This is a genomic window from Mesorhizobium alhagi CCNWXJ12-2 (assembly GCF_000236565.1).
Taxonomy (GTDB): domain Bacteria; phylum Pseudomonadota; class Alphaproteobacteria; order Rhizobiales; family Rhizobiaceae; genus Allomesorhizobium; species Allomesorhizobium alhagi.
Window position 1 is genome coordinate 108,536 of record NZ_AHAM01000027.1, and the last position, 50,627, is coordinate 159,162.

The 50,627-nt window shown below is 64.4% G+C and carries 50 protein-coding genes (1 of these 50 cut by a window edge); 16 read left to right on the plus strand and 34 right to left on the minus strand.

Going from position 1 to position 50,627, the window contains the following annotated elements; all coding sequences use genetic code 11:
- From dnaK to MAXJ12_RS03465, 6 genes are all read right to left on the minus strand, one after another.
- Window positions 1-1,559 carry the 5' portion of a molecular chaperone DnaK gene (dnaK, locus tag MAXJ12_RS03440; RefSeq protein WP_008834371.1) on the minus strand. 361 nt of this gene lie to the left of the window's left edge, so 1,559 of the gene's 1,920 nt are visible here — the first part of the coding sequence; it begins with the start codon at window positions 1,557-1,559; its stop codon lies off the left edge, out of view.
- A 230-nt stretch (window positions 1,560-1,789) separates the two neighbouring features.
- The gene (locus MAXJ12_RS03445; RefSeq protein ID WP_008834372.1) at window positions 1,790-2,470 is read right to left on the minus strand and encodes a GNAT family N-acetyltransferase; all 681 of its coding nucleotides are present in this window, start codon (window positions 2,468-2,470) and stop codon (window positions 1,790-1,792) included.
- Window positions 2,467-2,952 (minus strand): MarR family winged helix-turn-helix transcriptional regulator, encoded by a 486-nt coding sequence (locus tag MAXJ12_RS03450; RefSeq protein ID WP_040584717.1) that lies wholly within the window; start codon window positions 2,950-2,952, stop codon window positions 2,467-2,469. Before MAXJ12_RS03450 ends, MAXJ12_RS03445 begins: the two co-directional genes overlap by 4 nt.
- Before the next feature lie 201 nt (window positions 2,953-3,153).
- Window positions 3,154-4,140, minus strand: coding sequence for a Gfo/Idh/MocA family protein (locus MAXJ12_RS03455; protein WP_008834374.1), 987 nt, complete (start codon window positions 4,138-4,140; stop codon window positions 3,154-3,156).
- A gap of 81 nt (window positions 4,141-4,221) precedes the next feature.
- On the minus strand, window positions 4,222-5,067 hold the full coding sequence (locus MAXJ12_RS03460; protein ID WP_008834375.1) for an aldo/keto reductase: 846 nt from the start codon (window positions 5,065-5,067) through the stop codon (window positions 4,222-4,224).
- Window positions 5,068-5,139: 72 nt separating this feature from the next.
- On the minus strand, window positions 5,140-5,742 hold the full coding sequence (locus MAXJ12_RS03465; protein WP_008834376.1) for a nucleotidyltransferase family protein: 603 nt from the start codon (window positions 5,740-5,742) through the stop codon (window positions 5,140-5,142).
- A gap of 198 nt (window positions 5,743-5,940) precedes the next feature.
- Between MAXJ12_RS03465 and MAXJ12_RS03470 the strand changes: the two genes are divergently transcribed.
- Window positions 5,941-6,936 (plus strand): aldo/keto reductase, encoded by a 996-nt coding sequence (locus tag MAXJ12_RS03470; RefSeq protein ID WP_008834377.1) that lies wholly within the window; start codon window positions 5,941-5,943, stop codon window positions 6,934-6,936.
- A gap of 21 nt (window positions 6,937-6,957) precedes the next feature.
- Here the strand turns inward: MAXJ12_RS03470 and pheT are convergent, their stop codons facing one another.
- The 7 genes from pheT to infC all read right to left on the minus strand — a co-directional run bounded on the left by pheT (window position 6,958) and on the right by infC (window position 13,154).
- On the minus strand, window positions 6,958-9,372 hold the full coding sequence (gene pheT / locus MAXJ12_RS03475; RefSeq protein WP_008834378.1) for a phenylalanine--tRNA ligase subunit beta: 2,415 nt from the start codon (window positions 9,370-9,372) through the stop codon (window positions 6,958-6,960).
- A gap of 23 nt (window positions 9,373-9,395) precedes the next feature.
- The gene (locus tag MAXJ12_RS03480; RefSeq protein ID WP_008834379.1) at window positions 9,396-9,803 is read right to left on the minus strand and encodes a GFA family protein; all 408 of its coding nucleotides are present in this window, start codon (window positions 9,801-9,803) and stop codon (window positions 9,396-9,398) included.
- A 37-nt stretch (window positions 9,804-9,840) separates the two neighbouring features.
- Window positions 9,841-10,926 carry a phenylalanine--tRNA ligase subunit alpha gene (pheS, locus tag MAXJ12_RS03485; RefSeq protein ID WP_040584760.1) on the minus strand — a complete coding sequence of 362 codons (1,086 nt, stop codon included), beginning with the start codon at window positions 10,924-10,926 and terminating at the stop codon, window positions 9,841-9,843.
- A gap of 112 nt (window positions 10,927-11,038) precedes the next feature.
- Window positions 11,039-11,440, minus strand: coding sequence for a 50S ribosomal protein L20 (rplT, locus tag MAXJ12_RS03490; RefSeq protein WP_008834381.1), 402 nt, complete (start codon window positions 11,438-11,440; stop codon window positions 11,039-11,041).
- A 32-nt stretch (window positions 11,441-11,472) separates the two neighbouring features.
- The gene (rpmI, locus tag MAXJ12_RS03495; protein WP_008834382.1) at window positions 11,473-11,676 is read right to left on the minus strand and encodes a 50S ribosomal protein L35; all 204 of its coding nucleotides are present in this window, start codon (window positions 11,674-11,676) and stop codon (window positions 11,473-11,475) included.
- Window positions 11,677-11,843: 167 nt separating this feature from the next.
- Window positions 11,844-12,485, minus strand: coding sequence for a methyltransferase family protein (locus MAXJ12_RS03500; RefSeq protein ID WP_008834383.1), 642 nt, complete (start codon window positions 12,483-12,485; stop codon window positions 11,844-11,846).
- Window positions 12,486-12,617: 132 nt separating this feature from the next.
- The gene (gene infC, locus MAXJ12_RS03505; RefSeq protein WP_085983859.1) at window positions 12,618-13,154 is read right to left on the minus strand and encodes a translation initiation factor IF-3; all 537 of its coding nucleotides are present in this window, start codon (window positions 13,152-13,154) and stop codon (window positions 12,618-12,620) included.
- Between the two features lie 205 nt (window positions 13,155-13,359).
- Here infC and MAXJ12_RS03510 point away from each other — a divergent pair, with 205 nt between their 5' ends.
- The 10 genes from MAXJ12_RS03510 to MAXJ12_RS03555 all read left to right on the plus strand — a co-directional run bounded on the left by MAXJ12_RS03510 (window position 13,360) and on the right by MAXJ12_RS03555 (window position 22,387).
- Window positions 13,360-14,136: an alpha/beta hydrolase gene (locus MAXJ12_RS03510; RefSeq protein ID WP_008834385.1), complete on the plus strand. Its 777-nt coding sequence runs from the start codon at window positions 13,360-13,362 to the stop codon at window positions 14,134-14,136.
- 3 nt (window positions 14,137-14,139) lie between these two features.
- On the plus strand, window positions 14,140-15,282 hold the full coding sequence (locus MAXJ12_RS03515) for a benzoate/H(+) symporter BenE family transporter (RefSeq protein ID WP_008834386.1): 1,143 nt from the start codon (window positions 14,140-14,142) through the stop codon (window positions 15,280-15,282).
- Window positions 15,283-15,398: 116 nt separating this feature from the next.
- Entirely contained in the window at window positions 15,399-15,866 is a 468-nt protein-coding gene (locus tag MAXJ12_RS03520) for a DUF2852 domain-containing protein (RefSeq protein ID WP_008834387.1), read from the plus strand.
- A gap of 119 nt (window positions 15,867-15,985) precedes the next feature.
- A complete protein-coding gene (locus MAXJ12_RS03525; RefSeq protein WP_008834388.1) occupies window positions 15,986-16,744 on the plus strand; it encodes a M48 family metallopeptidase in 759 nt (252 codons plus the stop codon).
- Window positions 16,745-16,929: 185 nt separating this feature from the next.
- The gene (locus tag MAXJ12_RS37490) at window positions 16,930-17,103 is read left to right on the plus strand and encodes a hypothetical protein (protein ID WP_008834389.1); all 174 of its coding nucleotides are present in this window, start codon (window positions 16,930-16,932) and stop codon (window positions 17,101-17,103) included.
- Between the two features lie 48 nt (window positions 17,104-17,151).
- A complete protein-coding gene (locus MAXJ12_RS03535) occupies window positions 17,152-17,811 on the plus strand; it encodes a phosphoribosylanthranilate isomerase (protein ID WP_008834390.1) in 660 nt (219 codons plus the stop codon).
- 130 nt (window positions 17,812-17,941) lie between these two features.
- A complete protein-coding gene (trpB, locus tag MAXJ12_RS03540) occupies window positions 17,942-19,192 on the plus strand; it encodes a tryptophan synthase subunit beta (RefSeq protein WP_008834391.1) in 1,251 nt (416 codons plus the stop codon).
- Window positions 19,193-19,194: 2 nt separating this feature from the next.
- Complete coding sequence (gene trpA / locus MAXJ12_RS03545; RefSeq protein WP_008834392.1) at window positions 19,195-20,034, plus strand: tryptophan synthase subunit alpha; 840 nt, start codon at window positions 19,195-19,197, stop codon at window positions 20,032-20,034.
- A gap of 35 nt (window positions 20,035-20,069) precedes the next feature.
- Window positions 20,070-20,993 (plus strand): acetyl-CoA carboxylase, carboxyltransferase subunit beta, encoded by a 924-nt coding sequence (gene accD / locus MAXJ12_RS03550; protein WP_008834393.1) that lies wholly within the window; start codon window positions 20,070-20,072, stop codon window positions 20,991-20,993.
- A gap of 62 nt (window positions 20,994-21,055) precedes the next feature.
- A complete protein-coding gene (locus tag MAXJ12_RS03555; RefSeq protein ID WP_008834394.1) occupies window positions 21,056-22,387 on the plus strand; it encodes a bifunctional folylpolyglutamate synthase/dihydrofolate synthase in 1,332 nt (443 codons plus the stop codon).
- Window positions 22,388-22,443: 56 nt separating this feature from the next.
- Here MAXJ12_RS03555 and trxA read toward each other — a convergent pair whose 3' ends face one another.
- The 12 genes from trxA to MAXJ12_RS03615 all read right to left on the minus strand — a co-directional run bounded on the left by trxA (window position 22,444) and on the right by MAXJ12_RS03615 (window position 39,871).
- Entirely contained in the window at window positions 22,444-22,767 is a 324-nt protein-coding gene (trxA, locus tag MAXJ12_RS03560; RefSeq protein WP_008834395.1) for a thioredoxin, read from the minus strand.
- 73 nt (window positions 22,768-22,840) lie between these two features.
- Window positions 22,841-26,359: a double-strand break repair helicase AddA gene (gene addA, locus MAXJ12_RS03565; RefSeq protein WP_008834396.1), complete on the minus strand. Its 3,519-nt coding sequence runs from the start codon at window positions 26,357-26,359 to the stop codon at window positions 22,841-22,843.
- Window positions 26,356-29,490, minus strand: coding sequence for a double-strand break repair protein AddB (gene addB, locus MAXJ12_RS03570; protein WP_008834397.1), 3,135 nt, complete (start codon window positions 29,488-29,490; stop codon window positions 26,356-26,358). Before addB ends, addA begins: the two co-directional genes overlap by 4 nt.
- Window positions 29,487-30,215, minus strand: a complete 729-nt coding sequence (locus MAXJ12_RS03575; protein ID WP_008834398.1) for a nucleotidyltransferase family protein — start codon at window positions 30,213-30,215, stop codon at window positions 29,487-29,489. Before MAXJ12_RS03575 ends, addB begins: the two co-directional genes overlap by 4 nt.
- Entirely contained in the window at window positions 30,212-31,720 is a 1,509-nt protein-coding gene (locus tag MAXJ12_RS03580) for a bifunctional tRNA (adenosine(37)-N6)-threonylcarbamoyltransferase complex ATPase subunit type 1 TsaE/phosphotransferase (protein WP_008834399.1), read from the minus strand. Before MAXJ12_RS03580 ends, MAXJ12_RS03575 begins: the two co-directional genes overlap by 4 nt.
- A 9-nt stretch (window positions 31,721-31,729) precedes the next feature.
- Window positions 31,730-34,297 carry a sensor histidine kinase gene (locus MAXJ12_RS03585; RefSeq protein WP_008834400.1) on the minus strand — a complete coding sequence of 856 codons (2,568 nt, stop codon included), beginning with the start codon at window positions 34,295-34,297 and terminating at the stop codon, window positions 31,730-31,732.
- A 197-nt stretch (window positions 34,298-34,494) separates the two neighbouring features.
- Window positions 34,495-35,892, minus strand: a complete 1,398-nt coding sequence (gene ahcY / locus MAXJ12_RS03590; RefSeq protein ID WP_008834401.1) for an adenosylhomocysteinase — start codon at window positions 35,890-35,892, stop codon at window positions 34,495-34,497.
- Window positions 35,893-36,046: 154 nt separating this feature from the next.
- A complete protein-coding gene (locus MAXJ12_RS03595; protein ID WP_008834402.1) occupies window positions 36,047-36,349 on the minus strand; it encodes an HPr family phosphocarrier protein in 303 nt (100 codons plus the stop codon).
- The gene (locus MAXJ12_RS03600; protein WP_008834403.1) at window positions 36,346-36,747 is read right to left on the minus strand and encodes a PTS sugar transporter subunit IIA; all 402 of its coding nucleotides are present in this window, start codon (window positions 36,745-36,747) and stop codon (window positions 36,346-36,348) included. The genes MAXJ12_RS03595 and MAXJ12_RS03600 overlap by 4 nt, the downstream gene beginning before the upstream one ends.
- A gap of 176 nt (window positions 36,748-36,923) precedes the next feature.
- Window positions 36,924-37,370: an HPr kinase/phosphorylase gene (locus MAXJ12_RS03605; protein ID WP_008834404.1), complete on the minus strand. Its 447-nt coding sequence runs from the start codon at window positions 37,368-37,370 to the stop codon at window positions 36,924-36,926.
- A 2-nt stretch (window positions 37,371-37,372) separates the two neighbouring features.
- Entirely contained in the window at window positions 37,373-39,157 is a 1,785-nt protein-coding gene (locus MAXJ12_RS03610; RefSeq protein ID WP_008834405.1) for a sensor histidine kinase, read from the minus strand.
- Window positions 39,158-39,169: 12 nt separating this feature from the next.
- Window positions 39,170-39,871 (minus strand): response regulator transcription factor, encoded by a 702-nt coding sequence (locus MAXJ12_RS03615; RefSeq protein ID WP_008834406.1) that lies wholly within the window; start codon window positions 39,869-39,871, stop codon window positions 39,170-39,172.
- Window positions 39,872-40,222: 351 nt separating this feature from the next.
- Here MAXJ12_RS03615 and MAXJ12_RS03620 point away from each other — a divergent pair, with 351 nt between their 5' ends.
- From MAXJ12_RS03620 to MAXJ12_RS03640, 5 genes are all read left to right on the plus strand, one after another.
- Entirely contained in the window at window positions 40,223-41,830 is a 1,608-nt protein-coding gene (locus MAXJ12_RS03620) for a phosphoenolpyruvate carboxykinase (protein ID WP_008834407.1), read from the plus strand.
- A gap of 96 nt (window positions 41,831-41,926) precedes the next feature.
- Window positions 41,927-42,595: a nitroreductase family protein gene (locus tag MAXJ12_RS03625; protein WP_008834408.1), complete on the plus strand. Its 669-nt coding sequence runs from the start codon at window positions 41,927-41,929 to the stop codon at window positions 42,593-42,595.
- Window positions 42,592-43,029 carry an alternative ribosome rescue aminoacyl-tRNA hydrolase ArfB gene (arfB, locus tag MAXJ12_RS03630; protein ID WP_008834409.1) on the plus strand — a complete coding sequence of 146 codons (438 nt, stop codon included), beginning with the start codon at window positions 42,592-42,594 and terminating at the stop codon, window positions 43,027-43,029. Before MAXJ12_RS03625 ends, arfB begins: the two co-directional genes overlap by 4 nt.
- Window positions 43,030-43,131: 102 nt before the next feature.
- On the plus strand, window positions 43,132-43,653 hold the full coding sequence (gene lysM, locus MAXJ12_RS03635) for a peptidoglycan-binding protein LysM (protein ID WP_008834410.1): 522 nt from the start codon (window positions 43,132-43,134) through the stop codon (window positions 43,651-43,653).
- Between the two features lie 287 nt (window positions 43,654-43,940).
- Window positions 43,941-44,558, plus strand: coding sequence for an alpha-ketoglutarate-dependent dioxygenase AlkB family protein (locus tag MAXJ12_RS03640; RefSeq protein WP_040584772.1), 618 nt, complete (start codon window positions 43,941-43,943; stop codon window positions 44,556-44,558).
- 7 nt (window positions 44,559-44,565) lie between these two features.
- Here MAXJ12_RS03640 and coaA read toward each other — a convergent pair whose 3' ends face one another.
- The 9 genes from coaA to hisB are packed head-to-tail and all read right to left on the minus strand — an operon-like array spanning window position 44,566 to window position 50,270.
- Complete coding sequence (coaA, locus tag MAXJ12_RS03645) at window positions 44,566-45,525, minus strand: type I pantothenate kinase (protein ID WP_040584720.1); 960 nt, start codon at window positions 45,523-45,525, stop codon at window positions 44,566-44,568.
- A gap of 27 nt (window positions 45,526-45,552) precedes the next feature.
- A complete protein-coding gene (locus MAXJ12_RS03650) occupies window positions 45,553-45,876 on the minus strand; it encodes a phosphoribosyl-ATP diphosphatase (RefSeq protein WP_008834413.1) in 324 nt (107 codons plus the stop codon).
- 20 nt (window positions 45,877-45,896) lie between these two features.
- Window positions 45,897-46,682 carry an imidazole glycerol phosphate synthase subunit HisF gene (hisF, locus tag MAXJ12_RS03655; RefSeq protein ID WP_040584774.1) on the minus strand — a complete coding sequence of 262 codons (786 nt, stop codon included), beginning with the start codon at window positions 46,680-46,682 and terminating at the stop codon, window positions 45,897-45,899.
- Complete coding sequence (locus MAXJ12_RS03660; RefSeq protein WP_008834415.1) at window positions 46,679-47,515, minus strand: arginase family protein; 837 nt, start codon at window positions 47,513-47,515, stop codon at window positions 46,679-46,681. The genes hisF and MAXJ12_RS03660 overlap by 4 nt, the downstream gene beginning before the upstream one ends.
- 10 nt (window positions 47,516-47,525) lie before the next feature.
- Window positions 47,526-48,260 (minus strand): 1-(5-phosphoribosyl)-5-[(5-phosphoribosylamino)methylideneamino]imidazole-4-carboxamide isomerase, encoded by a 735-nt coding sequence (hisA, locus tag MAXJ12_RS03665; protein WP_008834416.1) that lies wholly within the window; start codon window positions 48,258-48,260, stop codon window positions 47,526-47,528.
- A gap of 4 nt (window positions 48,261-48,264) precedes the next feature.
- Window positions 48,265-48,555 (minus strand): DUF1330 domain-containing protein, encoded by a 291-nt coding sequence (locus tag MAXJ12_RS03670; protein WP_008834417.1) that lies wholly within the window; start codon window positions 48,553-48,555, stop codon window positions 48,265-48,267.
- Window positions 48,552-49,202: an imidazole glycerol phosphate synthase subunit HisH gene (gene hisH / locus MAXJ12_RS03675; RefSeq protein ID WP_008834418.1), complete on the minus strand. Its 651-nt coding sequence runs from the start codon at window positions 49,200-49,202 to the stop codon at window positions 48,552-48,554. The genes MAXJ12_RS03670 and hisH overlap by 4 nt, the downstream gene beginning before the upstream one ends.
- A gap of 1 nt (window position 49,203) precedes the next feature.
- Window positions 49,204-49,668, minus strand: coding sequence for a DUF2628 domain-containing protein (locus MAXJ12_RS03680; RefSeq protein WP_008834419.1), 465 nt, complete (start codon window positions 49,666-49,668; stop codon window positions 49,204-49,206).
- A gap of 2 nt (window positions 49,669-49,670) precedes the next feature.
- Window positions 49,671-50,270, minus strand: a complete 600-nt coding sequence (gene hisB / locus MAXJ12_RS03685) for an imidazoleglycerol-phosphate dehydratase HisB (protein WP_008834420.1) — start codon at window positions 50,268-50,270, stop codon at window positions 49,671-49,673.
- Between the last annotated feature and the right edge of the window lie 357 nt (window positions 50,271-50,627).

Genomic DNA, 50,627 nt, shown 5'->3' on the forward strand with positions numbered 1-50,627 from the left:
CTCTCGGCGTTGGCTTCGGCGTCCTTGACCATCTTTTCGATGTCGTCGTCGGACAGGCCGCCCGAGGCCTGGATGCGGATCTGGTGCTCCTTGCCGGTGCCCTTGTCCTTGGCCGAGACATTGACGATGCCGTTGGCGTCGATATCGAAGGTGACCTCGATCTGCGGCACGCCGCGCGGCGCCGGCGGAATACCAACCAGATCGAACTGGCCGAGCGCCTTGTTGTCGGCTGCCATTTCACGCTCGCCCTGGAAGACCCGGATCGTGACGGCCGACTGGGAATCCTCGGCGGTCGAGAAAACCTGGCTCTTCTTGGTCGGGATGGTGGTGTTGCGTTCGATCAGGCGCGTGAACACGCCGCCGAGCGTCTCGATGCCGAGCGACAGCGGCGTCACGTCGAGCAGCAGCACGTCCTTGACGTCGCCCTGCAGCACGCCGGCCTGGATCGCAGCGCCGAGCGCCACCACCTCATCCGGGTTGACGCCCTTGTGCGGCTCCTTGCCGAAGAACTGCTTCACCACTTCCTGGACTTTCGGCATGCGCGTCATGCCGCCGACCAGAACCACCTCGTCGATCTCGCCTGCCTTCAGGCCAGCATCCTTCAGCGCCGCCTTGCAGGGCTCGACCGTGCGCTGGATGAGATCATCCACCAGCGACTCGAACTTGGCGCGGGTCAGCTTCATCGTCAGGTGCTTCGGGCCCGATTGATCGGCCGTGATGAAAGGCAGGTTGATCTCGGTCTGCGAGGACGAAGACAGCTCGATCTTGGCCTTTTCAGCGGCCTCCTTCAGGCGCTGCAGCGCGAGCTTGTCGTTCTTGAGATCGATGCCCTGTTCCTTCTTGAACTCGGCCGCCAGATACTCGACGAGGCGCATGTCGAAATCCTCGCCGCCGAGGAAGGTGTCGCCATTGGTCGACTTCACCTCGAAGACGCCGTCGCCGATCTCGAGCACGGAAATGTCGAAGGTGCCGCCGCCAAGATCATAGACGGCGATGGTCTTGCCTTCCTTCTTGTCGAGGCCGTAGGCGAGCGCGGCCGCGGTCGGCTCGTTGATGATGCGCAGCACTTCCAGTCCGGCGATCTTGCCGGCATCCTTGGTGGCCTGACGCTGGGCGTCGTTGAAATAGGCGGGAACGGTGATGACGGCCTGCGTGACCTTCTCGCCAAGATAGGCCTCGGCGGTTTCCTTCATCTTCTGGAGGATCATGGCCGAGATCTGCGAAGGCGACTGCTTCTTGGCGCCGGCCTCTACCCAGGCGTCGCCATTGTCACCCTTCACGATCTTGTAGGGGACGAGCTTCTTGTCCTTCTCGGTCACCGGATCGTCGTAGCGGCGGCCGATGAGGCGCTTGACCGCAAAAATGGTGTTTTCGGGATTGGTCACCGCCTGGCGCTTGGCCGGCTGGCCGACGAGGCGCTCGTCGCCGTCGGTGAATGCGACGATGGAGGGCGTGGTGCGCGCGCCTTCAGCGTTCTCGATGACCTTTGCATCCTTGCCGTCCATGACGGCGACGCAGGAATTGGTCGTTCCCAGATCGATACCGATTACTTTAGCCATTTCTTTCTCTCCGCTAAGCAGGCCGTCAGGACCCGTGAAAGGCGTTCCCGCGACAGCCCCTGTTCACACGATTTTCGTCCGGCCGGCCGTGTTTGCGGCGAGCCGAACGAATGTGGCGCGTATATAAGAACAGCCTTGTCTAGGCGCAAGCGTCCTGCCGAAAACTGCGGCTAAGAGGAAGTCTCACTGGAGTCGGCGCTTACAGGCAGTCCGCCGGTCAAGCGATCGCGCTACGCCTGCCGCTCGATCACCGCAACATTCATGTGCGTTCTAAGCTTGAAGCCGATCGACCCGTAGAGACTGATCGCGGTCGTGTTGGCAGCGTAGGCGTGAAGGAAAGGCTGGTCGCCCTTGGCGAAGATTTTTCCCGCCACATAGAGCGACAGCAGCCTGCCCAGCCCTCGGCCGCGGACATCCGGGTGCGTCGCGACGCCGCTTAGCTCGGTGAAACCATCCTGCTTCAGCCTCTCGCCGGCCATCGCTACAAGCCTGCCATTTTCCTTCATGCCCCAGAAGTCACCGAGACTAAGCGCCTTCAGCGTGAAAGGTCCGGGCTTGGTGAGCGTCGCCAGCTCCATCATGGCGGCTGCGTCGGCCTCGCCGAGCGGGACGATCCTGTCGTCCTCCAAGCAAGGGATATGCCGCTCCGCGACCATCTGCACGCCCAGGGCGGTCGTGGTGACGGCAAAGCCCGGAGGCGGCACGAATTCGTCAGCCTGGAGCAGGATCAGCGTTTCGCCGGGGGTGGCGATCCCGGCGAGGCTCCGCAGGCTTTCCGGACTCTCGTCGCGGCTGCTCGCGAAGGGGTGTACCGATGGAGCGTAGCGTTTGGCGAGGCTGTTCCCTCGCGCCAAATGGGCATGCCTGGTGTTGAGCGCATTCCAGACCGGACGGTCGAGTATATGACTCATGACTTCACCTTTGCGGCGCGGCGATTGAGCGGCGCGGCGGCAAGGCCGTCCTCGATCGCTGCCAATTGTTCGAGCAACGGGCCGTCGAGATCGCCGCAAAGATCGGTGACGGCGGCATCGATGCGTGGCCACACGTCACGCTTGGCGGTCGCGACCAGCCGCTTCCCTTCCCTGGAGAGCGAAACGATCCTCCGCCGCTGGTCATCGGCGGACTGTTCGGTATCCAGCATGCCCAGCTCGACAAGCAGCGCGACCGTTCGCGTGGCGCCCGGCTGGGTGACGCCGGTCGCCTCGGCAAGTTCTCCAACCGTCAGCGGACCGAGCCTGTCGATCGCCGCGAGAAAAGGATACTGACCCGCCTGAAGCGGCGCGCCGAGTTCGTCCATGATCCTCTGCGTATCGGCCTGTAGCTTCTCGCCGACGCGCTTCATGCGCGTGCCGAGCGTCAGGAACCCAAACGAACGTACCACATCCTCGACCATGCGCGCCTCCATTTATATTACATGTTATATAATTGTGCATGGAATTTGTCCATAAGAATTGTGGCGCGTCATCGAGAGCCGAGGTCCGTTACCGTGAAGGCTGCCGCCGCTTCAACGGATGCCGTTCCGCTGTCGAGGCCGTCCCGACTTTATCAAGGAGCTTTGTTCCTCCCGCTTGCCTATCCTGCAGAGGCCAGCCCGCTAGACATATTCCCAGCCCTCATGCTCGCCGGCGCGGAAGATGGCGTCGATGGCCTTCTGGTTGAGGACTGAATTCTCCAGCGTGAACACCGGATCCTTCCCCCCTTGCGCGGCGCGCGCGAAAGCTTCGACCTCCAGCCGGTACTGCCGCGTTCCGGGAAAGCGGAAAACGCTCGCCTGAGTGTGGGTCTGGTTATGAAGCTCGACGCGGTGGTGCTCATAGTCGCCGGCGTTGAACGGCCCATGCACCTCGATGAAACCCTTTTCGCCGTGAAACACCATGAACTGTCGCAGCGCCATCTGCGTCGAGCAGTAGAAGGTCAGGTGGAAATCGTCGAAATCGGCCTTGGTGCTGGAATAGATGTCGGTGCCGAATTTCTCGTCGCGCTCGATCGTCGCCTGGATGCGCACCGGCTCCTTGCCGGTGACGAAGCGGGTCGCGACGGTCGGATAGACGCCGATGTCGGGCAGCGCGCCGCCCCCGAGCGCCAACTGGTTACGCATATTGGCGGGGTCGACGTTGAAATAGGCGAACGCTCCCTGCACATGGCGCAGCCTGCCGATCGCACCCTCGGCGATCAGATCGCGCACCTTTGCCCACTGCGGGTGGTAGAACACCATGAAGGCTTCGCAGATCAGTACCTTCTTGCGGTCACGCACCTCGATCAGTTGGTCGATCTCCCTGGCGTTGAGCGCGATCGGCTTTTCGCAAAGCACATGCTTTCCCGCTTCGGCGGCCTTCAGCGTCCATTCGACATGCTGCGAGGTCGGCAGGGGAATATAGACGCCGTCTACCGTGTCGGAGGCGAGCAACTCCTCATAGGAGCCGAAGGCGTGCGGCGCGCCGAACCGGTCGGCAAGCGCGCGGGCCTTGGTCAAATCGCGGCTGGCGATCGCCGAGACCACGCCATTTTCGGCATCGGCCATGGCCGGCAGAAGCTGCTCGCGCGCGATCTTGGCCGTCGACAGGACACCCCAGCGAAACATGATTTCTCTCCTCGTTCGAACGCCGGGGACCGTAGCGAGGCGCAGCCGAAAAGAAAAGGCGGGAGCCCCGTCCGGCGAGCCTCAGATCATGTCGAGCGGCCGCTTCCGGCTGGGCGGGGGAAACAGCCTGTCCAGTTCCGCAAGATCGGCGGCGGAAAGAACGATGTCGGCGGCGGAGCGGTTGTCGTGCACATGGTCTAGCGAACTCGCTTTCGGGATCGCGATGACGTGCGGGTGGCGCAGCGTCCAAGCCAGCGCGATCTGCGCCGCGGTGGCCCCATGCCTCTCGCCGATCGCCGCGGGCCGCCTGTCGCGGGTCAGGTCGCCCTGCCCGACAGGCGAATAGGCCATGACCGGGATGCCGCCTCTCTCCGACTGCGGCAGCAGGTCGTAGTCGATGCCGCGGCTGGACAGGTTGTAGAGCACCTGATTCGTCTGCACGAATTCGCCGCCGGGCACGGAGGCCAGCTCCACCATGTCGTCCATGTCGAAATTGCTGACGCCCCAGCCGAGGATCTTGCCCTGGGTCTTCAGCGTTTCGAAGGCGGCAATGGTTTCCGCAAGGGGCACGCTGCCGCGCCAGTGCAGCAGATAAAGCTCGATACGATCGGCGCCGAGCCGCTTCAGGCTTTGCTCGCAGGCCCGAACGACGCCGGCTCGCGAGGCGTTGGAGGGCAGGACCTTGCTGACCAGAAACACCTCGTCGCGGCGACCTTCTATCGCCTCGCGCACGACCTCCTCCGCCCCGCCGTCCGCATACATCTCGGCCGTATCGATCAGCGTCATGCCGAGATCGATGCCAAGCCTGAGCGCCGCGACCTCATCGGCGCGGCGCCTGCGATCCTCGCCCATCTTCCAGGTGCCCTGGCCGAGCACCGGCACTTTTGAGCCATTGGGCAATGTGGTCGTACGGACGGAAGAAGGCATGGATGTTCCTTTCACCGAGTTGGACGGTGCGCCCAGCCAGCATGAACGGTGTGCTGGCCGGGACGCAATGGCCTACCAAGGCACTACGCTGATTTCCGGCGATCGATGTTTCGCCCGCGCGGCCTTTTCCTCATGCGTCGCCTGGTTGTCGATCACCCGGTTCGGCACGATCCGAAAGGAAAAAATGTCGTCGAGGCCAAATGGCGCCGTCACCTCGAACGCGCCGATGCCTGCCAGGCGAACACCCACTGCGTGGGTTCTGGATGCAAAATAGCCCAGTGAATGAGCCGAGGATCGATAGGCCGGGCATTGCCTGCCGAAACGCTCAGGATACCAGAGATGCACGCGCGCCTGGTTGCGGATTTCAACCGCCACCGGCAGTTTGGCGAAATGCTTCTCGCCGGCCTTTATGATGACGTCCTCCGCCTCCCAGGAAAGGTCGGAAGCATCGAAATAGAACAGGTCGATGTCCTTGATGCCGTAGCCGGATGGCTTTCCGGTAAGGCTGTTCCATACGGTGTTGTAGATAGCGCCCGATACGATCATCCAGTCGGCCAAGCCGAAATCGCGGGCACGCTGGAGCGCCGACCCGGTCAATGTATCGGCTTTCAGAATGTCGATCAGGATTGCGCGCTGCTTCTCGAAATCCAGCCCGGAAAACCGAAGATGATCCATCGCTCTGTTGAAAGCGATTCGCCCGGCGACCGCAACGGTCGGTGAAGCCGGCTCTGCTTGCTGCACGTGTTTGTGCCTTCGCAGGCTCGAAGCTTTGCCAAAAAAATGCCGCTGCCAAAGTTATGCGGCTGGGCAAAGCACCGTTGCCCCCGTACGCTTCTTCGGGGCTTGGCTTACCAGGGTAAAAGGAGACAGCCTTTGAAATCACGCAAACTTGGTTCCCAACTCTCCGTCTTTCCGGTCGGCCTGGGCTGCATGGGCATGAGCCATGCCTATGGCGGGCAGGACGAGAAGGACGCAATCAGGACACTGCATCGAGCCGTCGAGCTCGGCGTGACCCTTTTCGACACGGCGGAAGTCTATGGCCCCTTCACCAATGAGGTGCTGGTAGGCAAGGCCTTGCGGCCACTGCGCGACAAGGTGACGATCGCCACCAAGTTCGGTTTCAACATCGTCGAGACGAATGAGGGGCCGAAGCAGGTGCCGGGCCTAAGCAGCCGGCCGGAACATGTCCGTGCCGCTGCCGAAGGCTCGTTGAAGCGGCTGGGCATCGAGGTGATCGATCTCTACTACCAGCACCGGGTCGATCCGGAGGTGCCCATCGAGGACACGGTCGGCGCAATGGCCGAGTTGGTGCGCGAAGGCAAGGTGCGCGCACTGGGCCTGTCGGAGGCAGGGGTCGCCACCATCCGCAGGGCGCATGCGGTCCATCCGATCGCCGCCGTGCAAAGTGAATATTCGTTGTGGACGCGCGATCCGGAGGCAGGGGTTCTCGACGTATGCCGCGAACTCGGCATCGGCTTCGTGCCGTTCAGCCCACTGGGCCGAGGCTTCCTTACAGGCGCGATCAAATCGACGGACCAACTCGGCGAGAACGATTTCAGACGGGGCCTGCCCCGTTTCGACGCCGACAATCTCGAGCGCAATCTGGCGGCAGTCGCCCGGCTCGAGGCTTTTGCGGCGGACAAGGGCACTACTGCGGCGAAGCTCGCGCTCGCCTGGGTGCTGCACCAGGGCGATTTTATCGTGCCGATTCCCGGCTCGCGCAAGATCGCCAATCTCGAAGCCAATGTTGAGGCGGCAGGCATAGTGCTGAGCGCCGCCGAGAGTGCCGAGATCGGAGCGCTGATCTCGCCGGACCAGATTGCCGGCATGCGCTACAAGGATGAGGGCATGGCGCAGACCAACCGGTAAAGAGAGCGATGGGCTGCGGGCCTAACCCCGCAGCACGCCGCCGGTCTGCTTCTTCACATTATCGACGATGCGGCCGGCCAGCGCCTCGAAATCCTCGTCGGTCAGCGTCTTTTCGACCGGCTGGATCGAGACCTCGATGGCAACGGATTTCTTGTCCGCGCCGAGCGACGCGCCTTCGAAGATGTCGAAGACGGAAACGCCGGCGATCAGTTTTTTGTCCGCGGCTGCCGCCGCGCGGGTCAGCGCACCGGCCTCGACGGCCTTGTCCACCACGAAGGCGAAATCGCGCTTCACCGCCTGGAAGGGCGACAGGTCGAGCCGCGGCTTGGTCCGCGTCGGCTTCGCCTTGGGCTCGGGCACTGCGTCGACGAACACCTCGAAGCCGCAGAGCGGGCCCGAAACGTCTAGCACCTCCAGCGTCTTCGGATGGAACTCGCCGAAGTGGCCGAGCACCGTCTTCGGGCCGAGCTTTATCACGCCGGAGCGGCCGGGATGGTACCAGGCCGGTCCACCTGCCTCGATCTGCAGCTTGTCCACCGGCGCGCCGCAGGCTTCGAGCGCCGCGAGCGCATCCGCCTTGGCGTCGAATACGCCTACCGCGCCGGCATTGCCCGCCCAGTGGCGGCCGGAACCTTCGAGCTTGGCCGTACCGCGGCGAATGCCGGTCGCAACGCGGCGCTGGTCTTCCGGAGCGGCCCCTTCATAGGTTCCCGATACTTCGAACAGAGCGACGTCACTCAAGCCCCGGTCGGCATTGCGCTGCGCCGCCGCAATCAACCCCGGCAGCAGCGAGGGCCGCATATCCGACATATCGGCCGCGATCGGATTGGATAACTTCAACTCCGGCCGGCCACCGCCGAACGCCTCGGCGTGCCTGGCCGGGATGAACGACCAGGTGACGGCCTCCATCATGCCGCGCACGGCGAGCGCCCGCCGCGCCGCCCGAGTGCGGATCTGCAGCGTGGTGAGTATTTTGGCGTTGACCGCCTCGTGACTAATGAGCGGCTGCGGCGCGATTTTGTCGACGCCGTGGATGCGCATGATCTCTTCGACGAGGTCGGCCTTGCCGTCGATATCCGGCCGCCATGAGGGAACGGTCACGTCAACAATGTCGGCGTCGCCCTGCGGCGTGAAGCCGAGCCGCGACAAAATCTCGAGGCTTTCCGCCTTCGGCACGTCGAGGCCGGTCAGCCGCTTCACCTCCGAAACCGGGAACGAAACGATCTTCGGCGTATGGCCGGCATAGCCAACCACTTCCTCTTCGGTCGGCTCGCCGCCGCAGAATTCCAGCACCATCCTGGTCGCGAGTTCCAGTCCCGGCACCATGAATTCCGGATCGACGCCGCGCTCAAAGCGGTAGCGCGCGTCGGTGATGATGCCGAGCTCGCGGCCGGTGCGGGCAATGTTGAGCGGCTCCCACAGTGCCGATTCGATCAGCACGTCGGTGGTATTCTCGTCGCAGCCGGAATGTTCGCCGCCCATGATGCCGGCGATCGATTCGATGCCTTTCTCGTCGGCGATCACGCACATTTCGGGCGTCAGCTCATACTCCCAGCTGTCGAGCGCGAGCACCTTCTCGCCTTCCCTCGCCCTGCGCACGGTCAAGTTGCCCTTGACCTTGGCGGCGTCGAAGACATGCAGCGGCCGGCCGCGGTCGAAAGTGATGTAGTTGGTGATGTCGACCAGTGCGTTGATGGGGCGCAGCCCGATGGCAATCAGGCGCTGCTGCATCCATTTCGGCGACGGTCCGTTCTTCACGCCGCGGACGAGGCGCAGCGCGAAGCCGTGGCAGAGCGGCGGCGTATCGCCGAAATCGAGCTTCACCTTGATCGGGCACATGCCGTTGCCGGCATGCGGCATGATCGCGCCGCCGGTCAGCCGGCCGAGCCCGGACGCCGCGAGGTCGCGCGCAATGCCATGGATGCTGGTTGCGTCGGGCCGGTTCGGCGTCAGGCCGATCTCGATAATCGGATCGTCGAGCCCGGCATAGGCGGCGAAGGACGTGCCGACCGGCGCGTCGGCGGGCAGGTCGATGATGCCCGTATGCTCGTCGGAAAGCTGTAGCTCGCGCTCGGAGCACATCATGCCGTGGCTCTCGACGCCGCGGATCTTTCCGACCGCCAGCGTCGTATCGATGCCTGGGATATAAGCGCCTGGCGCCGCGAAGGCGCCGACCAGCCCCGCCCGCGCATTGGGCGCGCCGCACACCACCTGCACGGGCTTGCCGTCGCCGGTGTCGACGGACAGCACCTGCAGCTTGTCGGCGTCGGGGTGTTTTTGCGCCGTCAGCACCTTGGCGATGACGAAGGGCTTCAGCGCCGCCTTGTCGTTGACGGATTCGACTTCCAGCCCGATCGAGGTCAGCCGCTCGACGATTTCGCCGAGCGTCGCGTCGGTTTCGAGATGATCTTTCAGCCAGGAGAGGGTGAATTTCATTAGCTCATTTCCAGATGGAGGTTTCAGCGCCCTATGCTGAAGCCGGCATAGCGAGGCAGATCGTCGTCGAGGTGCAGGAAGGGCAAGCGCCTGGATTCGAAGGCATGCAGCGTCGGTGGATAGTTTTCCGGCGCGTCCATGAAGCCAAGCGACAGATAGACTTCGCCGGGCAACTGGTCGTCGCGATAGCCAATCTGGCTGCCGCAATTTCCGCAAAAGCTGCGTTCTACTCCGCCGGAGCGCCAGGTTTGAGGCTGGCCCAGCCACGCCAGATCGCCCTCGCGAAAACCCACGAACGCCATGACCGGGGCTCCCGTCTGCTTCCGGCAGTCCCGGCAATGGCAGTAGGAACACAGGATCGGATCGGCGCGGGCTTCCGCGCCGATCAAGCCGCAGCGGCAGGAGCCGGTATGAAGCTTTTCTCCGTTCATGCGATCAAGCAGCCTTTCGAGGCTCGATGGCCTTCATCTACGAACTCAACCCCCCGAACAGCGTCGGCAGGTCAAGCGGCCTGAAGCCGTAATGCGACAGCCAGCGCACGTCCGCGTCGAAGAAGGCGCGCAGGTCCGGCATGCCGTATTTCAGCATGGCGATGCGATCGATGCCCATGCCCCAGGCAAAGCCCTGGTATTCGTCGGGATCAAGCCCGCCAAAGCGCAGCACGTTGGGATGCACCATGCCGCAGCCAAGGATCTCCAGCCAGTCATTGCCTTCGCCGAAGCGCACTTCGCCCGGGCGCGAGCGGTCGCATTGGATGTCGACCTCGAGGCTTGGCTCGGTGAACGGGAAATAGGACGGCCGGAAGCGCATCTTCAGGCTCGGCACTTCGAAGAAGGCCTTGCAGAATTCCTCCAGCACCCAGCGCATGTTTGCGACATTGGCCGTCTTGTCGATGACCAGTCCTTCGACCTGATGGAACATCGGCGTGTGGGTGGCGTCCGAATCCATCCGATAGGTTTTTCCCGGAATGACGATGCGGATCGGCGGCTTCTGCGCCTCCATGGTGCGGATCTGCACAGGCGAGGTATGCGTGCGCAAAAGCTTCCGCTCGCCGTCCGGCCCCGGATTGAGGAAAAACGTATCGTGCATTTCTCGGGCCGGATGGCTTTCCGGAAAATTCAGCGAGGTGAAGTTGTAATAGTCGGTCTCGATGTCCGGCCCTTCGGCGATCGAAAAACCCATATCGGCGAAGATCGCGGTTATCTCATCCGTCACCTGACTGATCGGATGGATACGGCCGCGCTCGGCCGGCGACTGGCGCACCGGCAGCGTCACGTCCACCTTTTCGGCGATCAGCCGCGCCGAAATCGCGGCATCCTTGAGTTCGGCCTTGCGGGCGGCGAGCGCTTCGGTGACGCGGTTCTTGAGGCCGTTGATCGCCGGGCCTTTCAACTGCCGCTCCTCCGGGCTCATCGAGCCCAGCGTCTTCAGCATGTCGGAGACGGAGCCCTTCTTGCCGAGGGCGGAAACGCGCACCGCCTCGATGGTCTGCTCGTCGGCCGCCGACGCTATCTCCGCCATCAGAGAGGCTTCGAGCGTATCGAGATTGCTTATGGTCTCGTTCACGATTTTGATCCGCTTGTTTCAGACATAAGAAAAACCCGCGCCAGCCCTGCCAGCGCGGGTTTCCCAAATCAAGTGTCGAAAAGCTTGGGAAGCGCTGGTCTTAGGCGACAGCGCTTTCAAAAGCGTTCGGCGTGGTGTTCTTCAGATATTCCAGCGCGACCTTGGCCTGGGCCACGAGCGCGGCGAAGGCCTGCGGCTCATGGATGGCCATGTCGGACAGGACCTTGCGGTCGATCTCGATGCCGGCCTTGTTCAGCCCGTCGATGAAGCGGCCATAGGTCAGGCCGTGCTCGCGGGTCGCGGCATTGATGCGCTGGACCCAGAGAGCGCGGAAGTTGCGCTTGCGGTTCTTGCGGTCGCGGTATGCATACTGCAGCGACTTCTCGACCGCCTGCTTGGCGATGCGGATGGTGTTCTTGCGGCGGCCGTAGAATCCCTTGGCGGCCTTCAGAACCTTCTTGTGCTTGGCGTGGGCGGTAACGCCCCGTTTTACGCGTGCCATGTCATGATCTCCTTAAACGTTGTGGCCGGGGCTCAGAGGCCGTTCGGCAGAAAATTCTTGATCACCTTGCGGGCATCCGGTTCGGCTAGAACCATGGTGCCGCGGGCATCGCGAATGAACTTGTTTGAACGTTTGATCATGCCGTGGCGCTTGCCGGCGGCAGCCGACAGCACTTTTCCGGTCGCGGTTATCTTGAACCGCTTCTTTGCAGCGGATTTGGTCTTCATCTTGGGCATTTTGCTCTCCGTATGGGTGCGCTTGATTGCGCTTTTTGTGCTTCGGGCAGACCAAGCCCGAAAAGCATTGCGAACCGCCACGGCATGCCCTGCCGGACGGTTCTGAACGCGGCGCTATTACCAGCAAGCTTCCCTTTGTGCAATAGCCTGCACAAGCACGGAATTGGTCAGTACAGCCAGAACAACACCGGTATGACCCCAGCCTCCTGTCCACTCTCCACCAGTTCGAAGAACGGTATGGAGATCAGAAATGCCAGGCCGTCGATCAGCGTGTGATTGAAAATGCGCGGTGTGAACGTGACCTCGGCCTGATCGCGGAAAAGCCGAGGGTTGGGAAAGAACCGCGGCACCCGGGCTATGTAGTCCTTGTACGGCGCACCGAGTACGGTAATCAAATGCCGTTCCTCGCGCAGTGTGACGACGTAGAACGCGGCTGCACACAAAGCCGCCGACGCCATCGCCACGATCACACTGCCGGTCTGGGTGCCGATCCCGGCGGCCGCTATGGTGGAGAAAAAATACAGCGGGTTGCGCATCACCGAATAGGGACCTGTAGCGACCACTTCCGCCGATTTGCGTCCGCCAATATAGAGGATAGACCACAGCCGGCCGCCGATCCCGACCAGTATCAGGACGATCCCGTGAGCCTCTATGCGTTCGTGCGCCAGTTCATCGTGCAGGGAGCCGCCGAAGACCAGCAAAGTGCAAAATGCGCCGATCAGCAGTGCCAGCAGGATGCGTCGGTGCCGCTGATAGCGGCCCATTTCGTCGAACGACTTTTCACTCGGAGAACGTGCCGCTGCGGCCATGGTCGACTTCCCTCTGGCCGCACGGGATGCAGCGGCAATCAGCCCTTGTCGATGCAAGTTGCGGAGAAATCGTGGCGAAACAACAAGGCCGCCGAAGCGGCCTCAAGCTATCGTTTGATGCCAGCGTCAGGGCTATCGCGGCGCCAGCACCATCATCATCTGGCGGCCTTCGAGCTTCGGCTCCGCCTCGACCTTGGCGATAGTGGCAACCTCTTCCTTGACCTTGTTCAGAAGCTGCATGCCAAGCTCCATGTGGGCCATTTCGCGGCCGCGGAAGCGAAGCGTCAGCTTGACCTTGTCGCCTTCCTCGAAGAAGCGCCGCACCGCTCGCATCTTCACCTCGTAATCGTGGATGTCGATGTTCGGCCGCATCTTGATCTCCTTGATCTCGATGACCTTCTGGTGCTTGCGCGCCTCGGCGGCCTTCTTCTGATTGGCGTATTTCAGCTTGCCGAGGTCGAGGATCTTGGTGACCGGCGGCTGTGCGTTGGGGGAGATTTCGACAAGATCGAGACCCGCCTCTTCGGCGGCCAGCAGGGCATCGTCGATCGACACCTCGCCGCGGTTGCTTCCGTCCACATCGATCAGTTGAACCCGGGGAACCCGGATGTCTCGGTTGGAGCGTGGGCCTTCCTTGGTGGGCGCCGTTGCTTTAAAAGGTCTGCGAATGGTCGTGGTCTCCTCGAGCCGTTTACGTTCTTGATTTAAGTCGATTGCGCCTATGTCGGCGCGATGCGGGCCGAGTCAATAGCACAGCGATTCTAAAAAATCATCAGAAACCAAAAGGCCGCGTCGACTGTCGGGGCGGCGGCATGGTCCGCTCTTTTCGCTGGAATCGAGCTGTGCCACAAGGCTTGCATCGAAGGAGCATCATATGGCGACAGGCAGTCCGGATTTCCAGGAGGTGAGCGGCGAGCGGATCGCGGTCAGGCATCTCGCCGGCCGCGAACCCGGCATCGTCTGGCTCGGCGGCTATGTTTCCGACATGAAGGGAACAAAGGCCGAGACCCTGCACGAATGGGCCGCCGCCAACGGCCGCGCCTTCTTGCGTCACGATTATTCAGGCCACGGCGAATCCGGCGGCGACTTCGCCGACGGCACGATCTCGAAATGGCTGGCCGAAAGCCTCGCCGTGTTCCGCCGGTTCAGCGCCGGCCGGCAAGTCCTCGTCGGCTCGTCGATGGGTGCGTGGATCGCGCTGCGGATGATCGAGGAGTTGCACAAGAGCGGCGAGGGCGACCGTGTCGCCGGCCTCGTTCTCCTGGCCCCGGCGCCCGATTTCACGGTCGAGTTGATGGAGCCGAAGCTGAAGAAAACCCAGCGGCGCGATCTGGAGAAAAAAGGCTTCTTCGAGGTGCGATCGGACTACTCCGACCAGCCTTACGTCTACACCCGCGCGCTGTTCGAGGACGGCCGCGCAAACCGCGTCATGACAGGCCCGATCAACACCCATTGCCCGGTGCACGTGCTGCAGGGGATGAAGGACAAGGACGTGCCGCACACCCATGCACTGAAGCTCGTGAGCTGCATGCCGTCAGACGACGTGACCCTGTCGCTGGTGCCCGACGGCGACCACCGCCTGTCGCGGCCGCAGGATCTGGCCCTGCTGATCCGCGCGATCGAGGCGATCCTCGCCCAGGCCGGCGCGTAGCGGATGCGTGCGTCGATCCCGGTTTCCGCCTTCGTAGCGGCGATCGTCGGGTTCGGCGGCACCCTGGCGCTGATCATCGCCGCGGCAGACGCGGTCGGCGCGAGCCGCGAGCAGACGGCGAGTTGGGTCACGGCCATCTGCCTGGCGATAGCCTTCGAGACGGCATGGCTCTCTTGGCGCACCAGAATGCCGGTGATCACCGCATGGTCGACGCCGGGCGCGGCGCTCGTCGCCGCGAGCAGCGGCTTTTCGATGAATGACGCGGTCGGCGCCTTCATCGTCACCGCCGTGCTGTTGATCGCCACCGGCCTGTTCAAGCCGCTGACGAGGCTCATCGCCAAAATCCCGGCCTCGGTCGCCTCGGGCATGCTCGCCGGCATCGTCGTCAGCTTCGCCATCGGCGCGGTGAAGACCATCCCCGCGGACCCGGTGCTGATCCTGCCGCTGATCGCGGCCTTCTTCGCCATCAGGCTCTACAATCCGGCGCTGTCGGTGCTGGCCGTACTGATCGGCGGCGGTTTCGCCGCCTTCCTGACCGGCCGCGTCGGCGGCATGCCGCCGCCGGAGCTTTCTTCGCTTACGCTGATCGCGCCGGAATTCTCGGCGACAGCGATCATCGGCCTGGCCCTGCCGCTCTACCTCGTCACCATGGCCTCGCAGAATTTGTCGGGCCTCGCCGTACTGCGCGCCGCCGGCTACCATCCCGAGCCGGGACCGCTGATTTCGGTGACCGGGCTGTTCTCGCTTCTTTCCGCCCCGTTCGGCGCGCTCACCACCAATCTGGCTGCGATCTCGGCGGCGATCTGCACCGGCCCGGACGTGCATCCGGACCCGGCGGAACGCTGGAAAACCGGGCCGTTCTACGCGCTGGCCTATCTCGTCTTCGCGGTGTTCGGCGCGTCGCTGGTGGCGATCTTCGCGGTGCTGCCGGAGAGCCTGATCGTGCTGGTCGCCGGCCTGGCGCTGATGGGGCCGCTCGCCAATGCGCTGTCGATCGCGCTAATGGACGAAAGCGAGCGCATGGCCGCAACCACGGCATTTGCCGTCACCGCCTCCGGTCTTCAACTGTTCGGCATCGGTTCGGCCTTCTGGGGACTGGTGGGCGGATTGATCGTTCTTGCCCTGGAACGAACGAAAAAGACGTAATCATTTCCGTTGCTTGTCCGGTTTTAGATCCTGTTGTCTTGAACAATTTGTTCACAATGGCCATCTCGAATCGAAGCAGCCGGGGTTGGCTGCCTCCAACCGAAGGAACGGGAGAAATGAACACGACCGCATTGATCCGCCCGGCCTGGACGCCGGCGACCATCGCGCTGATGGTTATCGGCTTCATGGTGTTCTGGCCGCTGGGGCTCGCCATGCTCGCCTACATCATCTGGGGCGACCGGCTTGAAGGCTTCAAGCGTGACGCGAACCACGCGACGGACGGTATCTTCGCCGGCTGCCGCCGCGCTTCCGACAAGGCGCATCGCTGGGGCCACGGTTCGGCCCGCACCGGCAATGTCGCCTTCGACGACTGGCGCACCAAGGAACTCGAACGCCTCGACGAAGAGCGCCGCAAGCTCGAGGAGATGCGCGACGAATTCGACGAGTACGCCCGCGAACTGCGCCGCGCCAAGGACCAGGAAGAGTTCGACCGCTTCATGGCCAATCGCAACAAGTCGACCGCGCCGACCCCCACCAAGGGCCGCGGCAAGGGTTCGTCCACCGGCCTGCTCGACGAGACATAAGCGCCTCGGCGCGACTGATGGAACGGCGTCGCTGAAAAAGCGGCGCCGTTTTCGTTTGGCTCTTTTCTCCTCAACAGCCGCAATATCGGCGCCCGCTCGAATCACGTATTCTCCCAAAAATGTCACTCGGCTTCTTCCGCAATCTCGCAAAGGCCAAGCCCGCTCCGATCCGGGAGCGCGAGCACGCTGTCGCCGGCCGTACGCTGCCGCTGCGGATCGTCGAGAACGACCGTGCGCGGCGGTTGACGCTGCGGATCGACGCCGGCGGGCGCGGGCTTCGCATCACCGTGCCGCCGGGCATATCGGCCCGCGAGGTCGAGCGTTTTCTCGATCGCCACCAAGGCTGGCTGGAGCAGCGGCTGGCGAAAGTGCCGGACCGGCCGCAGGTCAGGCCGGGCATAAAGATCCCGCTGCGCGGCGTGCCGCACACAATCATCCATGAACCCGGCAGGCGCGGAACCGTATTGGCGGCGGTCGACGAAAGCGGGCCTTCGCTGACGGTGCATGGCGACCGCCTGCATTTGCCGCGCCGCATCGCCGACTTTTTGAAGCGCGAAGCAAAGCGCGAAATCGAGGCGCTGGTGGACAAGCACTGCGCCGCTGTCGGCCGGCGCGCCAAGGCCATTCGCTTCCGCGACACGACCAGCCGCTGGGGCTCCTGCACCACGGACGGCACGCTGTCCTTCTCCTGGCGCATCATGATGGCGCCGCCGCCGGTGATAAATTATCTCGTTGCGCATGAGGTGGCGCATCTCAAGGAGATGAACCACGGCCCGAAGTTCTGGAAGCTGTGCGAAGAGCTCTGCCCCGACACCGACCGCTGCAAGGCCTGGCTGAAGCGGAATGGCGGTGCGCTGCAGGCGATTATGTTTGAGTGAGGGCAGCAGGTTCGATGTCGAGCAACCGCGCCGAGACGCTGAAGAGGATAACGCCCGAGCTTGTCGTGCAGCTTACGCTGTATCCAACCGATCAGGGTGGACGGCGTGAGCCTATTCCGCCCGGATGGAGTTGCCCCTGCTTTCCTACGCGAGAGACTGATGTCGCGGGCTGGGACGGATGTCCGATGCTCGGTGACGATTGGATGCAGCCTGGAGAGACCCGAATTGTCGGCTACGCGTTCCTAAGCGGACGCGAGGCGGCAGAAGCGTTGTCCCTGAATGAACATTTCTACATTTGGGAACGCCGGATCATCGGCGAAGCCAAGATTCTTTCACCGGAAGCCCTAACGGGCCGTTGATTCGCTCTTTTTCTCGACTCTCCCGCCATCACGGGTTAAGTCCGGCACATGCCATTCGACATAAAAATCTGCGGGCTGAAGACCGACGAGGCGCTGGCGGCGGCGCTGGCCGGCGGTGCGAGCCATGTCGGCTTTATTTTCTTTGTGAAAAGTCCGCGCAATATAAAAACCGCGGAAGCCGGGCGGCTACGCAAGGCGGCGATCGGCAAAGCCAAGGCGGTGGCCGTGACAGTCGACGCTGACGACGCAACTCTCGACGCGATCGTCGAGGCGATGTCTCCCGATATGCTGCAGCTTCACGGCAACGAAACGCCGGAGCGCGTTGCCTATGTAAAGACGCGCTACGGCTTGCCGGTGATGAAGGTGTTTTCAGTTCGCGATGCCGACGATCTTGAGCCGATCGCGCTTTATCGCGGGGTCGCCGACCGTTTTCTCCTCGACGCCAAGCCGCCGGCGGGCTCCGAGCTTCCGGGCGGCAATGGCGTGCCGTTCGACTGGCGGCTGCTTGCCGGTCTCGACGCCGGCGTCGACTACATGCTTTCCGGCGGCCTCAACGCCGCCAATATCGGCGAGGCCTTGCTGCTGGCCAACCCGCCTGGCATCGACGTCTCCTCGGGCGTTGAAAGCGCGCCGGGCGTCAAGGATACGGCGCTGATCGAGAGCTTTTTCCGGGCGGTGCGGGCGGCGCAGGCGCGAAGTGCAGCCTGACGAGTTGCCGGCAACGGCCCAAGGGGACAGTTTACTTTTTGCCCCTTACGCGACATAGCGAGCGCTCGGGCTTTCCGGGCAACAAAGTAAACTGTCCCCGGCGCCTACTCGCGACGATTCAGGATTTCCGATGAACAAGCCGGCAGAACCCAATTCCTTCCGCACCGGACCCGACGAACAGGGCATGTTCGGCATTTTCGGCGGGCGCTTCGTCGCCGAGACGCTGATGCCGCTCATCCTCGAACTCGAGCGGCACTGGAACGAGGCCAGGGACGATCCCGAATTCAGGGCGGAGCTGAACGCGCTGTCGACCTTCTATGCAGGCCGGCCCTCAAAGCTCTATTTCGCCGAAGGACTGACCAGGCACCTTCGCGAGGTTTCCTCGGCCAAGGGCCTTGGCGGCGGCGCAAAAATCTATTTCAAGCGGGAGGATCTGAACCACACCGGCTCGCACAAGATCAACAACTGCCTCGGCCAGATTCTGTTGGCCAAGCGCATGGGGAAGAAAAGAATTATCGCCGAGACGGGCGCTGGCCAGCACGGCGTCGCCTCGGCGACGGTCGCGGCGCGCTTCGGCTATCCCTGCGTCGTCTATATGGGCGCGACCGATGTCGAGCGGCAGAAGCCGAACGTTTTCCGCATGAAGCTGCTGGGCGCGGAGGTGCGGCCGGTGAGCGCCGGCCACGGCACGCTGAAGGACGCCATGAACGAGGCGCTGCGCGACTGGGTGACCAATGTCGAGGACACCTATTATCTGATCGGAACGGCAGCCGGCCCGCATCCCTATCCGGAGTTGGTGCGTGACTTCCAGTCGGTGATCGGCATCGAGGCGCGCGCCCAGATCCTGGAACAGGAAGGCCGGCTGCCCGACGCGATCATCGCCGCGGTCGGCGGCGGCTCCAACGCCATCGGCCTCTTCCACCCGTTCCTCGATGATCGCGGCGTAAAGATCATCGGCATCGAGGCGGGCGGACGCGGGCTCGACGGGATCGAGCATTGCGCCTCCATGAACGCCGGCAAGCCGGGCGTGCTGCACGGCAACCGCACCTATCTCTTGCAGAATGCAGACGGGCAGATCCTCGACGGCCACTCGATCTCGGCCGGGCTCGACTATCCCGGCGTCGGGCCGGAGCATTCCTGGCTGCGCGATTCGGGCCGCGTGGACTATGTGCCGATCCTCGACAACGAGGCGCTGGAGGCGTTCCAGCTCACCACCCGCGTCGAAGGCATCATCCCGGCGCTGGAATCGGCGCATGCCATCGCCCATGCGATGAAGCTCGCGCCGACCATGGGCAAGGACCAGATCGTGATCGTCAACCTCTCCGGCCGCGGCGACAAGGACGTCCACACCGTCGCCGGCATGCTCGGCATGGAGATCTGATCATGACCACCCGCATCGACCGCTGCATGGCGAAGCTGAAAGCCGAAGGGCGCCCGGCGCTCGTGACCTATTTCATGAGCGGCGACCCCGATTACGACACGGCGCTTTCGATCATGAAGGCGCTGCCCAAGGCCGGCAGCGACATCATCGAGATGGGCATGCCGTTTTCCGATCCGATGGCCGACGGCCCGGCGATCCAGGCGGCCGGCCTGCGCGCGCTGAAAGGCGGCCAGACGCTGGTGAAGACGCTCGAGATGGCGCGCGACTTCCGCGCCGGCGATGACGAGACGCCGATCGTTTTGATGGGCTACTACAATCCGATCTACAGCCATGGCGTCGACCGCTTCCTGGCAGATGCGAAGGCGTCCGGCATCGACGGGCTGATCGTTGTCGACCTGCCGCCGGAAATGGACGAGGAGCTCTGCATCCCCGCTGTCAAGGCCGGGATCAACTTCATCCGGCTGGCGACGCCGACGACCGACGACAAGCGCCTGCCCAAGGTGCTCCAAAACACCTCCGGCTTCGTCTACTACGTGTCGATGACCGGCATCACCGGCTCCGCGCTGGCCGACACGGCCAAGGTCGCCCCCGCCGTCACCCGCATCAAGAGCCACACCGATCTACCGGTCTGCGTCGGCTTCGGCGTCAAGACGGCGGAACAGGCCCGGGTGATCGGGGCGTCGGCCGACGGCGTCGTGGTCGGCACGGCGATCGTCAATGCGGTGGCCAATGTTCTCGGCCCGAAGGGCGAGAAGACCGCCGATCCGGCCGAAGCCGTGGCGACGCTGGTCAGCGGGCTCGCGCAGGGCGTCCACTCCGCCCGCCTTGCACCCGCCGAATAGTTTCCCATTTTATCCAGACCACGGGAAAAGCGATCATGAACTGGATCACCAATTACGTCCGCCCACGCATCAACTCCATGCTGGGCCGACGCGAAATGCCGGAAAATCTCTGGATCAAGGATCCGGAGAGCGGCGAGATGGTCTTCCACAAGGATCTGGAAACGAACCAGTTCGTCATCCCGTCCTCCGGCCACCACATGAAGATCTCGGCCCGGGAGCGGCTGAAATTCTTCTTCGATGACGGAAGGTTCGAAGTCATCGAAAACCCCAGGGTCGTGACCGATCCGCTGAAGTTCCGCGACGAGAAGCGCTATGTCGACCGGCTCAAGGATGCCCGCGCCAAGACCGGCATGGAGGATGCGATCCTCAATGCGCTGGGCACGATCGAAGGCCTGCCGGTCGTGGCGACGGTTCAGGATTTCGCCTTCATGGGCGGCTCGCTCGGCATGGCCGCAGGCGACGCCATCATCCGCGCCTTCGAGGTTGCGGTGGAAAGGCGGCGGCCGATGATCCTGTTCGCCGCTTCGGGCGGCGCGCGCATGCAGGAGGGCATCCTGTCGCTTATGCAATTGCCGCGGACTACAGTTGCCGTCGACCGGCTGAAGGAAGCCGGGCTGCCCTATATCGTCGTCTTGACCAATCCGACGACGGGCGGCGTCACCGCCTCCTACGCGATGCTGGGCGACGTCCATATCGCCGAGCCGGGGGCGCTGATCGGCTTTGCCGGCCCGCGCGTCATCGAGCAGACGATCCGCGAAAAACTGCCCGACGGCTTCCAGCGCGCCGAATATCTGATGGATCACGGCATGGTCGATATGGTGGTATCGCGACTCGAGCTCAAATCGACGATCGCGCGATTGTTGAAGATACTGATGAAGACGCCGGAAGAGGCGAAAGACCAGGAGCCGGAGATACTGCCGCCCGCCACGGTCCCGTCCGAGGTCCGGCCGCAGGCCTGAAGCGACATTTAACGCCGCGGTCTGACATTGTGCGCAAGCCCGCGCTTGCCTAGGACTTCCTCATGACAACGCTCCTGGCCGACCGCGAAATCGACCGCCTGCTGGCGCTTCACCCGAAGGGTTTCGACCTTTCGCTGGAGCGGATCACGCGGCTCCTCGACCGGCTCGGCAATCCGCAGGACAGGCTGCCACCGGTCATCCACATCGCCGGCACCAACGGCAAGGGCTCGGCCGCCGCCTTTGCGCGGGCGCTGCTCGAAGCCGAGGGCCTGCGCGTCCATGTCCACACCTCGCCGCATCTGGTGAACTGGCACGAGCGCTACCGGATGGGGGCGAAGGGTGGCGGCAGGCTGGTCGACGACGCGGTTCTGGCCGAGGCGATCTCGCGCGCCGCCGAGGTCAATCGCGGCGAGCCTATCACCGTGTTCGAGATCCTGACCGCCGTCACCTTCATGCTGTTTTCCGAACATCCGGCAGATGCGGCCATCATCGAGGTCGGGCTCGGCGGCCGCTTCGACGCGACCAATGTGATTTCACGAGCGGCCGCGAGCCTGATCATGCCGATCTCGCTCGATCACCAGTCGTTCCTCGGCGACCGCGTCGAACTGATCGCCGCCGAAAAGGCCGGCATCATCAAGCCCGGCTGCCCGGTCGTCATCGGCGCGCAGGAAAGCGGGACCGCGCAGGATGTCCTCGTCGAGGTGGCGGACCGGCTCGGCTGTCCGGTCTCGATCTACGGCCAGGACTACCTCGCCTATGAGGAGAACGGCCGCATGATCTACCAGGACCAGTTCGGCCTGATGGATCTGACGCCGCCGCGCCTGCCAGGCCGGCACCAGTTCGCCAATGCCGCCGCCGCGATCGCGACGGTCAAGGCTGCCGGCTTCGAGATCGGCCACCGCGCCGTCGACCGCGCAATGGCAAACGTCGCCTGGCCGGGCCGCATGCAGCGCCTGCCGCAGGGCCGGCTGTCGGACCTAGCGCCCGAGGGCGCGGAAGTCTGGATCGACGGCGGCCATAATCCGGGCGCCGGCCTCGTCATCGCCGAGGCGCTGGTCGAGCAGGAGGAAAAGATCAGCCGGCCGCTGTTTTTGATCTGCGGCATGATCAACACCAAGGACCAGACCGGCTATTTCCGCGCCTTCGAAGGCATGGCGCGCCATGTCTACACGGTTCCGGTCAGCATGAGCGAGGCCGGCGTGCCCAATGCGGAACTCGCCGTGCGCGCCATCGAGGCCGGCCTTTCGGCCGAACCGGTCAGCTCGGTCGCCAATGCGCTGATGCTCTTGCGCGACACATGGGACGAGAGCGAGGCGCCGCCGCGCATCCTTATAGGCGGGTCGCTCTATCTGGTCGGCGCGGTGCTCGCCGAGAACGGCACACCGCCCACTTGAGCAACAAAAAGCCCGGCGCGGGGGCCGGGCTTTCTCGTAAACTGTTTTGGCTGAAATCAGGTGACGTTGCCGCTGATCCAGTGCGACAGCGCGGTCTTGGGCAGCGCGCCGACCTTCATGTCGGCGACTTCGCCGTCCTTGAAGATCATCAGAGTCGGGATCGAGCGAACGCCGAACTGCGCCGCGATCTCCGGATTCTCGTCGATATTAAGCTTTGTGATCTTCACCTTGCCGCCCATTTCGGTCGAGATTTCCTCGAGCGACGGACCGATCATCTTGCAGGGACCGCACCATTCGGCCCAGAAATCAACGACGACCGGACCGGAGGCGTCGAGCACGTCCGCCTTGAAGCTGTTCTTGTCGACCTTCACAGTGGCCATAGGAAATCCTTTCGAGGTTCGAGGTCGCACCACATGTGGTGCCGGAGGCGGATGGCTTCAAGCAGAGTTTGTGTCACGCCTGCGTGAGTCGGACAAGAGCCTCGTCCATCACTTCCGCGGGAAGCTCGATCAGCCGCGGCTCCTCGGTGAAAAGAAGCGCCGCCATAACGGTCTTGCCGGGGTAGAGGGGCGCAAGCAGGGCGCGGTAAAGCGCTAGCTGCACGATATAGGCCGGCGGCACGGCTTCCAGCGTCTGCGGCGCGGGGCGGTTGCTCTTGTAGTCGACGATCTGCACTTCGCCGGCGGTGATCGCGAGCCGGTCGATCGTGCCGGAAATCGCGCGCTCCTTGCCTCTGACTTTCAGCCTGCCCATGACCGAGACTTCGGCGCGAGAACCTTCGGCAAACAGCGGCGAAAAACGCGGCGAGGCGAGAATCGCTTCGACCGAGACCAGCGCAGCTTCGCGCTCTCCGGCCGGCCAGCCCGCGCCGGCGCGTTCAAGATAGCGCCGGCCGGCGGCGGTGCGCTCGGCCGCCGGTAGGGTCGGCAGCATCTGCAAAAGCTTGTGCAGCGCGATGCCGCGGGCGATGGCGAAGCCCGGCTCCACATCCGGATCGAGCACCGGCGAGCGGCCGGAAATCACCGGCTCCCTGGTCTCGTCGATCAGTACCGACGCGCCGGACGGCGAAAGCGGCTTGGGCAGCGATTCCGAGGGCGGCAGATTCTCGAACAGTCTCGGCGGGATTTCCACGACGGCTCGCTGTGCTTCGCCCGCAACCTCAGCCGCGAGACCCGCCGCCGGTCCGGTGCTGATCCGAAAGCGGCGGACGGGGTCACCTCCGGCCGGATGCGCGCGCTCTTCGCTGTGCTCCGAGCCCGCCAGCGCGCGGCTGACGATGGCGTGCCAGGTCGTGTCGTTCTGGCCGCGCTTGCCGTGATAGCCGCAGACGATCAGCCGGTCTTCCGCGCGCGTCATGCCGACATAGAGCAGGCGGCGGTATTCGTCGTCGGCGCGCTCCCTGATGCGCAGCGCCGCCTCCCGCGAGACGCCGTTGGCGATATCGGCGGACGAGCGCCACAGATACGCCTTGACGTCGCGAAGCTCGCCGCGCGGCTCGAAAGGCACCAGGCGCGGCAGATGCTGCTCGCTGAAGGGCGCCGCCCCGCCGTCGACCAGGAACACCACCGGCGCTTCCAGGCCCTTGGCCGCGTGCACCGTCATGATGCGCACCTCATCGCGCGTCTGGTCCATCTCGCGCTTGATGTCGGGGCCGGCGCTTTCCAGCGTCGCCAGGAAGGCCTCCAATCCCGGCAGGCCGGCGCGCTCCTCGGCGAGGCAGAAATTCAGGAACTCGTCGAGAATGTCGCCGGCTTCCTGGCCGAGCCTTGCGATCATGCGGCGGCGCACACCGTCGCGGCCGAGCACGCCCGAATAGAATTCGAAAACCGGCTTGAACGCCGCCTCGCCGGCCCAGGAATCGAGCTTCTCGGCGATCAGGCCCAGCCTTATGTCGGTCTCGCCGTGCTTGCGCAGCGAAGCAGCGAGCGACATGCCCTTGCCGCGGCCGGCTGCGAGCGCGAACAGGTCGTCCTCGCTGAGCGCGAAGACCGGACTCCGGAGCACAGCGGCCAGCGACAGATCGTCCTCAGGCTGGATCAGGAAACGCCCAAGCGCGATCATGTCCTTGACCGCTATATGGCCGGGCAGGCTCAGCCGGTCGGCGCCCGCCACCGGGATCTGCCGGTTTTTCAGGCTGCGCGCCAGCGCGTGGACGAAGCGGTCGCGCTTGCGCACCAGCACCATGACGTCGCCGGCGCTCAGCCTCTTGCCCGTCCCCTCGATGATCTCGCCGGACCGGATCCAGTCCTGAATCGTGGCAGCCACCTGCTCGGCCACCCGCACCGCCGGGGCCTGCGCGTGGTCGATGGCCTCCCGCCAATCCTCCGGCTCCTCGATCGCGGCGGCGCCGATCGACGGCCAGACCTCGACATAGCCGGGCTCGTTGTCGCGGATCGCCTTGTGTCCCGGCGGGTCCGGATCGTGCGACAGGCCGCGGCGGGCCTCTTCGCTGGCAAAGACCAGATCGACCGCAGCGAGCACGTCGCCGGTCGAGCGGAACGACCAGGTCAGCCCGACCCTTTCGAAGCTGCCGTTGGCTCCGCGGATTTTCTGCGAGAATTCGTGGCCGGTTTCTGCGAAGGATTCGGGCGCCGCGCCCTGGAAGGAATAGATCGACTGCTTTTCGTCGCCGACGGCGAACACCGTGCGGTGGACATTGTCGCGAGCGCCCAAGCCGGCAAAGAACTCCTCGGCCAGCCGCTTGACCACATTCCACTGGTCCGGACTGGTGTCCTGCGCCTCGTCCAGCAATATGTGGTCGATGCCCTTGTCGAGCTTGTACTGTACCCACGGCCCGGCATCCTGGCGAGCCAGCAGCCGCACGGTGCGGGTGATCAAATCATTGAAGTCGAGAAAGCCGCGCCCGGCCTTCAGTTGCTCGTAGCGGGCGATCAGCCAGTCGGCGATGGTCAGTGCGGCGCGCGTGCCTTCGAGCATGCGGAACAGCGCCAGCCGGTCGCAGGCGGCCATGATCGCGTCGGTGGCTTGCGCGTAGCGCTGCGGCAGATCGGGCAGGCGGGCGAGCAGCTTCTTGGTGAACAATCTGCCGGTAGCATAGGGCTCGCCATCGCCCTTGAGAAAGCCGCGCGCAAGCAATTGCAGGCGTCTTACCGGATCGGATTCGGCGAAGGCGAGAGCCGCATCGGGGAGGATGTCCTTGAGCACGGAGCGGGCGTCGACCGCGTCAGCGTCGGCCGCGAACCGCTCCAAAAACTCCGGCGGGAATCCGGGAAGCGGCCAGGCTATTGAAGCAATGCCCTCGGCGCTGTCCTCCGGCGTGAAATCGAATTCCGAAAACAGCGCCTCGTAAGGCGCGGGCTCCCCGCCCGCAGCGTCTATCAATATGCGCAGGCTGTCGCGCTTCTGCACGATCTCCTGCAGCAGCATGTCGAGGCCCCATTCGCCGCCGCGTTCCAGCACGGCGGCGAATGCCTCGGCGAGTTCGGGATTGCCGGCCGCAGCGCCCGTAATCATCTCGCGGCGCGCGGTGGCGAACAGCGTCTGCTCCATCGCCGGATCGAGCATCTCGAAATGCGCGGCGATGTTGGCTTCCAGCGGGAACTGGTGCAGTACCGATTCGCAGAACGCGTGGATCGTCTGGATTTTCAGCCCGCCGGGGGTCTCCAGCGCCTGCGCGAACAGGCGGCGAGCGCGCCGCATCTTCTCGGCGTCGGGTTTGCGGCCGTCCAGCTCTTCGATCGCTTTCGCCAGTTCCTCGTCGCCGAGCATCGTCCAGGACGACAGGCTGGAAAAGACTCGGTTCGACATGTTGGCGGCGGCCGCGCGGGTATAGGTCAGGCACAATATCCTCGAGGGATCGGTGCCCTCCAGCAAAAGCCGGATGACGCGCTGCGCCAGCACATGCGTCTTGCCGGAGCCGGCATTGGCCGACACCCAGACGGAGTGCTGCGGATCGGAGGCCTTTGCCTGCCGCTCGGCGGTCTCGAAGGGGACTGTGAACTTCTTCTTCATTCGCCGGTGTCCACATCGTCCGGCCCGTCGCCGCCGGCCGACCACTCCAGGACCCGCGCCAGATGATCGTAGTCGCCGTCGGTCTCGCCTTCCCGGAACGGCAGAGCCCGCGAAAGATAGCCGGCTTCCGGCTCGTTGTAGTGCTCCAGCAGCGCTTCAAGCCGCTCCCAGGCTTCCTGCGACAGCGCCGGGCCTGATTTGGGCGTCCCGTTCACGCGCAGGATCGATTCCTCCAGCACCAGGCCGTTGGCTTTCAGCCGCACGAATGCGAGTTCGGCCGGCGTGCGGGCGCCGAGCTCGCGGAACGCGCCGCGCTGCAGCAGCGCGCCTTCCAGCGCCAGTTGCGGCGCAAGCAGCGTGTGCGCCTGCATTTTCGAAGGCGAGGAGCCGGTCTTGTGGTCGATTATGTCGGCCATGCCGGCCGGCAGCAGGTCGATGCGGTCGGCATAGCCCGACAGCGTCACGCCGGAGCCGCCGACTTCAGTCGCTTCGGCATGCGCCTCCGGATGGCGGCTGACAACATTTGCCGCACGGGCGCGCTCCCAGGCGATGAATTCCGCAGCCATCTTCATGAAGCGCGGCCACCATATCGCCTCGACGTCCTCCGGCAGCGCGCACTCTGCAAAGCCCTCGCGGCCAGCCTCGATGAGCAGCTCGTAGGCTTCCTCATTGCGCGGATCTGCAACCGTCTCGGAGAAGCGGTGGAGTATCCTGTGGAACAGCGTGCCGCGTTCGGCCGCGCCGGGGTCGCGCACCAGCGGATCGATCGGCGCGAGGCTGAGTATCTTGCGCGCATAGACCGCGTAGGGATCGCGCCGCAGCGTCTCGATCTCGGTCACGGAAAAATGGCGAGGACGGACGTCGAGCGGCGGCTTCGGCGCGGGCCGTTTGGCGAACCTGACCGGCGCACCGGCATCGAGCGCACGCGCCCAGTCGAGCAGCGAAGCGCCGCGCGCGCGCATGATCCCGGCCTGGTCGGGTCCGGCGAAGGCCAGCAGGCGCTGCAGCCAGCGTGACGGCACCGCAGGCGCGTCGCCTGAGCGTGCCGAGCGCGCCAGGATTATGTCTTCCGTTCCCACCGCCATCTGGAAATCATGGGCCGACTGGCCGATGCGGCGCTCCGGCGGCTCGAGGTCGATGCCGGTCTTCATGACGCGCGACATGAAGCGGTCGGCCTGCGGCTTGCGCGGCCAGACGCCCTCGTTCAGCCCGCCGACAACCAGCGTGTCGACCGACTGCAGCCGCGCTTCTAGAGCGCCCCAGATCGCGATGCGGCTGTCGGTTCCGTGAGCCGGCTTGACGATTTCGGGCGCAAGCAGCGCCTCCAGCACGTCCGGCCATTCCGCCGCGTCGAAAGTGAGCGACGCCGTCGAAGCGACCAGCCCGCGCAGCAGTTCGGCGAGCTTCTCGCCGACGTCGCCGGCATAAAGCGCGTCATTGCCGCCTTCGGGACCGCGCGCAAAATTTTCGAGCGTCATCACGGTGGCGCGCATGATCGCCGTCAGCTCGACCTCGCCGGCTCGCCGGAACGGAGCCAGCGGCGCGATGGCTTCGGCGAGCCGCCGCAACACGCTGCGCGCCGCGTTGATGCGCCGCTCGCCCAACCTTTCAGACCATGCGGGCTGCCGTTTCTGGCTGGCCAGGGCCGCATACCGCTCCTCGAAAAGAGTCACCAGCTCATGGACGTCCGGCCTGCCCGTGCCGCCGCGCAGCGCGACCAGCTCGATTGTCTCCACCGCCGCCCGGACGGAGCTCCGCTCCAGCCCGAGCGAAATCAGCGGATGCTTGAGCAGCGACAGCAGCGACAGCGGATCGCCCGGGCTGAACGCCGCCTTGACCAGCAGGCGCAGAAGCGCTCCGGGCGCGGTGTTGGCGAGCGGGACGCCGCCTGAATCATCGGCGCGAACACCGAAGCGCAGCAGTTCGGCCGATACCCGGCGCGCCAGGTTTCTGTCGCCGGTGACCAGCGCGGCGGTGCGGCCCGGCGCCTCGACGGCCGCCTTCAGCGCGACCGCGATGGCCGCCGCCTCGTCCCGCTCATTGGCGGCTTCCAGCAGCGTCACACCGGAGAGCGCATCGGCCAGTTCGCCGGAATTCATGGTGCCGCGCCGCCCGGCCCAGTCGTCGGTGGTTTCGGCCGGCCTGAGCGCCTCGCCGACCAATGCCGCGCGCGCCGACATCGCCTTGTTTGGCGACCCGACCTCTTCGACATCGGCGCGCAGAATGCCGATCTTCTGCAGGAGCTTTGCCAGGCCGTATTGCGGGTGGCCCAGCACCGAAGCCTGCGGCGCAAGGTCCGAGATGACCGACCAGGACCGCTCATCGAGCGTCTTGTCCAGTCCGGGCAGCACCACGGCGCCGTTCGGCAGACGTGCGATGGCCGACAGCAGCTCGGCGGTCGCTGGTATGGAGCCGGTAGAGCCGGCCGCGACTACCGAGCCGGCCGGCGGATTGTGCTTCAGCCGCTCGGCCTCCAACCGGATCAACGCGCTTCGGTGCGCGGCCGGGTTCGACTGCCCGCGCTCTGCGAGCAGCGCCGGCCATGCCGAGGTTACGATTTCGAGGAAATCCAGCGTCACCTGCCACCAATTGGCGAGGTCGCCCGAAACCAACTCGCTGAGCTTCTTCCAGTCCGAACCCTCGGTTTCGATCTCGTCCATCAGCGCGGCGAGGTCGCGCGCCAGCCAGATGGCGTCGGCTGTCGAGGCCGGCACGACGATGTCTTCCTCGAACAGGGCCGCGACATGGGCAGGCAGGCGGCGCTTCCAGGCGCGCACCATCGGCGCAAGCAGCAGCAGCCGGTCCGCCGCCGCGATGGGCGGCAAGAGATCGATCGCGTCTGCGCCGCCCGGGGCGAAGATCGCCTCGTCCTCGTCGAATTCGCCAAGCGGCCGGATCACCGGCAGGATCGCCGAACGCCCGCCCGCCATGTCGACGAACACGCCCCGCAGCTCGCGCGCGGCGCGGCGCGTCGGCACGTAGATCGTCACATCGGCCAGGGCCAGCGGATCGCCGTCGAAGCGGAAGCCGGGCACGAGCCGGCCGCCATTCAGCGCCTCGGCCAGGGTCGGCAGGAAGGCGACGCCGGGCGGGATTGAAAACACCCGCGGCGGCTTTCCGCCGCCGGTCATGCGCCGACCGCTTGAGCCCGCGCGACAGCCGCCTCGGCCGGCGCGAGTGCGTCCGGTGTGCCGACCGTGATCCAGCTGCCATTCATGCGCAGGCCGAACAGCCGGCCCGCCGCGATTGCGCGGTCGAAATAGAGATTGAGCGAGTGTTTCGTGATTGCTGCGCCGGCAAAGATTCCGGGTTGGACGATCGCTGCTCCGGCATAGATCAGGCCGGACAGGTCGCCGCCGGCGCGGGACAGGCGGCCGTCGGGCGCGGCCAGGAAATCCGTGCCGCCGCTATGGCCGGTGGCCGACCGCAGGTCGGCCAGCATCAAAAGCATATCCATCTTCGACGCATCCCACGCCGCAGCGAGCCTTGCGAGATTGGATTCGGCCTCGTCGACCCAGAAAGTGTCGGCGTTGATGACGTAGAACGGTTTTGGCCCAAGCTCCGGCAGCGCCTTGACGATGCCGCCGGCCGAATCGAGCAGCGCCTCGCTTTCATCGGAAATTATTATACTCGGCTTCTGCCGCCGGCTCACATGGGCGACGATCTGTTCGGGCAGATAGTGGACGTTGACGACGGCCTTGGCGACGCCGACTTCGGCCAGGCTGTCCATTCCCCAATCGAGCAGCGGCTTGCCGGCGACTTCGATCAGCGGCTTTGGCTTTGTGGCGGTAATTGGCCGCATGCGTATGCCGAGCCCGGCGGCGAGGACCATCGCGGTATCAGGCGCGCCATTCATTCCGCGGTATCTCCAAGCAGGCCGTTGCTACTGTAGAAATCCTTGAGCCCGGCGAGCGCCGGATGCGCCAGGGCCCGGCCGAGATAGGCGCGGATGCGAGGCAAATGGCGAAGATAGTCAGGCTTGCCGTCGCGCTCGTTGAGACGCACGAAAATGCCGAGGATCTTCGAATTGCGCTGCGCCGCCATCGCCGCATAGGCTTCGCTGAAACCGGCTTCGTCGAACGGGCCCGCCGCCCGGCGCGCGGCGACATAGGCGTCGTAGGTCGAACGCTCGATTTCAGGCGAAACAGTCACGCGCGCATCCATGGCCAGCGATGCGAGATCATAGGCCGACGGCCCGATCAGCGCATCCTGGAAATCGAGTACGCCGATGCGGTCGTGGCCCTGGCGTTCGCCGCGCCAGATCAGGTTCGGCGAGTGGAAATCGCGCAGCATCAGCGTCTTTTCCGTACCTTCCAGTCGGTCGAATACCGCATTCCATACGTTCTCGAAGCCGCTTCTCACCTTATCATGAGCCGGCTTACCTGTTGCGAATGGAATATACCAGTCGACCAGCAATTCCGCCTCGATCATCATGGCATCGCGGTCGAAAGGCGGAACGAGATGATGCACGCCCATCGCCGCTTCCATACGGCTTGGCCACTTCCGGCCATGCATCATGGCGAGCAGTTCGGCCGCAGCGGCATAACGCCCGGCCACCGGTTTTCCGTCATCGAGAAAGCTGCCGGAGCCGAGATGCTCGATGAGCAAAAAGCCCTGTTCGAGATCGGCGGTGAAAATCTCCGGAACCGCCACGCCGCCGGCCTTCAGCGCGCGGTCGATGGCGACGAAGGCCGAGACGGACTGCGCCGTATGGGCGATCTCGGCATAGGGTTTCCCGTCGCGGACCGGCGGCCCGAGCACCAGTTTCGGCGAATTCATCAGCACTAGCGGCGGCTGGCCATCATCATCGACGATCTCGTAGGAGCGCGCCGATGCGTCTCCGGCGAAGTATTTCCGCTCCGCGTCGGCATGGCCCGACCGCGCCAGAAAATCGCGCGCGGCTAGCGAGCGGCCGATGCGCTCGATGGCGGCGCCAGTCCCGGTGATCCGGGCAAGCCTGCCCGCATCCTGATGGGTAAGCTCGAGATGGACGGCGCTTTCCGGCAGGCGGCTCGCCGCCCGGTCCGGCCATTCGACGAGAGCCGCGCCCTGCGCGATCGCGTCGTCGAAACCCAGTTCGTCAAGCTCGGCCGCCGATGCCAGCCGGTAAAGATCGAAATGATGAACCGGAACACGCCCCTCATAGGCCTGCACGAGAGTGAAGGTCGGGCTCGGAACCTCCAGCTCCGCGTCGCCGGCCAGCGCCCGGATCAGACCGCGCGCCAGCGTCGTCTTGCCGGCGCCCAGATCGCCTTCGAGCGCCAGAACATCGCCGGCGTGCAACGCCAACGCCAGATCCGCTCCGAGCATGGTCGTCGCACGCTCGTCGGGGAGGAACCGCTCAAGGCTCGAAAAATCCATCAGGCAGCACTACTCCGCCGCGGCGCGGACGCCGCTCGGCGCTGCCGGAAATTCGCAGGTCACCGTGGTGCCGCGATTCTGGCCGGTGTCGATGCGCACCTTGCCGCCATGCAATTCGACGAAGCTCTTGACGATCGACAGGCCGAGCCCGGCGCCGCGCCGCCTGCCGCCATTGACCCGCGGCTCGAAGCGCCGGAACACAGTGTCGAGGATTTCGGGCGGCATGCCGGGACCGTCATCATGTACGGAAAATTCGACCCCGTGCGGCAACTGTTGGCAGGAGAGCGTGATCGTGCTCGCCTCCGGCGCATAGTTCACGGCATTGCTCAACAGATTGTAGAGTATCTGGCGGATGCGGGTTTCGTCTCCGTGGAAAGTCTTCGGCGCGCCGGATGCGTCGACCTCCAGCCTGATCGAATGCTCCTCCAGCCGGTCGGCCACAAGTTCGGCCGCCGCCGCGATCGTCTGGTCGATACGAACCTCGGCGATCTCCAGCTCCATGATGCCGGCGTCGACGGTGGCGAGGTCGAGAATGTCGTTGACGATGGTGAGCAGCACGGAAGACGACGAGCCGATATGCTCGACATATTCGCGCTGGCGCGGCGCCAGCGGTCCGGTGGCGGCCAGCGACAGGAGTTCGGTAAAGCCGATGATGTTGGTCAGCGGCGAGCGCAGCTCGTAGGACACGTGCTGGACAAAATCGTTCTTGAGCTGGTCGGCCTTCTGCAACGCCTCGTTCTTCTCCTTCAGCGCGCGCTCGACAGCGACGCTGTCGGTGACGTCGACGAAGGTCATCATGACCTGGCCGTTGGGCAGGTGGATGATGGCGTAGCGCAGCACCGTGCCGTTCACTAATTCGGTCTGGCCGTGCCGGTCGCGCCGCTCGTCATCGAAGCCGGTCACCGCCGCGACGAAGCCGCCCCAGGGGCTGTCCTTGGCGAGCGCCTCGCACCGCTCGCGGATCGCCGATATGTGCATCTTCTGGCCGACAATATCGGCCGGCAATCCCCACAGACCGGTAAAGGCGGGGTTCGACAACCTGATGCGACCGTCAGGCCCGAACACGGCCACGCCTTCGGCCAGATTGTCGAGCGTCTCGCCCTGCACCCTGACCACCGTATTGTAGCGGCTTTCGAGGTTCATCTTCTCGGTCAGGTTCTCGAACACCCATGTCACGCCGCCCTTGGGCTGCGGGTTGGCGACGACGCGGATCGTGCGGCCGTCGGGCAGATGCCACCAATGCTCCTGGGTCTCGACCGCGCGATAGGCGGCAAGCAGGTTTTCCTTCCAGCGCCGCCATTCCGGCTGCTCGGCGATCTTGCCTTCGCTGCGCAGCCGGTCGAGCAGCAGCGCATTGTCGGGCGCGCTGGCCAGGAAGCCGCCATCGAGATCCCACAGCTTCTGGAAGGCCTGGTTGAAGAAGCGCAGCTTTTGACCGCTGTCGAAAATCGCCACTGCCGTGTTGAGCTGGTCGAGCGTGTCGGCATGGCTGCGGACCGTCCGCTCATACTCTTCGCGGATCGCCTCGATTGCGCTCATGTCGATGGCGATGCCGGCAGAGCCTTCGCCGCCGGCGTAATTGGTGACGGTGAAGACCTTGCGGTCGCCGCCGATAACAGTCGACAGCTTCTGCTCGAAGACCGGCGCGGCGAGATGCTGGCGGGCGATCGCCTCGCGCGCCGGCGTGCCGAGAAATTCCCTGCCTTCGCTGATCGCGGCGTCGGGGCTCGAAGCCTCCACCGCTTCGGCATAGGCACGGTTCACCCATTTCAGCTGTCCGTCGGCCGAGCGGATCCAGAACGGCATCTTCAGGGCGTCGACCAGCCCTAGCATATTCTCGTGCTCGGTAGAGAGCCGCTGGTTTTCCAGCCGCAGCCGCGCCTGGTTGCGCTGCGCCTCCGACAGCGACACGAACTTTATCAGCACATGGGCAGGGGTCTTGCGTCCCTGGACCTCCAGCGGTGCGCCGCTTTGCGTCTCGACCACGAGGTCGAAGGACACGGCCCTTTCGCGCAGTCGGGTCATTGCGTGGTCGAGCGCTGCCGCCGAGCGCGGCATCAGCCAGCGCCCGAAGGCCAGGAAAGCGGCGCGATCTTCAGGCGCGCCGGTCTCCGCCGGCAAGGCTCCGACCAGTTCCGGCTTCTGCTTCTCAGACGCCCACACCACCACGCGCTGGTCGCGCAGGTTGAGGAGGGCGTCGGAACGCTGCAGCGACGCGTTGAGATCGGCGATGCGGTTGCGCAGCTCCACATTCTCGGCCGATGTGCGCGCCCGTTCGCGGATCAGGACGATGGCCGAGATCAGCGCCGCGCCCATGACGCCGGCGAACATGGAAATCTGGATCACCTCGACCGTGTCAACCGAGAGGCCGGACGAGCGCACGACGGCTTCGGTCTGCGCGAACGCCAGATCGGCAGCCAGAAGCGTGGAAAGCGAGGTCGCGCCGAGCAGGCGCCGAACGGGGGAACGCGCGAACAGGCGCTTCGGCCATGCTCCGCCGAACCGCGCGCCGGCATGTGAATCATTGCGGCCGCCGGTAACGGCCAGTCCCGCCCTGTGCGGGTATTCCCCCGGCATGCCTTGTTCCTCTCCGCCGTCCGATTTCAAGACCGCCCGGCAATGCCCCGGCGGTCCGCCCAAAGAGCCGAAGCATCGCGAATCACGTCACCATACAGTCTGGGCGAATCGGCGTGAAGAAGGCTGCGGCGCAAAAAGAAAAACCGGGCGAAAGTCAATCGCCCGGTTTCAATATCTGGTAGTTTGGCAAACGCAGATTAGTATCTGTAGTGTTCCGGCTTGAACGGACCCTGCTGCGTCACGCCGATATAGGCAGCCTGCTCGCCGCTGAGCTCGGTAAGCCTGGCGCCGAGCTTGTCGAGGTGCAGCCGGGCGACCTTTTCGTCGAGGTGCTTGGGCAGGACATAGACCTCGTTCTTATAAGCGCCGGGCTTGGTCCACAGTTCGATCTGCGCCAGCACCTGGTTGGTGAAGGATGCCGACATGACGAAGCTCGGATGGCCCGTCGCATTGCCGAGGTTGAGCAGCCGGCCCTCGGAAAGCAGGATCATCCGTTTGCCGTCCGGGAAGGAGATCATGTCGACCTGCGGCTTGATGTTGGTCCATTTCAGGTTGCGAAGCGCCGCCACCTGAATTTCGTTGTCGAAATGGCCGATATTGCCGACGATCACCATGTCCTTCATCATGCGCATGTGGTCGAGCGTGATGACGTCCTTGTTGCCGGTGGTGGTGATAACGATGTCGGCGGTGGGGGCCGCATCTTCCAGCGTCACGACCTCGAAGCCGTCCATAGCCGCCTGAAGCGCGCAGATCGGGTCGACCTCGGTAACCTTGACGCGGGCGCCGGCGCCCTTGAGCGAGGCGGACGAGCCCTTGCCGACATCGCCATAGCCGCAGACCACGGCAACCTTGCCGGCCATCATCGTGTCGGTGGCGCGGCGGATGCCATCGACCAGCGATTCCTTGCAGCCATACTTGTTGTCGAACTTCGACTTGGTGACCGAATCATTGACGTTGATCGCCGGGAAGGGCAGCAGGCCCTTCTTCTGCAACTGGTAGAGACGGTTGACGCCGGTCGTGGTCTCTTCGGTGACGCCGCGGATCGCGGCCTTCTGTCTGGCGAAGAAGCCTGGCGTCGCCGCCATGCGCTTCTTGATCTGGGCAAACAGGATCTCTTCCTCCTCGCTGCCCGGATTGGACAGCACGTCCTCGCCGGCTTCGGCGCGCGCGCCGATCAGAATGTACATCGTGGCGTCGCCGCCATCGTCGAGGATCATGTTCGACGTGCCGCCATCGGCCCACTGGAAGATGCGGTCGGTGTATACCCAATAATCTTCCAGCGTTTCGCCCTTGACCGCGAACACCGGAACGCCGGAGGCGGCGATAGCCGCGGCGGCATGGTCCTGCGTGGAGAAGATGTTGCAGGAGGCCCAGCGGATCTCGGCGCCGAGCGCCTTCAGCGTCTCGATCAGCACCGCGGTCTGGATGGTCATGTGCAGCGAGCCGGTGATGCGCGCTCCCTTGAGCGGCTTGGCCGAACCGAATTCTTCGCGGCAGGCCATTAGGCCGGGCATTTCGGTTTCGGCGATCTCGATTTCCTTGCGGCCCCAGTCGGCGAGCGAAATGTCGGCGACGATGTAATCCTTATCTGCCATGGCAGCGCTCCGGTGAAATGAGTTTGACGCGCGCCCCGGCGCAAAGCCGTTCAAAAGGCGCAATTTATCGGCGCCTGACTATCAGATAAGCCGGCCCCCGACAATGGGATATAAAGAAATCTTTATTCGTGCATGTCCCGGAGGGACGTCGGCGTCAGGAATCCTCGCCGAAACGGGCCGCTATCAGTTCCTCGAGCGCCGCCATGACCTCATTCGCCTCCGGTCCTTTCGCGGTCACTCGGATGGAACATCCGGGGCTGGCCGCAAGCATCATCAGCCCCATGATCGAGGTGCCCCCGACCTTCACCCCATCGCGTTCGACGTCGACCGAGGCTTCAAACCCGCCGGCGACCTGGACGAATTTGGCCGAGGCGCGCGCGTGAAGGCCGCGCTGGTTGACGATCTGGAACTCCCGGCTGACGACGCCGTCCTCACTCGAAAACGGCATTCCGCTCATTTGGTGCTCAAGAGCTGACTGGCGACGTTGATGTATTTGCGGCCGGCCGTCTGCGCTTCCTCCAGCGCGCCGGCCATATTGTCGGCCTTGCGCACGCTGGTGAGCTTGATGAGCATCGGCAGGTTCATGCCGGCGATCACTTCGATGCGACCCGGTTCCATCACCGAGATCGCCAGATTGGACGGCGTGCCGCCGAACATGTCGGTCAGCACAACGACGCCGGCGCCGGTGTCGGTATGCGCTACGGCGTCGACGATGTCGCGCCGGCGCTGCTCCATATCGTCGTCAGCGCCGATGGCGACGGTTGCGAAATTCTGCTGCGGCCCGACGACATGCTCGACGGCATGGCGGAACTCCTCGGCCAGCTGACCGTGCGTTACTAGCACGAGTCCGATCATTCTGCGGCAGCTCCCGTCACGGCTCTTGTCATGAGCTCATTTTGAATGCCCGGCGCTCCATTCCATTTCCGGGATGGCGGGAGCGCTATCTTGGCGACGCGGCGAGCGTTGACAAGTCCCAAATTGCGGCTGTGCCGGCCATATTGACGCATTTTGGCCATTGGTGTGTCCGGTTTTCACGCGAATGGCGGCAGGGAAAGCCGCGCGGCGATCGCCGCCGCCGCTCCAGCCGCATTGCGTTCCGCAAGGTCAAGACAGGCGACCTCGCAGCCGGCGAGCGTAGCCGTCGCCTCCTCCGGAAACCGCTCCGTGGCGTCTGCCGGCGACAGCCTGACCAGGAGGTCGATGACGGCGGACGGCTCGGCGGCGATCAGACGCGGACCGACGCCGCGCACCTCCACCAGCCCGCCGATCGCCGGCGGCGCGCTGCAGACCAATCGCCCTCCATGACTGGAGAGAAAGACCTGATCGTCCGAAACAAGCCGGGCGAACATCTCCTCGCGCCTTGCCTGTGCGATGAGCGCCAGCGCCAGCATGGTCTTGCCGGAGCCGGAGCCGCCGGTAATCAGCACGCCGCGGTCGCCGAGGATGACCGCCGTCCCATGCATGTTCTGCGGCGTCATGGTCAGCCTTCGGCGGGAAGCGTCATGACGAAGCGTGCGCCCTTCATGTCGCCCGGCTTGACGCCCGGAATGTTTTCGGCCGTCAGCGAGCCGCCATGCGCCTCGGCGATCTGCCGGCTGATCGACAGGCCGAGGCCCGAATTCTGGCCGAAAGCCTCGCCTGACGGGCGGTCGGTATAGAAGCGCTCGAATATGCGGTCGATGCTGTCGGTTCGGATGCCCGGGCCGTTGTCGTCGATGGTGACGATGATGAACTTGCCCTCACGCGCCAGCGAGACATTGATGTGTCCGCCCTCTTCCGGCACGAAGGAACGGGCGTTCTCGATCAGATTGGTGATGACCTGGCCGAGCCGCAGATCGTGGCCGATGACATAGTAGCCCTTGACGCCCTGAGGCAGCTTGGCGACCTTGAAATCGATCGTCATCTTGCGCTTCTGCCGGCCGGCATCCTGCGACACCGAAACGAGGTCGCCGACCAGCTTCTTCATGTCGACCCGCTCGGCATCCTCGCGCGCCAGTTCCGCATCGAGCCTGGAGGCGTCGGAAATGTCGGTGATCAGCCGGTCGAGGCGGCGAACGTCATGCTGGATCACATCCATCAGCCGCTCACGCGATTCAGCGCTCTTTGCCAGCGGCAGGGTCTCCACGGCGCTGCGCAGCGAGGTCAGCGGGTTCTTCAGCTCATGGCTGACATCGGCGGCAAAGCTCTCGATCGCCTCGATGCGGGCATAGAGCGCGTTGGTCATGTCGCGCACCGCGATGGACAGATTGCCGATCTCGTCCTGGCGGTCGGAGAAGTCCGGGATTTCCTCGCGATTCTTGACGCCCCGCCGCACCCTGACGGCGGCCGCCGAAAGCCGGCGCAGCGGGTTGGCGATTGTCGAAGCGAGCAGAAGGGACAGGATCACCGTGACCAGCGCCGCCACGCCGAAGACGCGCAGGATGGCCTTGCGCTCGGCAGCAACGATCTTGTCGATGTCGCCGCCTTCGGTCGACAGCATCAGCACGCCGAGCACGCCGCGAAACCGCTGGATGGGAACCGCGACCGAGACGATCTGCTCGCCCTGCTCGCTGACCCGGACGATGGTCGACGGGCTGCCGGTCAGCGCGTTCATCACCTCCGGGAACGCCGCGCCATTGCCGCCCGGCTGTTCGCGGTAGATCGGCAGGTCGGTGTCGCGGAAGAAGTCGAAAACCGTCTTCTGCAGCCGTTCGAGGATGTCAGGCTCTTCCTCCTGCACCGGCGGCAGGTTGTAGCGCAGGATCTGGCCGCGCGAGTAAAGATGCCGCGAATCGAGGAGCAGATTGGCGTCGCGGTCGTAGATGCGCGCCCGCGTTCGGGTCGGCGAGATCAGCCGCCGGAGCACCGGCGCAACGCGCTCCGGGTTGATCGGGAAGTCGAGATTGTCGAGCTGGTCTGAGCCTGGGCCGATGCTTTCGCCCGCCTGCAATTCGAGCAGCTTTTCCGGGTCGATGCTGATCGAATCGGTCTCGACCGTCGCAGAAGCCGCGATTGCGCCGGCGATGATCTCGCCCTGGGTCATCAGGCTTTCAACGCGCGCGTCGATCAGGCCGTCGCGGAACGTGTTGAGATAGAGGATGCCTACGACGAGGACGCCGAGGCCGGCCAGGTTCAGGAAGAGGATGCGGCGCGTCAGGCTCGAAAAGACATAATGGCCGAGAAAGCGCCGCAGCGGCACGGTCACCCTGGACAGAAGCGAAGGCAGAATCCGGCGCGGCCGCTTCGCGGCGGCCGCCGGCTTCTTCAACTCCACTTCCATGGCCATTTGAAACGCTGCTTAAGCCTCGCGGAACCGATAGCCGACGCCGTAAAGCGTCTCGATCATCTCGAAATCGTCATCGACCGCCTTGAACTTCTTGCGCAGGCGCTTGATGTGGCTGTCGATGGTACGGTCGTCGACATAGACCTGCTCATCATAGGCCGAATCCATCAGCGCGTCGCGGCTCTTCACGACGCCCGGACGCTGCGCCAGCGAATGCAGGATCAGGAATTCGGTGACGGTCAGCGTCACCGGCTCGCCCTTCCAGGTGCAGGTATGGCGCTCCTGATCCATGACCAGTTGGCCGCGTTCGAGCGAGCGGGCCTGCTGGTTCGGCGTCTTGGCAGCGGCCTCGCGGGCCGATGCACGGCGCAGCACCGCCCGGACCCGCTCTACCAGCAGGCGCTGCGAAAACGGTTTGCGGATGAAATCGTCCGCGCCCATCTTCAGCCCGAAAAGCTCGTCGATCTCGTCATCCTTCGAGGTCAGGAAGATGACCGGCAGATCGGTCTTCTGGCGCATGCGGCGCAGAAGCTCCATGCCGTCCATGCGCGGCATCTTGATGTCCAGTATGGCCAGGCTCGGCGGGCGAGCAGCCAGACCTTCCAGCGCCGAGGCGCCGTCGGTGTAGGTTTCGACGCGATAGCCTTCCGATTCCAGGGCGATGGAAACCGAGGTCAGAATGTTGCGGTCGTCGTCGACCAGCGCGATTGTCGCCATTTCAAGCTGCTCCCTCATGAGCGGGTGTCCCTTCCTTGGTCGAGAAGGGGCTATTGGGGGACAAATTGGGTACAAAATGTGGCACATCAACCGGCCGATGTCACAGCCGGGCTGCCACAATCGCTCCGCCCCGAGGTGTTTCTTTACCCGTTTGGCCCAGCGATCACAACGCCTTATGCCACTGATCCGATGCGGCCTATTGGCAGATATAACCGATTTAAACAAATTTCAAAACCCTTAAATCGATTAATGATTTGAAATCGTTCGGCTTTTCTGTTTCTGACAGCCGGGTGCCCCTGGGAAGCCTTCCGAGTTGGCGCGAAGCGGCGGCGGGCGTCTGAAAGGGCTCAAATGACGGAAATCGGAAAACGCAACCTCGCATGGGGGATCGACAAGGCCGGCCTGAAAACCTCGGGCAAAGTCCATTACAATCTTGGGACGGCGGCCCTCTACGAAGAGGCGATCCGGCGCGGGGAAGCCAGTCTGACTGCGCATGGCGCGCTCGTCGCCTATACCGGCCAGCACACCGGGCGCTCGCCCAAGGACAAGTTCGTCGTCCGCAACGCCGCGACCGAAGCCGACGTCTGGTGGGACAACAACAAGCCGATGAGCGAGGCGCAGTTCGATGCGCTGCTCGCCGATTTCACGGCGCATGCGGCCGACAAGGATTTGTTCGTGCAGGATCTGGTCGGCGGCGCCGACGAGAACCAGAAGCTGCCGGCGCGCGTCGTCACCGAATATGCCTGGCATTCGCTGTTCATCCGCAACCTGCTCATTCGCCCGGCGGCGGAGGAACTGGACCGCTTCGTGCCAAGCATGACGATCATCGACCTTCCTTCCTTTCGCGCCGATCCGGCGCGGCATGGCTGCCGCACCGAAACGGTCATCGCCGTCGATCTGACCCGCATGATCGTGCTGATCAGCGGCAGCTCCTATGCGGGCGAAATGAAGAAGTCCGTTTTCACCGCGCTGAATTACCTGCTCCCTTCGCGCGGCGTCATGCCGATGCACTGCTCGGCCAATGAGGGGCCGGACGGCGCCGCCGTGTTCTTCGGCCTGTCGGGCACCGGCAAGACCACATTGTCGGCCGATCCGTCGCGCACGCTGATCGGCGACGACGAGCATGGCTGGGGGCCGGACGGCATCTTCAATTTCGAAGGCGGCTGCTATGCCAAGACGATCCGCCTCTCGGAGGAGGCCGAGCCGGAGATTTTCGCGACCACGCGCCGCTTCGGAACGGTCCTGGAAAACGTCGTGCTCGACTATGACCGCGTTCCGGATTTCGACGACGGCTCGCTTACCGAGAACACGCGCTGCGCCTATCCGCTGGACTTCATCGCCAATGCCAGCAAAAGCGGCCGCGCCGGCCATCCGAAGAACATCATCATGCTGACCGCCGACGCGTTCGGCGTGATGCCGCCGATCGCCAGGCTCACGCCGGCGCAGGCCATGTATCACTTCCTTTCCGGCTACACGGCCAAGGTCGCCGGCACCGAAAAGGGCGTCAACGAGCCGGAGGCTACCTTCTCGACCTGCTTCGGCGCGCCTTTCATGCCGCGCCATCCTTCCGAATACGGAAATCTGCTGCGACGGCTGATCGCCGAGCACGGCGTCGACTGCTGGCTGGTCAACACCGGCTGGACCGGCGGCGCCTATGGAACTGGCAAGCGCATGCCGATCAAGGCGACGCGGGCGCTGCTTGCCGCCGCGCTCGACGGTTCGCTGAAGGACGCCGAATTCCGCACGGACCCGAATTTCGGATTCGCTGTGCCGCTCGCCGTTCCCGGAGTCGATGCGGCGATGCTCGACCCGCGCTCGACCTGGGCCGACCGCCCGGCCTATGACCGCCAGGCGAAGCGACTGGTCGGCATGTTCATCGACAATTTCGGCAAGTTCGAAGCCCATGTCGACGCCGCCGTGCTGAGCGCCGCGCCGCGCATGCAGGAAGCCGCGGAATAGCGGCCCCGACAGGCCCGCTTTATTGAAAAAGGCTCGGTATTTGCCGGGCCTTTTTCTTTTGGCTAAACCCGTTTCATGGTGAGGACGGAGGAACCCATGCCCGAGCTGAAAGAAATTCCGCTGCGCTTCCGCGGATATGCCGAGCCGGACATGTCGCGACGCGCCGCGGAGTTCCGTGAGCTGATGTCAAAGCGGCGGACGGTCCGGCATTTTTCCGGTCGGCCTGTACCGCGCCGTCTGATCGAGGATTGCGTGATGACGGCGGCGACCGCGCCGTCCGGCGCCAACCAGCAGCCCTGGACCTTCGTCTGCATTTCGGACGCCGCGATGAAGACGCGTATCCGCCAGGCCGCCGAGGAAGAAGAGCGCGAATTCTATGGCAGCCGCGCCTCGCAGGAGTGGCTCGACGCGCTCGGCCCGCTCGGCACCGACGCTGAAAAGCCGTTTCTGGAAACCGCACCATGGCTGATCGTCATCTTCGGCCAGCGTTACGGCCGCGGGCCGGATGGCGGAAAGGTCAAGCACTACTACGTGCCCGAATCAGTCGGTATCGCCACCGGCCTTCTGATCGCCGGTCTGCACAATGCCGGGCTCGCCTCGCTCACCCACACGCCGTCGCCCATGGGTTTTCTCAATGCGATCTGCGGCCGACCGGACAATGAGAAGGCGATGATCCTGCTGGTCGCCGGCTACCCGGCGGAGAACGCGAAAGTGCCGGACATACGGCGCAAGGGAGCGGACGAGATCATCGCCTGGCGCGAATGACCGAGCGCGGCGGCATCTCGATAGCGCCCGATGTCTTCATCGGCGAGGACGAACTGGTCGAGAACTTCATCCGCTCGTCGGGACCGGGCGGCCAGAACGTCAACAAGGTAGCGACCGCTGTTCAATTGCGCTTCGACGCAAGGAATGCGCCGGGCCTTCCCGAGCGCGTGCGGGAACGCACGATCAGCCTGGCCGGCCAGCGCGCCACCAAGGACGGCGTCATCGTCATCGAGGCCGGCCGCTTCCGCACCCAGGAGCAGAACCGCGCCGATGCGCGCGCAAGGCTGACAGAGCTCGTCGCCAAGGCCGCCGAGCCGCCGCCCAAGCCGCGCAAGAAGACGCGGCCGACCAAGGGCTCGGTCGAAAGGAGGCTGCAGAGCAAGGCGGGGCGCTCCACCGTCAAGAAACTGCGCGGCAAGATCGACAGCGACTAAGCTTCCTCGATTTTATGCGCGAGTGATCGCGCCGATCCGGCTTCCATTTTCGGATGGCAGATGCCAGATTTGCTGCGGGGGCGGCGCGAGGAGATTTTTGGCATGGGAATATTCGATTTCATGAAGAATGTCGGCGAGAAGCTGGGCTTCGGCGATGACGACGACGAGGCGGCGAAAGCCGCGGCTGTGAAGAAGGAACTCGAATCGCACAAGCTCGGCACCGACAAGGTCGATGTCGCGGTCAAGGGCGACAAGGTCATCCTCAAGGGCGTCGTCAAGGACCAGTCGATCTTCGAGAAGGCCGTCATCGCCGTCGGCAACACGCTCGGCATTTCGAAGGTCGAGGCTGACGAGCTCAAGGTAGTGGCTCCCGATTCGGGCCTGAAGCTCGACGACAAGGTCGACATGACGGAATTGGTCAAGGCCGCCACGCCGGCCAGGCAGCCGGTCTTCTACACGGTCAAGAAGGGCGACAATCTTTCGAAGATCGCCGAACGAAGCTACGGCAAGGGCAAGGCGTCGAAATACACCGTCATCTTCGAGGCCAACAAGCCGATGCTGAAGCATCCGGACAAGATCTATCCGGGCCAGGTGCTGCGTATTCCCGACCTCGAGACGGCCTGACGTATCGCCGGCGGGCGCGCCATTCTGGTGCGTCCTTCGAGGCTCGCCCGCATTGCCGGGCGACCTCGCTTCAACGTCTCGCGGGCTCGCACCTCAGGATGAGGGAGGTTGACGTTGGCTGCAATGTGGTGGCCAAGGTCAAAATCTGGTGTTAGCCGGCCCGCTGCAGGGCCGGTGCGTGCGTTGGTTGCCAATGTCGAAGGCTGAGCGGCTTGTCGTACGGTCCTCATCCTGAGGTGCGAGCGCAGCGAGCCTCGAAGGACGGACGCACCTATATGAAGACCATGATCCAGGTGCTTCCCAACGGCGTTCGCCACATCCCCGGCCATCTCGACCACGCCGCTCAGGAAGCGCTGGTCGAGGATATCCGCGAGATCGTCCAGGCCGCGCCCCTCTATAGTCCGGTCATGCCGCGCACCGGCAAGGAAATGAGCGTGCGCATGACCAATTGCGGGCCGCTCGGCTGGGTGACCGACAAGGAACGCGGCTACCGCTACCAGCCGACGCATCCCGTGACCGGCGAGCCGTGGCCGCCGATTCCGGACGCGCTGCTGCGCCTCTGGCAGGAAGTCGCCGGCTACCCGCCCCCGCCGGAAGCCTGCCTGGTCAACTTCTACACCGATGCGGCAAAGATGGGCCTGCACCAGGACCGCGACGAACTCGACCTCGCCGCGCCAGTCCTGTCGGTTTCGCTCGGCGACGACTGCCTGTTTCGCGTCGGCCAGACCAGCCGTGACGGCCAGACAAAGTCCTTCCGGCTGCGGAGCGGCGATCTGGTCGTACTCGGCGGCGAAGGCCGGCTCGCCTTCCACGGCGTCGACCGCATCTATCCGGCGACCTCGACGCTCCTGAAGAATGGCGGCCGCATCAACCTGACGCTGAGGCGCGTGACGCGTCCCGCCTGACCCATATTCACAGTTTCCTGAGCGCCACTTCCTCGACCAGATGCTCGGCGCCCTTGCGCAGGATCAGATCGGCGCGCGGGCGGGTCGGCAGGATGTTCTCGCGCAGGTTCTTGAGGTTGATTTTGGCCCACAGACCCTCGGCAATGGCGCGGGCCGCGTCTTCCGACAATTGCGAATAGCGGTGGAAGAAGGATTGGGGATTGCGGAACGCCGTCTCCCTGAGACGCATGAAGCGGGTGATGTACCAGTTGTGGATCATCTCCTCGTCGGCGTCGATGTAGATCGAGAAGTCGAAGAAATCGGAGACGAAGGGCACGTATTTGCCGTCCTGCGGCAGGTCGCCCGCCTGTAGCACGTTGAGGCCCTCGAAGATAAGAATGTCGGGCCGGTCGATGGTGACGAACTCGCCGGCCACCACATCGTAGGTCAGATGCGAATAGACGGGCGCTCGCACGTTCGGCTGGCCGGACTTGATCGCCGACAGGAAGCGCAGGATCGCCCCGACATCGTAGCTGTCGGGAAAGCCCTTGCGCTCCATCAGGTTTTCGCGGCGCAGAACCTCGTTGGGCAGCAGGAAACCGTCGGTCGTGACGAGATCCACCTTGGGGCTCGACGGCCAGCGGGCGAGCAGTTCCTTCATGACGCGCGCCGTGGTTGACTTGCCGACCGCCACCGAGCCGCCCATGCCGATGATGAAGGGCGTCTTGACGGCGTCGTTCGAATTGAAAAAGACCTTCCGCTGACGAAACAGCAACTGGCTCGCCTCGACATGTGCCGAAAGCAGCCGCGACATAGACAGATAGATGCGCCGCACCTCGTCGAGGTCGATCGGATCGTAGAGCGAACTCAGCCTGCGGACCTCACTCTCGGTCAGCGTCAGTGGCGTGTCGGCGCGAAACTCCGCCCAGCGTTCCGCCGAAAAAAACCGATAAGGCGAATATTTCTCGGTCGGGACGAGTTGATCCATCGCTTTTCCCAAATTGCGCCGGCCTGTTCAGCTCCGGTCGCGCGACGCCTTTTCGGCCGTGCCGGAACGCGCGGTTCGACGTTCCAGTTCGGCCATCACATCCGAAGTCGAAACCCCTGCGATCGTCAGCACGACCAGCCAATGATAAAGAAGATCGGCGCTTTCCGAAATGATAGCTTTGTCGTCGCCTTTGACGGCCGCAATCACCGTCTCGACCGCCTCCTCGCCGAGCTTCTGCGCCGCTTTCTCAATGCCGTGCTCATAGAGCTTCGCCGTCCACGATTCCGGATCGCCGGAGCGGGCGCGCGTTGCGATGATCCTCTCCAGATCGGCGAGCGAAAAATCCGTCATCGAAAATCCCTGTATGACGGTCAGGCGATGGAGTCCAGCCGCACGGCCAAGCCGGCCTTCGCCATATGGGCCTTGGCCTCGGCTATGGTGAACGTTCCGAAATGGAAGATCGAGGCGGCAAGCACCGCCGTCGCATGGCCGTCGCGGATGCCCGAGACCATGTGGTCGAGCGTGCCGACGCCGCCCGAGGCGATCACCGGAGCGCGCACGGCATCTGCCACAGCGCGGGTCAGCGCTATGTCGTAGCCGGCCTTGGTGCCGTCGCGGTCCATCGAGGTGAGCAATATCTCGCCGGCGCCGAGGTCGACCACCTTTCGCGCGAACTCGACCGCGTCGATGCCGGTTTTTTCCCGGCCGCCATGCGTAAAAATCTCCCAGCGGTCGGCTTCACCCGGGCCCGAAACCTTCTTGGCGTCGATGGCGACGACGATGCACTGATTGCCGAATTTTTGCGCGGCCTCGGCGACGAAATCCGGGTTTCTCACGGCCGCGGTGTTGATCGAGACCTTGTCGGCTCCCGCGAGCAGCAGTTTTCTTATGTCGGCGACCTGGCGCACGCCGCCGCCGATGGTCAACGGCATGAAGCATTGCTCGGCGGTGCGGGCGACGACATCGAAGATCGTCTCGCGGTTTTCCGACGAGGCGGTGATGTCGAGGAAGCACAGTTCGTCGGCGCCGGCGGCGTCATAGGCCTTGGCCGCCTTGACCGGATCGCCGGCATCGACCAGGTCAACGAAGTTGACGCCCTTGACGACGCGGCCGTCCTTGACGTCGAGGCAGGGAATGACGCGGGCTTTGAGCATTATGATTTCCTCAGCGCCGCGAGAAAGTTGACCAGAAGCGTCGAGACCGCCGGCGGGACCTTGCGGGCCACGTCGACCGATGGATCGTATGCCGAGATTGTCATGCCGGAAACCGGGAAGGATTGCGCCAGGTTGCAGACAGTCTTTCGAAGCTGGACCGGATCGGGTCCGCCAGGCGTAGCGTAGCGATTCACACGCAGCGTCTCCGGATCGTGAACGTCGAGATCGAGGTGCAGATGGAGGCGGGTCGCTCCGGCCGAAATGAGTTTGCCGGCCTGACCGACCGCTTCCTCGCAAGACGCGCGAACGACCGGCAGTCTATCGAGAAGCAATTTCTCATCCGGGTCGAGATCGCGCGCATCGACCAGCAGGCAGCGTTCCGGCTCGATCGCCCGGAAGCCCGGTATCGCAGCCGTCATCGGGCGCCAGCACAGTCCCAGAATGGAAGACAGAGCCATCCCGTCCAGGAATCCAAAACCGGACGTTTCCGGCGTGTTGATATCGCCATGCTGATCGAACCAGGCGATCGAGTCCGCGGTTTCGCCGGCGACCCCGCCCGCAGCGGTCAGGCAATTGCCGGCCAGGACAATCGGGAACCGGCCATCTTCGCATGCAGCGCGAACCTGTGCGGCAACAGCAGTGCAAACGGCAAAGCCGGTTGCAATTTCTCTTCCCGGAACATCTCCGACCCTGCCAATGTCATGAACGATCAGGTCGTGGCCGCGAGACTGGAGGGCATCTACAAGTCCGGCGGAAAGCAGCGCTTCGGGGCCGAGTCCGCATCCGGACCGATAGTGACCGCTGTCATAGGGCGCCAGCACGACGGCGAGTTTCATCGGCGCCCTCCTAAGGTCGATCGCCGCGCAAGATCGCCAGGGCTTCCTGCGGGTCGATGCGCCCGTCATAGAGCGCGCGGCCCGATATCGCGCCTTCGAGCTTTTTCGCGTCGGGCATGGTCATGCGGACGATGTCGGCGATCGAAGCGAGGCCGCCCGAGGCGATCACCGGGATCGACACTGCGTCGGCAAGATCGATCGTCGCTTCCCAGTTGATGCCGGCCAGAATGCCGTCGCGATCGATGTCGGTGTAGATGACCGCCGCGACGCCCGCGCCCTCGAACTTTTTTGCCAGCTCGATTGCGCCGAGTTCGGACGCCTCGGCCCAGCCCTCGACCGCAACCTTGCCGCCCTTGGCGTCAATGCCGACCGCGACCTTGCCCGGAAATTTCTTGCAGGCTTCCTTGACCAGATCGGGATTGCGCACCGCCACGGTGCCTAAGATGACCCGCGCCAGGCCCTTGCCGAGCCAGCCTTCGATGTCGGCCAGCGTGCGGATGCCACCGCCGAGCTGAACCGGGTTTTTCGTCGCCGCAAGGATCGCCTCGACCGCCGCGCCGTTGACGCTCCCGCCGGCAAACGCCCCGTTCAGGTCGACGACGTGCAGCCATTCGAATCCCTGATCCTCGAAGGTCTTGGCCTGAGCCGCCGGGTCGGCGTTGTAGACCGTCGCCTGCTCCATGTCGCCGAGCTTCAGGCGCACGCACTGGCCGTCCTTCAGGTCGATGGCGGGGAAGAGGATCACCGCCTCAAGCCCCTTCGACGACGGCGAAATGCGCGTTCGAATAGGCCTGCCTGAGCTTCAGCGCCGCCTGGTATTCCGGCGAGTGGAAGCAGTCGAGCGCGGTCTGGTAGGAATCGAACTCGATCACGACGAGGCGCGACGCAGCCGGCCCCTCGAAAACCTGCCCCTGACCGCCGCGCACCAGAAACTTCGCGCCGTATTTGTCGAAGGCCGCTTTGTTGGCGGCGATGTATTTCGGATAGTTTTCCGGGTCGGTCACATCGACCATCGCCATCCAGTAGCCCTTCTTGCTCATGGTCTCCACCTCAGGAAATTGGCGATCAGCGCCAGGCCCAGCGCCTGGCTCTTCTCGGGATGAAACTGCGTGCCCGCCAGATTGTCTCGCGCCACCGCCGCGGTCACCGGCCCGCCATAGTCGGTCACGGCCAGCACCTGCGCCGGGTCGGTTGCGTCGAGATGATAGGAATGGACGAAATAAGCGTGCAGTCCGCTGTCGCCGGTCGCAATGCCCTCGAACAGCGGATGCGCATGTTTCACGTGAATCGTGTTCCAGCCGATCTGCGGGATCTTGAGCGCCGGGTCGGCGGGCGTGATCTCCTTCACGTCGCCGGCGATCCAGCCGAAGCCCTTGGTCACGGTCTTCTCCAGCCCGCGCTCGGACATGAGCTGCATGCCGACGCAGATGCCGAGGAACGGCCTGCCCTTCGCGATCGCCACCTCCTCGATCGCTTCGTCCATGCCTTCCACCGCCGCCAGGCCGGCGCGGCAATCGGCATAGGCGCCCACGCCCGGCAGCACGATGCGATCGGCGCTGCGGACGCGCCCTGCGTCGGCCGTCAGGTCTATCTCGGCCGCGATTCCGGCTTCCCGCGCGGCGCGCTGGAACGCCTTGGTGGCCGAGCGCAGATTGCCCGAGCCGTAATCGATGATGGCGACCCGCATGTCAGGCTTTCCCGGGATAGCTGAACAGTCCGAGCGCCGGGCCCGAGCGCCGGAACGGAACGGACTGCGGCGCAGCGGGCGGGCTCGGCTCCGGCCGACCGGTGCTTTCAAGCCGCTCGGCATCGAACAGGTAGCGCGCCTCGGCGTCGTCGAATGAATCCGCCTCGACCACGCCCCATTCGCGCCAGCCGCGGCGGCGCAGCGCCGCAATGCGGAGCGCAGCGCCCTCGATACCGACATAGACCGAAACCAGCAGCGACAGAAGCGTGCCGGCCCAGCCGAGATCCGCTACCTCGCCAACCGCCGCGAGCACCATCGCCACTGCAAACGCGACGATCGCCTCGATCCACAGCCGATGCCAGAGCAGCCATATCGGCGGCGTCAGGAACCCGAACAGATGGAAGCCGTCGCGCACCAGCACGGCGTCGGCGCGTTTCGGCGGCTCCATGACGACATAGACGGCCACAGTTAGCCTCCCAGCGTGCCCTTGGTCGACGGAACAGCATCCGGCTGGCGCGGGTCGCGCTCGAGCGCCGCCCGCAGCACCCGCGCCACCGCCTTGAAGCAGGTTTCGGCGATATGGTGATTGTTGGCGCCATGGAGATTGGCGACGTGCAGCGTCACTCCGGCATTCTGCGCCAGCGCCTGGAAGAATTCGCGCACCAGCTCGGTGTCGAACGTGCCGATCTTGGGCGAGGAGAACGAAACATCCCAGACGAGAAACGGCCGGCCCGAGACGTCGATCGCCGCCCGCGTCAGCGTCTCATCCATGGCAAGGTCGATCGAGGCGTAGCGCATGATGCCGCGCCGGTCGCCGAGCGCCTTGGCCAGCGCCTGGCCGATGGCGATGCCGCAGTCCTCCACCGTGTGATGGTCGTCAATGTGCAGGTCGCCCTTGGCCGTGACCTTCATGTCAATCAGCGAATGCCGCGACAGCTGGTCGAGCATATGGTCGAAGAAGCCGACACCCGTCGCCATTTCGGAGCGCCCCGCGCCGTCGATGTCGACGGAGATGGCGATCTCGGTTTCCCTGGTCTTGCGGCTGATCTCGGCGGAGCGGGAGGCCATGGGCGGTCCTTGCGTTTCAGAAATGTGAGCCTTCTATCAGCATGGTTTGGCGAAGGAAAGTTGCGGTGCCGCTTCAACGTTGGCGGTTTGCGCAATGCTCCTTCCTTCGTCATCCCAGCCCAAATGAGCGGAGCGAGTGCCAGCCGGGATCCATTCCGGAACACCGAAGGCAGCCGCCACGTCCAGAATCCCTTCGAAAGTGGATAGAATCCACCTCCATTCCGGCTCGTTCGTAAAAAGAACTGTTGCGGATCAAGGGTATAACAGCCGGCGGGAAGAATCTTCGCACCGGATTTGTTCACACATCCCGCACCTCCCGCATAATTGCAGCCGTCCTTCCTGCCGGGAACGCTCCGG

What these genes read in the sequence shown, in the direction of transcription:
- MAXJ12_RS03620 (WP_008834407.1), top strand. Translation starts at nt 40,223, where the DNA reads ATGACGGAAATCGGAAAACGCAACCTCGCATGGGGGATCGACAAGGCC.
- hisH (WP_008834418.1), bottom strand. Translation starts at nt 49,202, where the DNA reads ATGCGGGTCGCCATCATCGATTACGGCTCGGGCAATCTGCGCTCGGCC.
- MAXJ12_RS03520 (WP_008834387.1), top strand. Translation starts at nt 15,399, where the DNA reads ATGAACACGACCGCATTGATCCGCCCGGCCTGGACGCCGGCGACCATC.
- rpmI (WP_008834382.1), bottom strand. Translation starts at nt 11,676, where the DNA reads ATGCCCAAGATGAAGACCAAATCCGCTGCAAAGAAGCGGTTCAAGATA.
- MAXJ12_RS03615 (WP_008834406.1), bottom strand. Translation starts at nt 39,871, where the DNA reads ATGGCGACAATCGCGCTGGTCGACGACGACCGCAACATTCTGACCTCG.
- MAXJ12_RS03600 (WP_008834403.1), bottom strand. Translation starts at nt 36,747, where the DNA reads ATGATCGGACTCGTGCTAGTAACGCACGGTCAGCTGGCCGAGGAGTTC.
- MAXJ12_RS03445 (WP_008834372.1), bottom strand. Translation starts at nt 2,470, where the DNA reads ATGAGTCATATACTCGACCGTCCGGTCTGGAATGCGCTCAACACCAGG.
- MAXJ12_RS03465 (WP_008834376.1), bottom strand. Translation starts at nt 5,742, where the DNA reads ATGGATCATCTTCGGTTTTCCGGGCTGGATTTCGAGAAGCAGCGCGCA.
- MAXJ12_RS03500 (WP_008834383.1), bottom strand. Translation starts at nt 12,485, where the DNA reads ATGGCCGCAGCGGCACGTTCTCCGAGTGAAAAGTCGTTCGACGAAATG.
- lysM (WP_008834410.1), top strand. Translation starts at nt 43,132, where the DNA reads ATGGGAATATTCGATTTCATGAAGAATGTCGGCGAGAAGCTGGGCTTC.
- MAXJ12_RS03605 (WP_008834404.1), bottom strand. Translation starts at nt 37,370, where the DNA reads ATGACGCCGCAGAACATGCATGGGACGGCGGTCATCCTCGGCGACCGC.
- coaA (WP_040584720.1), bottom strand. Translation starts at nt 45,525, where the DNA reads ATGGATCAACTCGTCCCGACCGAGAAATATTCGCCTTATCGGTTTTTT.
- rplT (WP_008834381.1), bottom strand. Translation starts at nt 11,440, where the DNA reads ATGGCACGCGTAAAACGGGGCGTTACCGCCCACGCCAAGCACAAGAAG.
- MAXJ12_RS03585 (WP_008834400.1), bottom strand. Translation starts at nt 34,297, where the DNA reads ATGCCGGGGGAATACCCGCACAGGGCGGGACTGGCCGTTACCGGCGGC.
- MAXJ12_RS03575 (WP_008834398.1), bottom strand. Translation starts at nt 30,215, where the DNA reads ATGAATGGCGCGCCTGATACCGCGATGGTCCTCGCCGCCGGGCTCGGC.
- MAXJ12_RS03455 (WP_008834374.1), bottom strand. Translation starts at nt 4,140, where the DNA reads ATGTTTCGCTGGGGTGTCCTGTCGACGGCCAAGATCGCGCGCGAGCAG.
- MAXJ12_RS03510 (WP_008834385.1), top strand. Translation starts at nt 13,360, where the DNA reads ATGGCGACAGGCAGTCCGGATTTCCAGGAGGTGAGCGGCGAGCGGATC.
- trpB (WP_008834391.1), top strand. Translation starts at nt 17,942, where the DNA reads ATGAACAAGCCGGCAGAACCCAATTCCTTCCGCACCGGACCCGACGAA.
- MAXJ12_RS03450 (WP_040584717.1), bottom strand. Translation starts at nt 2,952, where the DNA reads ATGGTCGAGGATGTGGTACGTTCGTTTGGGTTCCTGACGCTCGGCACG.
- MAXJ12_RS03610 (WP_008834405.1), bottom strand. Translation starts at nt 39,157, where the DNA reads ATGGCCATGGAAGTGGAGTTGAAGAAGCCGGCGGCCGCCGCGAAGCGG.
- addA (WP_008834396.1), bottom strand. Translation starts at nt 26,359, where the DNA reads ATGAAGAAGAAGTTCACAGTCCCCTTCGAGACCGCCGAGCGGCAGGCA.
- MAXJ12_RS03670 (WP_008834417.1), bottom strand. Translation starts at nt 48,555, where the DNA reads ATGAGCAAGAAGGGCTACTGGATGGCGATGGTCGATGTGACCGACCCG.
- MAXJ12_RS03515 (WP_008834386.1), top strand. Translation starts at nt 14,140, where the DNA reads ATGCGTGCGTCGATCCCGGTTTCCGCCTTCGTAGCGGCGATCGTCGGG.
- arfB (WP_008834409.1), top strand. Translation starts at nt 42,592, where the DNA reads ATGACCGAGCGCGGCGGCATCTCGATAGCGCCCGATGTCTTCATCGGC.
- trxA (WP_008834395.1), bottom strand. Translation starts at nt 22,767, where the DNA reads ATGGCCACTGTGAAGGTCGACAAGAACAGCTTCAAGGCGGACGTGCTC.
- MAXJ12_RS03650 (WP_008834413.1), bottom strand. Translation starts at nt 45,876, where the DNA reads ATGACGGATTTTTCGCTCGCCGATCTGGAGAGGATCATCGCAACGCGC.
- MAXJ12_RS03625 (WP_008834408.1), top strand. Translation starts at nt 41,927, where the DNA reads ATGCCCGAGCTGAAAGAAATTCCGCTGCGCTTCCGCGGATATGCCGAG.
- MAXJ12_RS03595 (WP_008834402.1), bottom strand. Translation starts at nt 36,349, where the DNA reads ATGAGCGGAATGCCGTTTTCGAGTGAGGACGGCGTCGTCAGCCGGGAG.
- addB (WP_008834397.1), bottom strand. Translation starts at nt 29,490, where the DNA reads ATGACCGGCGGCGGAAAGCCGCCGCGGGTGTTTTCAATCCCGCCCGGC.
- MAXJ12_RS37490 (WP_008834389.1), top strand. Translation starts at nt 16,930, where the DNA reads ATGCTCGGTGACGATTGGATGCAGCCTGGAGAGACCCGAATTGTCGGC.
- hisB (WP_008834420.1), bottom strand. Translation starts at nt 50,270, where the DNA reads ATGGCCTCCCGCTCCGCCGAGATCAGCCGCAAGACCAGGGAAACCGAG.
- MAXJ12_RS03555 (WP_008834394.1), top strand. Translation starts at nt 21,056, where the DNA reads ATGACAACGCTCCTGGCCGACCGCGAAATCGACCGCCTGCTGGCGCTT.
- ahcY (WP_008834401.1), bottom strand. Translation starts at nt 35,892, where the DNA reads ATGGCAGATAAGGATTACATCGTCGCCGACATTTCGCTCGCCGACTGG.
- MAXJ12_RS03580 (WP_008834399.1), bottom strand. Translation starts at nt 31,720, where the DNA reads ATGGATTTTTCGAGCCTTGAGCGGTTCCTCCCCGACGAGCGTGCGACG.
- accD (WP_008834393.1), top strand. Translation starts at nt 20,070, where the DNA reads ATGAACTGGATCACCAATTACGTCCGCCCACGCATCAACTCCATGCTG.
- MAXJ12_RS03480 (WP_008834379.1), bottom strand. Translation starts at nt 9,803, where the DNA reads ATGAACGGAGAAAAGCTTCATACCGGCTCCTGCCGCTGCGGCTTGATC.
- MAXJ12_RS03535 (WP_008834390.1), top strand. Translation starts at nt 17,152, where the DNA reads ATGCCATTCGACATAAAAATCTGCGGGCTGAAGACCGACGAGGCGCTG.
- pheT (WP_008834378.1), bottom strand. Translation starts at nt 9,372, where the DNA reads ATGAAATTCACCCTCTCCTGGCTGAAAGATCATCTCGAAACCGACGCG.
- trpA (WP_008834392.1), top strand. Translation starts at nt 19,195, where the DNA reads ATGACCACCCGCATCGACCGCTGCATGGCGAAGCTGAAAGCCGAAGGG.
- MAXJ12_RS03660 (WP_008834415.1), bottom strand. Translation starts at nt 47,515, where the DNA reads ATGAAACTCGCCGTCGTGCTGGCGCCCTATGACAGCGGTCACTATCGG.
- MAXJ12_RS03525 (WP_008834388.1), top strand. Translation starts at nt 15,986, where the DNA reads ATGTCACTCGGCTTCTTCCGCAATCTCGCAAAGGCCAAGCCCGCTCCG.
- MAXJ12_RS03460 (WP_008834375.1), bottom strand. Translation starts at nt 5,067, where the DNA reads ATGCCTTCTTCCGTCCGTACGACCACATTGCCCAATGGCTCAAAAGTG.